45 protein-coding genes and 3 pseudogenes (1 of these 48 running past the window's edge) are annotated in these 57,671 nt (G+C 54.8%); 24 read left to right on the forward strand and 24 right to left on the reverse strand.

Annotated features, from left to right (window positions below):
• Nucleotides 1-37: 37 nt before the first annotated feature.
• Both Har1131_RS17220 and Har1131_RS17225 read right to left on the reverse strand, forming a co-directional pair.
• Nucleotides 38-717 (reverse strand): annotated as a pseudogene (locus Har1131_RS17220) (hypothetical protein).
• A 1,219-nt stretch (nucleotides 718-1,936) separates the two neighbouring features.
• Complete coding sequence (locus tag Har1131_RS17225) at nucleotides 1,937-2,878, reverse strand: DUF6610 family protein (RefSeq protein WP_151147631.1); 942 nt, start codon at nucleotides 2,876-2,878, stop codon at nucleotides 1,937-1,939.
• Between the two features lie 100 nt (nucleotides 2,879-2,978).
• On the opposite strand from Har1131_RS17225, the gene Har1131_RS17230 reads away from it, so the two are divergent.
• Nucleotides 2,979-3,863 carry an HNH endonuclease gene (locus tag Har1131_RS17230; RefSeq protein ID WP_151147835.1) on the forward strand — a complete coding sequence of 295 codons (885 nt, stop codon included), beginning with the start codon at nucleotides 2,979-2,981 and terminating at the stop codon, nucleotides 3,861-3,863.
• Here the strand turns inward: Har1131_RS17230 and Har1131_RS17235 are convergent.
• From Har1131_RS17235 to Har1131_RS17260, 6 genes are all read right to left on the reverse strand, one after another.
• A complete protein-coding gene (locus Har1131_RS17235; protein ID WP_191907496.1) occupies nucleotides 3,828-4,580 on the reverse strand; it encodes a hypothetical protein in 753 nt (250 codons plus the stop codon). The two genes, Har1131_RS17230 and Har1131_RS17235, sit on opposite strands and share 36 nt — an antisense overlap.
• Nucleotides 4,581-4,655: 75 nt before the next feature.
• On the reverse strand, nucleotides 4,656-5,615 hold the full coding sequence (locus Har1131_RS17240) for an ArdC-like ssDNA-binding domain-containing protein (protein ID WP_151147634.1): 960 nt from the start codon (nucleotides 5,613-5,615) through the stop codon (nucleotides 4,656-4,658).
• 97 nt (nucleotides 5,616-5,712) lie between these two features.
• The gene (locus tag Har1131_RS17245; RefSeq protein ID WP_151147637.1) at nucleotides 5,713-6,261 is read right to left on the reverse strand and encodes a hypothetical protein; all 549 of its coding nucleotides are present in this window, start codon (nucleotides 6,259-6,261) and stop codon (nucleotides 5,713-5,715) included.
• 130 nt (nucleotides 6,262-6,391) lie between these two features.
• Nucleotides 6,392-6,655, reverse strand: coding sequence for a hypothetical protein (locus Har1131_RS17250; protein ID WP_151147640.1), 264 nt, complete (start codon nucleotides 6,653-6,655; stop codon nucleotides 6,392-6,394).
• A gap of 120 nt (nucleotides 6,656-6,775) precedes the next feature.
• Entirely contained in the window at nucleotides 6,776-7,648 is an 873-nt protein-coding gene (locus Har1131_RS17255; RefSeq protein ID WP_151147642.1) for a hypothetical protein, read from the reverse strand.
• A 435-nt stretch (nucleotides 7,649-8,083) separates the two neighbouring features.
• A complete protein-coding gene (locus Har1131_RS17260; protein ID WP_151147645.1) occupies nucleotides 8,084-9,121 on the reverse strand; it encodes a hypothetical protein in 1,038 nt (345 codons plus the stop codon).
• A gap of 630 nt (nucleotides 9,122-9,751) precedes the next feature.
• Here Har1131_RS17260 and Har1131_RS22230 point away from each other — a divergent pair.
• The 3 genes and pseudogenes from Har1131_RS22230 (at nucleotide 9,752) to Har1131_RS17270 (ending at nucleotide 11,477) form a co-directional block, all read left to right on the forward strand.
• Nucleotides 9,752-10,222 (forward strand): hypothetical protein, encoded by a 471-nt coding sequence (locus Har1131_RS22230; RefSeq protein ID WP_225308166.1) that lies wholly within the window; start codon nucleotides 9,752-9,754, stop codon nucleotides 10,220-10,222.
• Between the two features lie 21 nt (nucleotides 10,223-10,243).
• The gene (locus tag Har1131_RS22235; RefSeq protein ID WP_225308167.1) at nucleotides 10,244-10,783 is read left to right on the forward strand and encodes a hypothetical protein; all 540 of its coding nucleotides are present in this window, start codon (nucleotides 10,244-10,246) and stop codon (nucleotides 10,781-10,783) included.
• Between the two features lie 208 nt (nucleotides 10,784-10,991).
• Nucleotides 10,992-11,477 (forward strand): annotated as a pseudogene (locus Har1131_RS17270) (DUF6339 family protein).
• Nucleotides 11,478-11,597: 120 nt separating this feature from the next.
• Here Har1131_RS17270 and Har1131_RS17275 read toward each other — a convergent pair.
• Together Har1131_RS17275 and Har1131_RS17280 are read right to left on the reverse strand one after the other, a co-directional pair.
• Nucleotides 11,598-12,335 carry a hypothetical protein gene (locus tag Har1131_RS17275; protein ID WP_151147648.1) on the reverse strand — a complete coding sequence of 246 codons (738 nt, stop codon included), beginning with the start codon at nucleotides 12,333-12,335 and terminating at the stop codon, nucleotides 11,598-11,600.
• Between the two features lie 80 nt (nucleotides 12,336-12,415).
• A complete protein-coding gene (locus tag Har1131_RS17280) occupies nucleotides 12,416-14,995 on the reverse strand; it encodes a hypothetical protein (RefSeq protein WP_151147651.1) in 2,580 nt (859 codons plus the stop codon).
• A gap of 143 nt (nucleotides 14,996-15,138) precedes the next feature.
• Between Har1131_RS17280 and Har1131_RS17285 the strand changes: the two genes are divergently transcribed.
• The 6 genes from Har1131_RS17285 (at nucleotide 15,139) to Har1131_RS22760 (ending at nucleotide 25,873) form a co-directional block, all read left to right on the forward strand.
• Entirely contained in the window at nucleotides 15,139-17,316 is a 2,178-nt protein-coding gene (locus Har1131_RS17285) for a DrmE family protein (RefSeq protein WP_151147654.1), read from the forward strand.
• Nucleotides 17,317-17,413: 97 nt separating this feature from the next.
• The gene (locus Har1131_RS17290) at nucleotides 17,414-20,611 is read left to right on the forward strand and encodes a DEAD/DEAH box helicase family protein (protein ID WP_191907497.1); all 3,198 of its coding nucleotides are present in this window, start codon (nucleotides 17,414-17,416) and stop codon (nucleotides 20,609-20,611) included.
• Between the two features lie 2 nt (nucleotides 20,612-20,613).
• Nucleotides 20,614-22,410, forward strand: a complete 1,797-nt coding sequence (locus Har1131_RS17295) for a hypothetical protein (protein WP_151147660.1) — start codon at nucleotides 20,614-20,616, stop codon at nucleotides 22,408-22,410.
• Nucleotides 22,397-23,242, forward strand: coding sequence for a phosphatidylserine/phosphatidylglycerophosphate/cardiolipin synthase family protein (locus tag Har1131_RS17300; RefSeq protein WP_151147663.1), 846 nt, complete (start codon nucleotides 22,397-22,399; stop codon nucleotides 23,240-23,242). Before Har1131_RS17295 ends, Har1131_RS17300 begins: the two co-directional genes overlap by 14 nt.
• A 209-nt stretch (nucleotides 23,243-23,451) precedes the next feature.
• The gene (locus Har1131_RS17305) at nucleotides 23,452-25,563 is read left to right on the forward strand and encodes a DUF5797 family protein (RefSeq protein WP_151147666.1); all 2,112 of its coding nucleotides are present in this window, start codon (nucleotides 23,452-23,454) and stop codon (nucleotides 25,561-25,563) included.
• The gene (locus Har1131_RS22760; RefSeq protein ID WP_151147669.1) at nucleotides 25,538-25,873 is read left to right on the forward strand and encodes a restriction endonuclease; all 336 of its coding nucleotides are present in this window, start codon (nucleotides 25,538-25,540) and stop codon (nucleotides 25,871-25,873) included. The genes Har1131_RS17305 and Har1131_RS22760 overlap by 26 nt, the downstream gene beginning before the upstream one ends.
• On the opposite strand, the gene Har1131_RS17315 is transcribed toward Har1131_RS22760, so the two are convergent.
• From Har1131_RS17315 to Har1131_RS17345, 7 genes and pseudogenes are all read right to left on the reverse strand, one after another.
• On the reverse strand, nucleotides 25,870-26,127 hold the full coding sequence (locus tag Har1131_RS17315; RefSeq protein WP_151147672.1) for a hypothetical protein: 258 nt from the start codon (nucleotides 26,125-26,127) through the stop codon (nucleotides 25,870-25,872). The two genes, Har1131_RS22760 and Har1131_RS17315, sit on opposite strands and share 4 nt — an antisense overlap.
• 462 nt (nucleotides 26,128-26,589) lie before the next feature.
• Nucleotides 26,590-27,018: pseudogene (locus tag Har1131_RS17320) on the reverse strand (transposase); the annotation flags it as partial.
• Nucleotides 27,019-27,351: 333 nt separating this feature from the next.
• A complete protein-coding gene (locus tag Har1131_RS17325; RefSeq protein ID WP_151147675.1) occupies nucleotides 27,352-27,708 on the reverse strand; it encodes a hypothetical protein in 357 nt (118 codons plus the stop codon).
• A gap of 210 nt (nucleotides 27,709-27,918) precedes the next feature.
• Entirely contained in the window at nucleotides 27,919-28,611 is a 693-nt protein-coding gene (locus Har1131_RS17330; RefSeq protein ID WP_151147678.1) for a DUF6339 family protein, read from the reverse strand.
• A gap of 1 nt (nucleotide 28,612) precedes the next feature.
• Entirely contained in the window at nucleotides 28,613-29,638 is a 1,026-nt protein-coding gene (locus Har1131_RS17335) for a hypothetical protein (protein ID WP_151147681.1), read from the reverse strand.
• A complete protein-coding gene (locus Har1131_RS17340) occupies nucleotides 29,635-31,545 on the reverse strand; it encodes a hypothetical protein (RefSeq protein WP_151147684.1) in 1,911 nt (636 codons plus the stop codon). The genes Har1131_RS17335 and Har1131_RS17340 overlap by 4 nt, the downstream gene beginning before the upstream one ends.
• 436 nt (nucleotides 31,546-31,981) lie before the next feature.
• Nucleotides 31,982-32,335: a hypothetical protein gene (locus tag Har1131_RS17345; protein ID WP_151147687.1), complete on the reverse strand. Its 354-nt coding sequence runs from the start codon at nucleotides 32,333-32,335 to the stop codon at nucleotides 31,982-31,984.
• Nucleotides 32,336-32,420: 85 nt separating this feature from the next.
• Between Har1131_RS17345 and Har1131_RS17350 the strand changes: the two genes are divergently transcribed.
• Nucleotides 32,421-33,533: a DNA cytosine methyltransferase gene (locus Har1131_RS17350; protein ID WP_151147690.1), complete on the forward strand. Its 1,113-nt coding sequence runs from the start codon at nucleotides 32,421-32,423 to the stop codon at nucleotides 33,531-33,533.
• Nucleotides 33,534-33,576: 43 nt separating this feature from the next.
• Here the strand turns inward: Har1131_RS17350 and Har1131_RS17355 are convergent, their stop codons facing one another.
• Nucleotides 33,577-34,359, reverse strand: a complete 783-nt coding sequence (locus Har1131_RS17355) for an HNH endonuclease (RefSeq protein ID WP_151147693.1) — start codon at nucleotides 34,357-34,359, stop codon at nucleotides 33,577-33,579.
• A 300-nt stretch (nucleotides 34,360-34,659) separates the two neighbouring features.
• Between Har1131_RS17355 and Har1131_RS17360 the strand changes: the two genes are divergently transcribed.
• Entirely contained in the window at nucleotides 34,660-35,304 is a 645-nt protein-coding gene (locus Har1131_RS17360; protein WP_151147696.1) for a hypothetical protein, read from the forward strand.
• Between the two features lie 141 nt (nucleotides 35,305-35,445).
• On the opposite strand, the gene Har1131_RS17365 is transcribed toward Har1131_RS17360, so the two are convergent.
• The gene (locus Har1131_RS17365; RefSeq protein WP_151147699.1) at nucleotides 35,446-35,934 is read right to left on the reverse strand and encodes a hypothetical protein; all 489 of its coding nucleotides are present in this window, start codon (nucleotides 35,932-35,934) and stop codon (nucleotides 35,446-35,448) included.
• Between the two features lie 485 nt (nucleotides 35,935-36,419).
• Between Har1131_RS17365 and Har1131_RS17370 the strand changes: the two genes are divergently transcribed.
• The gene (locus tag Har1131_RS17370) at nucleotides 36,420-37,511 is read left to right on the forward strand and encodes a DNA cytosine methyltransferase (protein ID WP_151147702.1); all 1,092 of its coding nucleotides are present in this window, start codon (nucleotides 36,420-36,422) and stop codon (nucleotides 37,509-37,511) included.
• Nucleotides 37,512-37,634: 123 nt separating this feature from the next.
• Here Har1131_RS17370 and Har1131_RS17375 read toward each other — a convergent pair whose 3' ends face one another.
• From Har1131_RS17375 to Har1131_RS17390, 4 genes are all read right to left on the reverse strand, one after another.
• A complete protein-coding gene (locus tag Har1131_RS17375) occupies nucleotides 37,635-38,351 on the reverse strand; it encodes a DUF6339 family protein (RefSeq protein WP_151147705.1) in 717 nt (238 codons plus the stop codon).
• Nucleotides 38,348-39,352, reverse strand: coding sequence for a hypothetical protein (locus Har1131_RS17380; RefSeq protein WP_151147708.1), 1,005 nt, complete (start codon nucleotides 39,350-39,352; stop codon nucleotides 38,348-38,350). The genes Har1131_RS17375 and Har1131_RS17380 overlap by 4 nt, the downstream gene beginning before the upstream one ends.
• On the reverse strand, nucleotides 39,352-41,352 hold the full coding sequence (locus Har1131_RS17385; protein WP_191907498.1) for a hypothetical protein: 2,001 nt from the start codon (nucleotides 41,350-41,352) through the stop codon (nucleotides 39,352-39,354). Before Har1131_RS17385 ends, Har1131_RS17380 begins: the two co-directional genes overlap by 1 nt.
• A 663-nt stretch (nucleotides 41,353-42,015) precedes the next feature.
• The gene (locus Har1131_RS17390; RefSeq protein WP_050038616.1) at nucleotides 42,016-42,198 is read right to left on the reverse strand and encodes a hypothetical protein; all 183 of its coding nucleotides are present in this window, start codon (nucleotides 42,196-42,198) and stop codon (nucleotides 42,016-42,018) included.
• 155 nt (nucleotides 42,199-42,353) lie between these two features.
• On the opposite strand from Har1131_RS17390, the gene Har1131_RS21880 reads away from it, so the two are divergent.
• Both Har1131_RS21880 and Har1131_RS17400 read left to right on the forward strand, forming a co-directional pair.
• A complete protein-coding gene (locus tag Har1131_RS21880) occupies nucleotides 42,354-42,623 on the forward strand; it encodes a hypothetical protein (protein ID WP_191907499.1) in 270 nt (89 codons plus the stop codon).
• Nucleotides 42,624-43,217: 594 nt separating this feature from the next.
• Nucleotides 43,218-44,564, forward strand: coding sequence for an orc1/cdc6 family replication initiation protein (locus tag Har1131_RS17400; protein WP_151147714.1), 1,347 nt, complete (start codon nucleotides 43,218-43,220; stop codon nucleotides 44,562-44,564).
• 286 nt (nucleotides 44,565-44,850) lie between these two features.
• Here Har1131_RS17400 and Har1131_RS21885 read toward each other — a convergent pair whose 3' ends face one another.
• Nucleotides 44,851-45,378, reverse strand: coding sequence for a hypothetical protein (locus Har1131_RS21885; RefSeq protein WP_191907506.1), 528 nt, complete (start codon nucleotides 45,376-45,378; stop codon nucleotides 44,851-44,853).
• A gap of 551 nt (nucleotides 45,379-45,929) precedes the next feature.
• Between Har1131_RS21885 and Har1131_RS17410 the strand changes: the two genes are divergently transcribed.
• The 9 genes in view from Har1131_RS17410 to Har1131_RS17450 are tightly spaced (at most 7 nt apart) and all read left to right on the forward strand, a layout consistent with a single transcriptional unit that may run on beyond the window.
• Entirely contained in the window at nucleotides 45,930-46,385 is a 456-nt protein-coding gene (locus Har1131_RS17410; protein WP_151147717.1) for a pilin, read from the forward strand.
• Between the two features lie 7 nt (nucleotides 46,386-46,392).
• Nucleotides 46,393-48,453, forward strand: a complete 2,061-nt coding sequence (locus Har1131_RS17415; protein WP_151147721.1) for a hypothetical protein — start codon at nucleotides 46,393-46,395, stop codon at nucleotides 48,451-48,453.
• A complete protein-coding gene (locus tag Har1131_RS17420; RefSeq protein ID WP_151147724.1) occupies nucleotides 48,450-49,286 on the forward strand; it encodes a hypothetical protein in 837 nt (278 codons plus the stop codon). Before Har1131_RS17415 ends, Har1131_RS17420 begins: the two co-directional genes overlap by 4 nt.
• A 2-nt stretch (nucleotides 49,287-49,288) precedes the next feature.
• Complete coding sequence (locus Har1131_RS17425; protein ID WP_151147727.1) at nucleotides 49,289-50,926, forward strand: hypothetical protein; 1,638 nt, start codon at nucleotides 49,289-49,291, stop codon at nucleotides 50,924-50,926.
• Nucleotides 50,926-54,180 carry a VirB4 family type IV secretion system protein gene (locus tag Har1131_RS17430; protein WP_151147730.1) on the forward strand — a complete coding sequence of 1,085 codons (3,255 nt, stop codon included), beginning with the start codon at nucleotides 50,926-50,928 and terminating at the stop codon, nucleotides 54,178-54,180. Before Har1131_RS17425 ends, Har1131_RS17430 begins: the two co-directional genes overlap by 1 nt.
• 5 nt (nucleotides 54,181-54,185) lie before the next feature.
• Nucleotides 54,186-54,563 carry a hypothetical protein gene (locus Har1131_RS17435; RefSeq protein WP_004966056.1) on the forward strand — a complete coding sequence of 126 codons (378 nt, stop codon included), beginning with the start codon at nucleotides 54,186-54,188 and terminating at the stop codon, nucleotides 54,561-54,563.
• A complete protein-coding gene (locus tag Har1131_RS17440) occupies nucleotides 54,560-55,033 on the forward strand; it encodes a hypothetical protein (RefSeq protein ID WP_050038609.1) in 474 nt (157 codons plus the stop codon). The genes Har1131_RS17435 and Har1131_RS17440 overlap by 4 nt, the downstream gene beginning before the upstream one ends.
• Nucleotides 55,030-55,785, forward strand: a complete 756-nt coding sequence (locus tag Har1131_RS17445) for a relaxase/mobilization nuclease domain-containing protein (RefSeq protein WP_050038608.1) — start codon at nucleotides 55,030-55,032, stop codon at nucleotides 55,783-55,785. Before Har1131_RS17440 ends, Har1131_RS17445 begins: the two co-directional genes overlap by 4 nt.
• On the forward strand, nucleotides 55,782-57,671 hold the 5' portion of the coding sequence (locus Har1131_RS17450) for a type IV secretory system conjugative DNA transfer family protein (protein ID WP_050038607.1). Its footprint extends 327 nt past the window's final position; only the first 1,890 of its 2,217 coding nucleotides appear in the window; its start codon is at nucleotides 55,782-55,784; the stop codon falls past the right edge of the window. The genes Har1131_RS17445 and Har1131_RS17450 overlap by 4 nt, the downstream gene beginning before the upstream one ends.

Consider the following 57,671-nt stretch of genomic DNA (forward strand, 5'->3'; position numbering starts at 1 on the left):
ATCCTTGCACCCGCCAGAGGAACAGAAAACCGCCGTCTCAGTCGAGGCCGGGGAGTCGTTCAGCAATGATGATGCCGCCCTCGGCCCCTCCAAGTACAGTGCTGTGTGCCCCCGGAAGTAGATGGTGTAGCGGTCTGGAACGTACTGGTGACCGGGTGAAAGCGTCGCGATAGCCTTCGACAAGATCCGCGCCGAGAACAGTGAGTCGCCGTTGTGGTTCGACAGGCGGCCAGATTGCAGTGGGTCCCAGCTGTCGAACTCGTGGTCCGCTGGTGGCGTCAGTGTTGTCCGGGCCGTTGCGATCAGGTAGTCAGCCCCCTCGACAACTTTGGCGGCGGTGTTCGTTACATCTGGAATGAATTCCACATTCTCTCCAAAGTCGGTCATCGGCTCGTTGTCCCAACGCAATGCTTCTGGATGGCCGGCGACCGGCACCGGCGGGCCTCGGAAGCTCTCGCTTCGGATGTGGGATTTTGCTTTGCTCTCGCAACCGAATGTCTCTCCACAGGTGCACTCGAACGATTCGTCGTTGCGATAGTAGCCGTCGGTATCCTGTGAGCGGACGAGTTCACCGTCATCGTCCATGTAGATGGTGTCGACATACCCCCACGAATACGACACCTCGATCTCGTGCTCTTGACTGGGCTTGCTGAAGTCGAAGCCGGCTTGCTGATCTGGCTGTCCGTCCTGCGTCTGAGTCGGATCAGTTTCTGTCATCCTCTCACCCGACAGAGGAACAGAAAATCGTCCGACACAGCGTGTTAACCAACAGAAGCGATGAGTGTTGGTTAAATACGAGGTGTCAGCCCGACGACCACCGTTTCAGGTCGCTCTGGGCGTTGGCCTGTCCACAGAACGACAATCAGTCGGACATTGGAACGCTCACTGCTTCGTCGTCGCGAGCGACGTAAGCGAATATCTCAAATGGCTATCTCCTACAGAACTTCTGGAATTGAAAAAATTTCAACTGCAATATTCAGAAACTAAGACAAAGGAGTAATTTCAGCCATCTGAATCTGAGAGGCTGAGAGGCCCTTTAGACAACTCTTAGCAATCATATTAGAGCCTCAGGTTATAATACAGCACACTAATACCCCGGCAAATAGCTGCTACCGCCCAAATGACTAGTGCTGAATATAAAATCGTAGCAGCTAATCTTTGAATGAGAAGTCCTGCAGTCATGTAGCCTCCAGACCCAGAGAGTAGCACGTCCGTATTAACCGTTGAGTTGACAACACCCGGCACTACTGCCCCAAACGCGAAATAGTAAACCAACAGCGCACCCCATAGTATATGTAATCCGTTCCACGCTACACTTGCATGGCGAATGTGAGGTCCACCGTTCCCAGGGTTTCTGGCCTTGATTCGGTCCAAAAACCAGCCTTCAGCCCACTTTGAGATCAGGGTCGTTGCCAAGAAAAACGCGATTGAGACACCGACTAACGCAGTTGTCGATTCAACTCCAGTGCGCGCTTCGAGTAATGGAGGTAGTATAGTCAGTGCACCTAATACGGACACTATGATGAATGTCAAATTATGAGAATAGTAAGTTGCACGGTAGACCGATAGAAGGAACGCAAACTTGTCATGCCGATCCAGATCGGGAATAAGTTGAGAAATCAAGTTATACTGAGATATAGTGCACTCATACGTAATATTTGTCTTATCTAGGTTGGAAATATCGGGAACACGACCACATAGATAATAAATGTCTACTGTACGTTCTCGCCTCTTCTGGCTGGCTCCGGAAACTTAGGTTTTGAGCTAAGGCCGCAAGTGGACACTGGAACACCTGTCCTGAGCGATTCGATTTCTCGTGATTCAGGAACCGGTAAGTGCAAGGCTCGCGCCCTGTATTCATCAGCAGTAGTTATGATATAACGCTGGCAGCACTGTTTCACTGAGTTCAGTAAAAGCCTCACTGGCAGTAGCTCTCCTAGCCGTAGACCTCGATGGGAGTGAGTCCTGCCCGGTATTCCACTCTGTCTCTCTCGTGTTGGCTCCGATACGCGAGCGTCTGTCCGTTCTCATACTCGACGACAATAGCATCCTCAAGGCCATTTACAGTTGCTCTCGAACCGTCAGCAGCCCAGACGGGGTCCATCGGTTCCGCTGTTAGCGGGGTCCGGTCTTTCTCCACGGTCGGCCACACACCCCGCGATTTCCAGTATGACCGGATGTGTCTCAAACTCTCTCGAACCGTCTCCCGGATCGAGAGGTGGTCCGCACTCCCGTAGCCGTGTGGTGAGAAGTACTCGCCGTGAAGCGCCGCAAGATGAATCCCGTTCCAGTCGACGCCAACGATATCGGCTGGTTCCTCACCGGTCACACGCGGCTGTGATAGTTCCTCGATCACCGGATACTGCTTCGTCGGACTTGCCCCCAGCAGATGCACGCGCCGCCCCCGCCAGTCCACGATGTCCGTGTACTCCTCGGCTGTCTGGTCAGAATATCCCATCGGGTATCCCAAGACAATATCTTCGTCGATCACATCGATTGCGTCGCGGCACTTCGGGACGATGATGACCTCTGTCCCTGGAAACTTCCGTTTCAGCTCCCGTGCGGCTTGGTTGTACCGTCGCGCTTCCTGCTGGTCGTATGCATCGCCGAGCATCCCGACCGACGGCTCGCATCGCTCGAAGCGCTCAATGTACCGGTCCAAGTCTGGATTCCGGAAGTCGTTGTCTAGAATCTCAATCGGGACGTCGACGTTCCGCAGCGAGGACTGGTAGGTGTAGTCCTCGCGAACGCCGACGGCGAATCCAAGCCGGTAAGCATCGATTACGAAGGGCTCGCGATGGAGGAACCCGATGTACTCAGCCTGCTGTGCATCGCCGACAGCCGCCGCTGACCAAGAGTGTCGCGCCTCAGAAGACATGGAAAACACCGAGCGCACCGACCGGCGCGCCCAGCTGGCAGGCGCGGCACAAAACGACCCCGCGCTTTAAATACGGAGACGGGAAGAAATGTCGAGGAGAATGAAGGAAGGTATCGAATCGCAGTACGACGACCCTGACAGCTACCGGGGCGAGTACCCACCAGACTGGGCGTACCGGATCGTCTTCCGGAAGCAGTTGGACAACAACACTTGCACCAACTGCGGGACGCGGTTCCCTGCGGAGGATTTGGAAGTCGTGCGACGAATCCCCGCCGAGAACGGCGGGACAAACAAGACCACGAACCTGCTGACAGTGTGTTCTACCTGCGAAGAAGACATCAAGCAGACGGGACGCCTGAACCTGCCAGCGTCAGCGAACCAAGAGCCAGCAAGCAGTCCAGAAGCAGACTCCCACAGAGTGCTTGCGTTGCAGAGCGAAGTCCCGATCACTGAGGAAGTCGAGGGCGAAACGGAGGGCAACGGGCAGTCTCGTGGTGTCTCCCGGCTGGAAGCCAGCCACGTCGAGACACAGTCGAGGAGTCCTCTTGCAGTCACCACGACGACCGAGGACAGCGACGAGCAGTCCGACCAGGACGACACCGACGAGCGTGTTGGATGGCGACGGCTATTCGTTGCGTCGGTAGGAGGCACAGCGATGTTTCTGACATACTTCTGTGCGTTTGGTATCTCCTATTTCCTGTCCTCGCTTGCGGGTGATGTAGCGTTCTATGGCCTCCCACTGGCCGGGCTCGTAGCGGGAGTCCGGTGGCGGCTGTCGACAGCCATTGCATCCGTCTGCGTTGTTTTGATGTACGCTGCCGTCTGGGAGTCTATCTCGACGGAACTGCTCATGTCTCCGTTGGCGTGGATTCCCGTGGTTGCGCCACTGGCTGGGATTGCCTACGGACTCATAACCGAGCGCACTGAGTTCTCGCTGCGGAACCTTCCTTCAGATCCGCGACTGGTGGTCCAGCGCTTCCGTTGACGAAATATACTCTGATAACTGGTCCACGACCGACGGATCGAACGAGTCGGAGACGTGCCGCACGTTCCACAGCCCAGACTGATACACCTCAGATTTCGGCGAGTGGTATCCAAGCCAATCGAGGTCCGATGGTCCTGCGGATCGACGATGATGCGACACCATCGCGATGGTATTTGACTCAATCTCGGCTCTGTCACACTCTGGGCCGGGCTTGCCCGGAACGTCAACCCAGAGAAACGGCAGATCCCGGATGTACTCCGACACGCGCTGTTCAAGTTCGTGTTCCTGCTCGCGAACAGTCGTTGTTTCCTCATCGGGATTCGGTTCGCCCCAGTGAGGATACTCGTCGCGCCAGCCGTGCTTCTCGATCAGCGCCCGTCCAACGTGCAAGCGAAAAATCGAACCGCGATGGTTGCCACCGCCGGCGTACTTCCCTCGAACATTCCCACGATGTTGTCTGAGTCGATTCCAGAGCGTGTTCGACGAGCCGGTACTGACGCCGACGGTGCCGATCCGCGAGAGTCGCCAGTCGACCGCTGTCGTTGCGCGAAGGTCGCTTGCTGGCGAGAAGAAAAAGTACACTCCTCGGTCGGGCCAGTCCAATCGCCCGGTCACGTCTCCGAGGTAGTACGGCCCTCCGATCTGGTCACGCAAGTCAGCTAAGACACTCAAGAACTGTCCGACAGGACTGCCACCTGACGCTGCTGTGGAACGCATATTCGACTCCCTCGCCCATCAGGGGAGTCACAAAATACGGCTCTCAAGCACGTCTGGAAAAGCACGACCGACTGCTCAGCTGTCACCTTCGACGGCGTCGATCAGATCCGCCGCAGTCGACGAGATACGGTCCAGCCGGTCCCGCAGCGTCTCTGGTGCGTCGCCGTCCCACGCCGCCAAGTAGAACGCCGAGTTGTCGGGGTCCAGCCCAAAGTGACGACTGACCACGTAGGCGACTGCCTCAGCCTCGACCTCACGTTTCGACCGCTCCGCCTCATCCTCGACATTGAAGTGAAGCTCCGCATGGGCGAACTCGTGAATCAGTGTACTCGCGAGGGCGGCCCGATTCTCCCGGTCAACCGCTTCGATCATCGGATTCGTGGTCATCACGCTCCGACGCTGGCAGACACCCCGTGCAGACCCATGCTCCCACTCTTCCGGAGTGACGATTCTTGCGTCGACGCCGATCTCGTCGGTGGCGTCCAAGAGGTTCTCGACAAGTCCATCCGGGTCGCCGTGAGCTTCTGTCTCCAGTTCGGGAAGCGGTTCGCCCTCGGTCTGAGAGATATCGAACACCGACGTTGGCCGGAACCCGACCAGTCCCCGACGCCACTGCTCGGGGTCCGTTTCATCGTACTCGCAATCCGTGTTCTCGTGATACGACGGCGAATTGCCGCATTCGGGGCACTTCTTCGTGATGATCGGAGCCCAGATCCAGATCGCATCCTCGCCTTGCTGGACGTAGCGGTCGAACTCATTCTGCCACGTATTGTAGCCGGCGACTCGCGTTGCTTCGGGACACTGGAGCTTGATGAGTAGCGTGTTCCGGGCCGAGTAATCGTGGAACTTGCTCTGCACATCGAGCCACTGCTGGAACTGCTCACTGGTCTGCGCTTCGTCGGTGAGGTCGGCAAGATCCTCGACCCACGCATCGAGTTGGTCGCGCATCTCCTCGTCCCGGGAGTCCGAATCGTCGAAGGTGCAAGTGGTCTGTTGGCTGGACTGCTCTGGAGTCTCTGACTGTATCGTTGACATCGGTCTATCTTCGGGACGCACTCTCGGGCACGCCCCCGCACCTCCACTGGGGGTCACAAAATCGACTGGCTGACTGAGCGAGAGCGAGGTGAGGTGGCTACCTGTACCGCTCCGGCGGGTAGAAGACGACGTGGATAGCAGAGCCAAGGTTGTACCACGACTTTGCGAGAATCGAGACCTCTAGTCCCCACTCGGCGGCAAACTCGAAGACGTCGAACCAGAGATTGTGGGGCGGCTCTGTGGAATCCAATCGCTCGATATTCCCCGGATAGACGTGCATCGAGTACAACGCCGGCTCGCCATCGTCAAGCCAGAGCGTCGAGTGGTCGTCTGCTGGCGGGCTGTGAGGCGGTCCGTTTGGGTCGGTGTCGGCGTCAAGCGGCGAGTGCGGGCACTCGTCGTCGCCCGTGATGAGACGGCGTATGCAGGCTGTCTCGGCAGTCTCATCGAGGTCGAAGGATTGGGCAAACGCATCGCGCTGGTACTCGCCCATGATCGCGCCGAGCGCCCGCCAGATGTCATCCCACCTTGGGTCCTCTGGCTCGTGATCGAGGTAGTCGTGGACAGCCTCGCGCAGCTGTCGGTACTCGTCCCATGCCGGGACAGGCTCGTTCGGGCCGGGTGTCGGCCAGTCAGTGCGGTCCATACGCTTGGGAAAATTCCGATAGGGTATCAACTCTCGGGACGCGCCCATACGCCGCGTCAGAGAAGAGGTCCTGACGCTAACCAACACCGAGTGGAATGTGGGGTACTGTGTTGGTTAGTCTGCGAGTTGGCTACTCCGCGCCTCTAGCCTCCCAGCCCTTGTGGAAGTACACCAGCGCCATGTCGGAATCAAAACACTGCCCGGACGGAACGTGCTGCAAGACGTTTTGTTCTGGGACGGATTCGACCACACCCTCATTGAGTAGACTGGTAACGACCTCACGCCCTCGTGGCTCGTCGATCTCGACGGTATCGGGACGCTGCCGGTCACGGTCCTGTGCGATCTGTTCGCGCTCGAAGCGCTCGTAGTCTGGAACTGTTTCGGTCGGGTCCATAGAGGAAATCCCTCACCCGACCGGGGAGACACAAAATCAGCGCTAACCAACAGTCCGAAAGTATGGCGGTCACTGTTGGTTAAGACACACCACCGTTTCTGCAAAACGCTCGAAGCTGAGTCAGTTCGGGAGCTTCGGCGCGATCACGAATTGTATCGCTCCATCAGCGTCCGGGAACTCGGATTTCAGCACGAGCGGCACCCCGTTTCCGATATGTAGAACCCGATTCGTGCCGTCTGGCAGGCCAGCGTTTGCCGATTTGACCAGCGACGAGTCAAGTTTCACTGCGACATCCGCAGGCTCGAAGGCGATGAGATCGGTGTCGTCCCACCGGTAGGTCATGCTGTCAGTGTCGCCGTCTGCGGCAAACCGCACTTCTCCGGCATCAGAGTCAACGGTGAGATCAAACCGGTCGGCAAGCATATCTGCTGCGTCAAGACCAAGCGATATGTCGTCTGGACTCAGGTGGACAGTTGCCGGGATGTCTATCTCTGGCATCTCGACAGGGTAGCGGAGCGATTCAACCGCATCAAGCTCGATGGTGCGCGTTATCCCGTCGATGTTGATTTCTAGTGTGCTGTTTGCCGCATCGAGTGCGAACTGTGCAAGGTCGCCTGCATCGCCGACCGAGAGTGCATCGCGAACTCGTCTGACGTCCACCCCCAACGTTCCCCTCCCTGCATCGAAGGAGGTGAACGAACTCCCAGAAACACGCAAGTCGACCATCGCGTGTCCCTGCAGGTCAGCCGCCCGGATGGCGATTCCCGACTCTGTAATTCCTATCCGCGTCTTGTCCGTGACCGTGCCAGCCGCCGCGAAGATCCGCTCAAACAACTGGACCTCGCCGCTGATCCGAAGATGCTGCGGGGCATCGAGCGACAGGAGGTCCGCAGTGTCGAGTTCTGCGTCACCGTCCGGCGGCGTCTCTGGCACGCTCGTTTCGGCGTCTGTGGTTGCTGCTTCGGTGCTACTGGTCGCTGTGGACTGTGACATTTCGATTTCCCTCCACTTGCCGGAGGGTACACAAAATGAGCCGTTGGCGGCGTCGATGGCACGTTTGGTGTGAATACGATTCTGTATCCATCAGAGGGGGTGAAACAACTGCTCTGGAAGCGTGCTTATCGACCGCGAAGGAACGGGGACACAAACGCATAGGCGCAGATGAGTAGTGTGATAATAAATAGAGGAAATCCTAATCCATCTTCGTCAGCGATGATGAGTCCGGCTGTGAGGATTGATACCGCCATAGCGACGAGTGCTGTGCGGATTGAACGGAGGTTACGGAGCGTGGCTTCATCTGTCATACGTATGCCGGATATGGATTCCATATCAGCCTTGCGAAGCTAATGTCTTATACCGAATCCTGCTTGTCCGATTTCTGTTGACTGCTGCCGTCATGAATATGTTCGCCGTATTCACAACGGCCGGTCAGGGGACCACCGACGCGAGGCGATGAGTATTGTAGTCGACCGTCCATCGCGAGTAGTTCTGTGTTATCCAGTACTCGCGAACGACTGCAACGTCTTCCAGCGACTCCTCGGGTTGTTCCCACGCAAACTCGTAGCCGGCGACTACATCTCCCTCGTCGAGATATCCAACCGGATGCTCCGGCCCGTCCCACTCAACCGAGATTGGGTCGCCACCGTTTGGGGGCTGGACTCCACGGCTGACTGTCCCCTGGATGACGGATGGGTCATTCGTCAACCCATGCAGTTGTGCTAAGTCACTGGCTTTGATCGTGAACTCATCCTCCTCGCCGACGAACGAGTGCTGGGTTTGCCCGCGTACTGTTGCGTACTCTACGCTCTCGATATCGACACCGAGAGCGTCGGATAGCAGGTGGGTAAACTCAGCGGCTCCCGTGCGGACTGTTTGGTTCTGTTCCTCGATCTGCAGGGTCGTCTCTGGCGTCCGAAGCTCCCTCGTGTATGGATTCTCCGGCCGCTCAACGAGCATACAGCTGCACAAGAGCGTCCCTTCTGGACCCGTCAGAATCCACGGCTGTTTCCCGCACGGGATGGCAGTATATTGCGACGCAGTGTATCGGCCACCGCCAGTGAGGACTCGGAATTCCTTTTCAAGAGCCTGTGCGTCAATGCCGTACCCGTAGCTGTCAGCGAGCCCGTCGACGAATGTGACTCGAGTGTCGACTGAACTGAAGTCGTCGTACGTGTTTGGGATTTGCAGGAGGTCACCAGTTGCGTACTGCTCAACGTAGTCTCCGACGTCCCCATCAACGACCCACCGGGTTTGCTGTTTGGTTGCTCGACCAGCCGACGTGTTGATCGACGACGCCGGCCGCTGTGTTGTCAGCCCCCAGTCCTCGTCCGGGGCTGCCCAACTGGTATCGTCGCGGTCAGGAGCGCGACACGTCGTCGCGCATCGGGCGATGCTTGCAGCATCGGGATCGAGGTCGTCGTCGGCGCTGTCTCCGTCTCCGAACGTACCGAGTGAAAGGTCAGTCATCCTCTCACCCGCCAGAGGAACACAAAATTTTGGACTGGCTCACGGTCAATACAGAGAGGAATTCGGCTGTTTCGCTGTGCTTGGTAAGAGCCGACCCAGAAGGAGTGTTTCAGAGTCAGAAACACTCTGTGGGGCTTGATTATCCACTGGCCAGTATGTGCAGGTAGCCGCCGGTCGGAGGCGGTCCCCGAAAAGTATCCGACACGCTTGCCCCATCACTCCCCAACTGACCCCCAGTGTTGGCGAGCGCTAAGTGCTCGACCCGCTGCCCTCCAACGTGCCCCGTTTCCCCTCCACCTGCGTTCCACTCTCCGTACTCCCCTATCGTGCTTTCACCAAACTCCTAGAGTTCGGTGCTGTCGTCATGAGTCACAGTCTGTTGCTGACACACGGGCATCAGTGTTGGTCAGGAACCCTTTGTACGGTGGCTTCTGAGTAAATAACTGATCCGCCTTCTCGCGGGTCTGTACAAAGCACTACCTTCCTGGGAGACTTGTTTCACTGACTGGCCTGGTCGGATTAAAATACCGTCACCGTCTGTTCTACAAATCAGCAGATATTACGAGGAGATATCGGTGAGACAGAACTCGAGATTCGAGCCGAATTGCAAGCTTCCGAGGTGGATGAATCGTGACGAGACGCTCACAACGCCATCGGAGTACAGCACTCCCATTCGCGTACAGAGAATCCGGGCTCGACTTCGACCTGGAGGGTTATTCCGTCGACGGCAAGAAACCAGTAGACCTAGATCTCAAGGCTGGGCAGAAAGATATCGACTTGGTGTCTGCTCTCGAGCCAGAGGACGGTGAGGAGCCATCAGACTGGGAAAAAGTCGTCCTGTACGGGAGCCTCAAAGTACCCGAAGAGACTATCGAAAACGTCTTTCCGGAGGAGGAGCGCCAGAACCCACCTGCAAAGCTCTACGTCACTCTTCGCTGCCACGAGACTATCTACAGAGATCGGAAGATACTCGCCGACCCCGTAGCCGAACCAGGGGAACACGAAGTGGCCATCGTCCTGTACAAAGAGGATATCAGAGGCACCGTCGAACTCCGACCGTACTTAGTTCGCACCGAAGACAGATCTGGTGAGGGTCGTTAAGCGACGAAGAAGAACTTCCGAGTGGCGAGTGGCGATATCTACAGAGCCATTATCGACAGACCCCCTGGTGAGCAACCACCAGCGATCGACGGCGAGGAGATCAGTTTCTCCCGAGCATCACATCTTCCTGGTGGCGACAAGCTCTACTATCTGGACTTCCGGAACGAATCCCGACCGAAGCTGTGGCTAAACTCGGATCACCCGCGTATCACCGATGTCCTCCAGAGCCGTGGGTCTGTAGGTGCCGAGGCACGGATGCGTGACGTCATCCTCGACCAGATCAGCTACGGAATCTGGACTCAGCTGATATTGCGTACTGGGAGTGCGATCGACGAAGAGGGCGAAACAGAGCACGAGTGGCAGGAGACGGTTTTGGAGACGTTCGCGCGAAATCTGTACGATGTCGACGACCTCGAAGAGGCGAAACACGAGTTGCGGTCCGATCTCGAAGGGACTGACTCGATATCACATTTGATGGAACTGATCGACCGCGAGCTCCAGGAGTATATCGACCCACGGACACAACTGATCAACCTGATGGAGGAGGGCCTCAGGATCTAAGATGACCACAGAAGAGCCATTATACCGATTGCACGAAGACGGCAGACGACTCGTCGGGGAGAAGTTCCTCAAAGACGAGGCTTCGATAGACGAGGCAGAGCTCGCAGAACACGTGGAGCCGATGTCAGGGAATCCTACGGCCGATCTACAGTCACTGGATGTCGCTGTAGACACCGTATTGCAGGAGTATTCAGAGTACGATACGGCGATGGACGGCGAACTGGCCAGAGGAGTCCATCAGTGTCTGGACATCACACCTCGTACTGCCGGAGACCCTGGGATGTGGCATTGGCTAGCAGTGAAACGCTATCCCGAGTTCGTCCGGTATCGGTGGAAGTATCTCTCCGAAGAGGCGATGCGGTAGAAATTCCTGGGCGCTGGATCGGACCTGTATTCGAACGCGATTCACCGACTGTGGTGGATCGCCAAGTTGACCGCCGACGGAGACGATTACAGTCTCACGGAGGACGTGTTCGGCAATCAGACGATCGTCAACAAGGTGTTCGACAGGTGGTTCGCTCGGTACCAGCCAGCTGTCGTCGCAGTCTGTGACGTTCTCGCAGACGAGCCCTCGAGTGTGATAGACGAAGCGACTCGAAGGTTCAACCACGCCCTGACGAACGTCCAGCTCGAGGGACTCTCCGAGGACGAGGCCCGTGAGATGATCGCTCGAATCGTAGCGGATATCGATTAGGCGAGTCCGAAGAACCAGATTCAGCTCCAGTCTATCCCAGGTAGTGGACGGCTCGCCCATCGGCCGCTCCGTCTCGAACGTTCGATTAAGCAGGTACCAACTCGATACGCTTGTGCAGGCTTATCGGTCTATCTGCCGCTCTAAAAGTTTCAGTCGGGACTTGGATCGTGCTAACCGCTCTTCGAATGTGTCTTCGCTCCCGTAGATTCGCCATCCTTCATCTCTCTGGGCTTGGAAGTCTACGGCATCTTCTAACAGTTCCAATCGTGTCCATCCGTTCCAGAAATCTGAATCGTAGAGGGCTGAGGACCGATAGAACGACTCCATGTGAAGTACACTGAGTCTCGTATAGAATGCGACGATGCTCAGGTAACCACGCACAGCGATCTCGAATGACTCGTCGTAGTCGTCCTCACTGTAGAATGGCTCGTACTCCCCTTCTATGTGGAGGGTTCGGAACTTCTCTTCGTTCCCTGCCCCGTCGATCCTCTCTAGAATTATCTCCTTGTTAGACGGCTTCATTTCGAGAGGGGGAAGATCGGAGGCGTCTATCGCTCGTTGCAGTGACGCTTCGCTCCCCACACCACCACCGTTCACAGCCTCGTTGTCTGGTAAAATAGAGGGGTCCTCTGGTCCCTCCGAGTCTGTCTCGACGATGTTTGAACCACCACCTCCAAGCCTCTCTTTCAAATCTTCACACTCGAGACATTCGTATTGATTCGGGAGTGGGTCGCTGATGGTCGTTTCACAGACCCGACACTCCCGAGTCTGATGCCGGCTATCTTCGTCGTCTTCACGCATGTCGGGCGGGAGATTACTGTGATGCTCGGTCCGGGGAGGCGAATCTTCACCTGGCATATCAAAGTCGGTATGCAAGGGTGCTTAATTTGGAAGCGTGAAAGGTTTGGTGCTGGTTGGACTAGCCAGTCGGACCTCGGCTATCTGTGAACGGATCGCGTTAGTGTGAATACCAACAGCGCAGCGAATATCGCGCCGAATACTCCTTCGATCATCGCGATAGTTTGTCCAACTTGAGACGAAAGCTGTGGTGTGGTGGAAAATATCAGTGTAGCGAACGAACCGATACTGACGAGCAGCGCATCCAGAGGACCATCTACTGACGCCGGTTGTACGAGTAAGTATATCAATGCGAATACGAATATCGTGACCAACAACGACCCGATAGCCCGAAGTGGGCGTTCACCGTATCCGGCTGTGAGGCGCAGTGTCGCGTTCTCGAGCCACCTTACCCATCCCAAGGACCTAGAGCCGGACTGCTCTGCTGCGTGCAGGATCTGTCTATAATGCATTTCGCGACGGAAGAATTCGGACGCGATTTTCTTCGCACCAACTTGATTAGCTCCGTTTTTCGCTTTCAGATACGTCGTCTGTAAATCTTCGACATCAGATCTGGTGGCTGGCGGCGTGAACGTCTTTTCGTCCCCCAAGCGAGGGTCGTCTGTCACCTGATTACGGTTATCCCTCGCCGAGTCTCCATGTTCCTTCCCGTCCTTTCGTGGCCCGTCACCCTCTCGTTCTGAATCAGTCTTTTCGACGGACAGCTCTTCATTGGCAGCGAGTTTCCGACCAGCTGTCATAGTTTTATACATGGAGTTGATAGGCCCCATGAAGAACCAGATCGCTCTAAATATGGCCGAGTCGATAGGTGGGGACTGTTCAACGGTAGGTATGGCGTCGTCTATGACCGGATCGTGAATCTTCCATTCTTCTTGTTTCAATTCGGCCTGATAGTCCGAGAATTCGAATCCCGAAAACTGGGTCCCCTGACAACGGAGATGTCCGTATAGTTCGCCGTCGTCACTCTCGAACGAGACGTCCCCGAGCTTCGTCCGAGTGAGATCGGTGTCGTACAGAGAGTCGCCAGTACGCTCAATCTTCCCAGAGGCGATGTCTGCTCCTGCAAGATCCAGTTCTATCGCTTTCGCTCCGGGTGTTTCGACATCTTCGATCAGCAGCTCTTCTTCTATCGTCGCTTCGGCTAATGAAATCCCAACCCGGGCTCTTCCTCTCTCGATAGAGAGACTCTCGGTGAAGCGGACTCCCGATGCATCTATCCGTGTTATTGTCCGCACATTCTCCAAAGAACAGCCACTCAAGAAATCAGCATCTTGAAGCCTGAGCGAGCCATTTTTTAGAAAAAGGTCTTCCATGAAACAGCCTCCTCTGACTTGAGCGTCGGACAGATAGATCTCGTCGACAATGAAATTCCGAAGTTTCAAGCTTCCATTAAATGTCGCTTCACTCAGATTGATTTCGGAACCAGGTTGCCCTTTCTCTACCATAAACTCACTCTCGAATCTCGTGTTGTCGGCCGACAAGGGCCCACCTATCGTAAGCTTCTCACATTTGACTCTCGCATTGAACCGAGACCCCAACAGTTGCAACCGACCACCGACGGTGACGTCGTTCAGTTCGACCTGTTGGTTCGTCATGATTTCCTTGAGCAGAAGATATCTATCGAGCTCGTCGCTCTCGAGATGAAGTTCACCTTCGATCGAAGTTTGAACGAATTCGATAGACTCGGCTTCGAGATCGAAGAGACGCACATCGTGTGTGTTGCTCGAATCTATCTTGAGTACAGAAACTTCGACGTACTCGATGTCGACATCTTCAAGATTAGACGACTCAACGATGATATCTCCAACTATGTCTGAGTCCTCTATCGCAAGCTTGTCATCCAAGTGAACGTCTTTCAACTGGAGGGGATTGTGGATATCGGAGTCTGCGATGGTCACTGGTCCGTAGATGTCTGCCCCGGAGAAATCCACGACCTCGTCGAATCCCCCTAGCTCGGCCAATTCTGCATCGTGTATACAAATCCCCTCACGGAAGGTAGTATCACTCATAGAGACGTCCCCGAAGACTTCAGCACCCTCGAACGATACTTTGTCGCCGAATTCGGCTTCCTTGAGGCTCAGGTTACCCCCTACATCAACTTCGTTACAGTTTATCCCGTTGTGGAACGTCGCTCCGTCCAAAATCAGATCCCCATCGACTGTGACGTCTACCAAGGAAACTGGACGATCGAATTCTGCTTTGCTAAGGTCTAAGCTCCCAGAAATATCGATGTCGTCACAGATGAGCTCTGAATCGAATACCGAATTTTCGACCACGACATCACCCTCTACGTTCGACCCCGAGAGATCTAATGTTCGAACGACTTCCGAGGATTTGAGCGATATTTCTCTGGCATCGACTTCACGAAGGTCAAGGGGAAACGAACAGTTCGCCGCAAGTTGGGTGTCTTCAAACTGTATCGTACCAAATTTTGCACCCGCAAAACAGGGCCGTTTCTCTTTACTGACGACGGGGCGGCCATCCGGGGCATCTTGGATCTCGTCGACGAACTCCTCTAGAATTTCTTCGTCGGTCTTGGCGCTCTGAGGGCGGTGAAACACGCACTTTTCATCTTCGTCGTCGACCGTACGCCCGCACGCTAACTCCGCGCCGTCGGTCTCCGTCTCGTGGCCACAATCCGAGGCATCGGCGGGCGACATACTCCACAGGAATAGAGTCCAATATATAAATTCCACCCAAATATTATGATATGTAGCGTAATCGTACCAGATTAGTATCGGTACGTACTCTACCTGCAAAATCGGCGGAAGATATATCTAACCTGATTTTAATTTTTTTACAGATGGGCGACTCTATCCCGAGGCTCGCAGAAAGGTGTGAAGGCCGCGAATTCCTCGCGGGATTCTTCGAGGGCTGGATAGAACACAACGACCAAGTGGTCGATATGGGCCAGACCGACAAAGCGCTCATCGAGAAGACACTGGCTCTCCTAGAGAACGAACAAGACCTGCTTATCATCAACCCTTTCAGCTATTCACTCGTCCCAGCACTAATAGCAGCGTCTTACACGTTCGTTGCTGATACCAGGACCGGTTCAGGGGATGCTCAATCGACGGGGAACCCGCTGCTTCTCTTCCCGAAACAAGGCTATATCGGCGATATCGAGTCCTTCAGTTACAGCGATATTGTTTCTGGTGAAAGTATCGTCGACAAGCGTAATATCAGTGACTTAGCTGACTTCGAGGGTGGAAACACGGTCTATCGAGTGACCGACGAGTCGGTGTTGGGATCGTCTGAAAAAGATATGGAGATCGGTCTAATGTTCGTCGATCTCCGGAAAGATCTCTGGCAGAACAACGTCGCAGAGTTCGAAGCATTCACGCGTCGTAATCGAGTCACGACCGTCGTGTACTACTCCGACGAACGGAACTTCGCTACGGCGAACGTCGCGGAAACGGTCAACGAAGAACTCGAAGTCTCTCGGTCGACGATAGCGGAGACCGAGACCGAGTCACTCGGCGAGAATCCATCACGGGCTCGTACGGAAGAGTTCATCGTCAACCAGGGGGTCGATATCTCTATTACGAGTGTCGATCCCGGTGATCTAGAAGAGTTGTTCGACGATTTGTACGAGGCGCGACAGGGCCTGCAAAATGCAGCTCCTGACCTGTACGCGGTTCCCGAAATCAACAACCTACTGGTGGAGCTTGCGGTCGAACCATCTGTTTACGACGAACAAGTCAAAGAGAATTTTTACTATAGCTCTACATCGCGCCTGATCGAAGGGCTGCAGGAGGCTCGTAACAGAGCCGAAGAGACCGTCACTGGGAGGCTCGACGAGTATTGGAGGCTCGCCGACGACCTCCGTGCCGAGTTAGAGAAACAGAATCCGAAAAAGAGAGTGCTAAAGAACAGAGTAGAAGAGGCGACCGAAACCGCTGAAACAACCGTCTTCGTCGCCAGAAATCAGATGCACCGAGACGCTATCGAGCGAGGTTTATTTTTGGACGATGTCGATATCGGCGACAACGTCGAACTGGTGACGAAGGCGGAGGTCAACCCACGTCCGGACACCAAGCACGTATTCGTCAACCTCCCTGGGTTCAACCACCCTCTCTACGAGTTTCCACCCTCTACCGATGTGGAGTTTCTGGTCTATCCGTTTCTCAAAAACGTCGTGGAAAACGAGTTGACGAGTGATGGGGCGGACACAGATGGCGACGATTCTGGTGCCACGAGTGAAGTCGTTCGTGTCGAAGATAGTGAAGAGATCGGTCGGCCGGATACCGTCGAGTTCTCACGTTCGGAGATCGAGGTGGACGTCGCTCGATCGTTGGCGACGACCGACGGCGATAGCCACTCTGAGGGGCGAGGGTCAGAGGGGTCAGCGATAGAAAATATCGAGATCGAATTTAGCGACGGAAGTACCCAAGAGACTACCCCTCGGTCGATGATGACTATTCTCGACCCGGACGCAGACACGGTTCGTCGTCGTCGTGCACGAGACTTGCGTCCGGGTGACAAAGTGGTCATTCTCGGTGAAGCGGCTACCGACTTGTACGAGATTATAACCGAGCACCAGCACCAGAAAGAGTCGATACAACAACGCGAGATGCTGATAGAACGCTGGCGAGAGATTCTCAACGAAGCGCTCGACTCGGATTATACTACCGACGAAATACTGCACGAGTTGCAGGAGAGAGGATCCGACTTACAGACAACCGCAACCATCGAATCCTGGGCAGAGGGGGACACGCTCGGACCGCGTAGCCACGAAGACGTTCACTTGATTCTGGAGATCGCACGCCCTGGATCTGAAGGTGCATCCAAAGACATTCACGAAGCGATGAGATATATTCGCACTCTCCATCGACGCATCGGAAGACGAGTTCACAGAATTGTCGAGGCAGAGATAGATCCGAAGAAAGAAGCACGATTCGAGAGCGGTATCGGCAGTCAACTTAACAACATAGGAGATAAAATCGACATAAAACATGTGTCCGACACAAAATCAGTTTGACAAAACTAACCGGGAGTTGATGGACCGGACTCTGAAGAAGGTGCGTGGGAGATATACAGATTATTGCGCCTTCGACGAGCCACAGAACAGTTATTTCTTGTCGAGTCTCGCCCCCAAGGCGTCTGGCGAAGAAGGTCCCTTCACCGAGTCACGTCCAAATCTCATCGGGCTAAAAGTCAAGCCAGACCAGCAAGAACGCTACCTGGATCTCACTGTCTCGTTCGAAATCTATCTGCCGTCGTTCCCGCTTCGTTCCGAATACGAGGAGCTCGAAACCGGGAGTAACGGAGATTCTGGTCGGAGTTTTCGAACCGATTCGTCTTTCTACCGTAGAGTGGAGTTCGAATACGAAACCGAGATAGACACGAAGGCAGTCGGAACGGAAAATGACCCCTGGTACGAGGACGCCAGTTCCGATATCACCGAAGACATAGGCGAGCAACTCGAGAATCTCGTGGAAGAATTTTCCGAGGAGGACATTCTCGTTTTGGACCGGCCGGAGGATACAGATGTGGACCTCTCGGACCCGGACCAGTTCCAGGAATATCGAGATAGGTTGTCGGAAGACGACATCGATCCGCCCCACTGGGAGCTCGAATTCGAAATAGACGAGCGGAACGACGAGATGTCTCTCCGGCTGTACAACGAATCTGACGAGGATACCGACGGAGAGGCAGATATGTACGTTTTCAATCCTACAATAGGCCTCGAAGGTGTCTTCAACCACTACTCGCTGAGTCTTATTCCGGAAGAGTTCCGATACGATCGGAAGATCTGGGGGAAAGGTGAAAACTGTTCAACAGACGACAGTGGTCTCGACCCAGCCGGCAGGAACGAAACTGTACGGGAAGGATGGATAGAGACCACGGCTGTCCCAGAATATCAGTCGAAGCGATTCAAACAACGGGAAGAGCATATGGAGTATACTCGGTTAGAGAAGCTCTCCGATGGCGATCTCTTCTTAGATGCTCTCGTGGGTCTCGAGGACGAGATGAACACGTATCACTCGAAGTGGGTCGGAGAGAGACAACGAAAGATCGCCAGTGACCTCTCCAACGAAGAACTAAAGCAGTTCGAAGAATCGGCAGCAAAGTTCAAAGACGAAATCGACCGATTCCGCGACGGTATCGAGATACTTCAGTCTGAAGAGGACGCTCGGAAGGCGTTCCTGCTGATGAATCGTGCATTCCGTAACCAGGACACGGAGATGGATGCCTGGTATCCGTTCCAGATAATCTTCATCGTCTCCAATATCGGATCCATCGTTTCAAGGGAGTACCCGCGATTCGAGAGTGATGCTGACGACGAGGCCGAAGTGCTTTGGTTCCCTACTGGTGGTGGCAAAACGGAAGCGTACCTCGGACTCATCGTCTTCAGCCTTCTATTCGACCGGATTCGCGGGAAGGAGCGAGGAGTGACTGCTTGGATCCGCTTCCCGCTCAGACTGCTCGGTAAACAGCAGAAAGATCGCTTCCTCTCTATCTTACACGAGGCGAACAAAATTCGCGAACAGGAGTTAGATGTCGGTGAACCGTTCAGTGTCGGTTACTTCGTCGGAAGTCACGATACCCCGAACAGTATCGCAGACAGCGGCCGGAACAACTACTGGTCGACGTTTCAAAAAGACCAGAACGCCCTCAGAGACCAATGCCGGGTCGTCACCGAATGTCCGGAGTGTGGGGGCACCGTCGACGTCGAATTCGATGCTGATGTGAACAAGGTGTACCACTTCTGCACCGACGAGGAGTGCGATGTCGACCGGTTACCTCTCTACGTGACCGATCACGACATCTACCGAGAGATTCCATCCGTCCTCTTGGGAACTCTCGACAAGATCTCCATCGCAGGAGCGAATCCGCGGTTCACCAACTTGCTCGGAAACTTCACTTCGAAGTGTGAGGACCATGGTCTGGGCTACGCTGGAAAATGCCCCGAGAGTAGTACACTGAATTGTTCCGACGATTCAAAGCTCGAAGACGTCGAACCAGACCTCTACGACCCGATACCGTCTCTCCACCTCGTAGACGAGGTTCACTTGCTAAACGAGGAGTTGGGTGTCTTCGCAGGCCAATACGAGACTCTCTACCAGGAGCTGTGCCGGCAACTATCGGACGACAACTCCGAGCCCAAGGTGATCACGTCTACAGCGACGATCGCAGATTACGAACAGCATATGGATAACCTGTTCCTCAAAGATGCAAATCGGTTCCCAGAGGAGGGTCCGACGCTGAAGGAATCTTTCTACGGCTACGTCGACGAGGACGACCCCGAACGCCGATATATCGGTATCACTCCGGTCAACAAGACCCACATATACGCCGTCTTGGACCTGGTCAAAAAGTACCACCAGACGATTCGAGATGTCCGTGAGACCGGTCTCGAGAGTGTCGATATCGATGAAGACGTTCTCTACGATATCCTGGATTATTACGAACTCAGTGTGGTCTACTTCCTGAGAAAGACCGAGAAAGATCGGTTCCTTCGGAGTATGGAGAACCAGATAAACAAAGAAATGGAAAACGACGGGTACGAAAGCAACCTCTCTACCCAACAACTGACTGCCGACGTGGAATCGACGGACGTCCTTGACGAACTTCAGGATCCAGATGGCGACTTCGAAGACCGGGTCGACACTGTGGGCGCTACGAGTTTCATCGGCCACGGTATCGACGTCGATCGGTTCAATATGATGTTCTTCTTCGGGTTCCCGTCAGAGACGTTCCAATACATCCAATCCAGTGCCCGCGTCGGCCGAAAAGTCCCGGGGACTGTCGTCGACGTGTTCCGACCGTACGACGAGCGAGACAAACACCGCTACAAGTACTTCGAGAAGTCCCACGAGTACCTTCGTCGATCGGTCGATGCGGTCTCTATCGACCGCTGGTCGAAGTTCAGTTTGGAGAAAACCTTCCCAGGGGTGTACGAGGCGCTCTTGATGCAGTATTTCCGGCCGATCATGCATCGTGAATACGGAATAAACGTCCAAAGCTCGAGTCAACTCGAAGACGTGATATCGGCCCCCGACCAGTATCCCGAATTCAATCGGGAAGAGTACGAACGGCTGTTAGAACGATCCTATGGGCTCCACAAACGTAACGACGAGTACTTCGACAAACGCATCGCAGAAAAGACAGAGTCCTACTGGGATTACTGGCTCAAAAAACTTCGACAGAGATCCTATACGACGATCAAAGAAGAGCCTATGATCAGTCTACGAGACATCGGCGAACAGGTCGAGATATCGCCTGATACGAGCGAGATACAGTTCTACAACGACATGGTGGGAGGTAACTAACCATGGAACGAAAGAAGTCTCAGCTACTGTTCAACTTCCTCCCAGACGATACGTTCAATCACTCGCGGAACGGGACGATCGGCCGTATCGGGTGGATATACGAAGACCGCAAGTCGAAGGTGAGCGACCTTCCGAAGGGCTACCTGCTCCGGCGAATCCGACCGTACGTTGAGCAGTGGCCCAACGACGTCCCTCTGCGGCCGGACAACGTGGATCTCGTCTCACCCGACGGGGCCTCCTTCGATATCTTCCCGAGAGTCTTCGAATGTCGGAGTTGTGGCGCCTGTACAGAGTTCAGTGAGGACGATATCAAATCGGGTTCCTCACCGAGATGTGGACACTGTGGCAAAGAGTTCGACGACACGGAACAGCTCCAGTTCGTCACCGTGTGTACTTGTGGCGCGTTAGATTCAGTCCCAGTCCCCTACTGCTCTTGTGGACATTCGTATCCGCGCTTCCGACGCCCGACTTCACAGATGTCGGACTCGTATTGGGAGTGTCCAGAGTGTGGGGATTATATCGGTGATGCCTACACGGCACTCGACAACTGTCGATTCTGTGGCGATCGTCAGCGAATCAAAGTCCACTCCTCCTCTACGACTTTCTACCCTCAGAAGGCTAGTTTCGTCAACGTAGAAGACCAAGACCTCAACTCGATAGCCCGAAGCGACGAGTTCCAAAAGCAGAAGATCGTAGATTATCTGTTAGATCAAGACCAGGCTACGCAGTCCGACGAAACCGAACTCGATGTCGACCAAGACGTCCTCGACGCACTCGGCGTTACCGAAGAAGAATATCTGGACAAGAAAGAGGAGGTAAACGAAGAGCGCCAACAGGAACGGGAAGAGGCTATGGAGTGGGTCGAAGACACGTTCGACGACCGCCGTAGACGAGCGGTGAGCGAAGAGGTATTCGAATTCGAGTCGCTCGTCAAGAACGCAGATATCGACGCGACGTCACTCGAACAGCTCCAAGAAGAGGCCAAGAGTCGGAAAGATCTCGATCCTGCTGTCGTCGACCAGTACAAAGACGCGAGAAACACTTTGAACATCGACTCTGTGCGGATGATCTCGGACTTCCCCATCACTACGGTCGTGTATGGGTACTCGCGACTCAACCCGGGTCCAAACGAGGACTCTCGGCTCAACACGTTCCACGGCAAGAACGGAAACGACCGGATGTTCGCACAGACTGCCGAAGAAGAGGCGGTGATGTTCACTCTCGACTCCGAAAGCGTGTTCAAATGGCTGCAGGAGAATGGGATCGTCAACGAGTGGCCAGACGAGGATCTCGATAAGTGGTTCTTACGAAATCTGCGCGAGTATCCGTACTACGAAGAAGTAGATCCAGACGACGACTCCGAGATCGCGCGGCACACGCTGACGCTCCTCCACACGATGTCTCATACGGTGATGTCTGCCATAGACGCTCTCTCTGGATACTCGAAAGACAGCCTCGTCGAGTATCTCCTGCCACACACGCTCAGCTTCGTTATCTACAAACGGTCCGATACAGACTTCAGTCTCGGCGCGATGCACACGCTGGTCGAAGATCGGTTCCTTCGATTCGTCGATTACATCAACAGCGACGCAGAAGTGTGCATCTACGACCCAGTCTGTGAAGAAGAGGAGAACGCCGCCTGTGAAGACTGTCTGTTTATATCTAACATCTCCTGCGATAACGGCAACCACAATCTGAGTCGGTCGACGCTGTACGGTGGGAAATTCGACGACGGCGATATCGAAAAAGGCTATCTGGACATCCAAGTGGCCGAGGACGGCACGAATGTCGGATCTTAGCACGGTAGTCGACCATCTCGTCGACGTTAGCACGTCGACAGACGATGTAGATGCGGTTGTGGCAGCCATGGAGTACTTAGAGGCATCTGGGAACGCCGAAGTCACACCTGAGGAACTCGCAGAGATGTTCCAACAGGCTCTTTCCCACTCTGACAGTCGGTCCCTCCTCTACAGTATGGAACAGGCGAATATAGTGACCGACGAAGGGCTGGACAGAGAACGTCTCGATATCGCATCTGGAGCCGCGAAAACGGCTGTCGCCACCGGTCGCCGTCCGGAGAACGACGTCGTCGTCAACGTTCCTCAAGGAGACAATCCGGATATCGGGAAGTCTCTGGGGAGTTTAGTCGTCCGCCTGGTAGAGCTTATCGCGAGTGCTCAGGAGGAGATCCTCATCTTGAATCCATTCTTCACCGAGCAAGCGTTTGGAAACGTTGTCCGTCCCGTCGTCAACGCCTTGGATAGAGGTGTAACGGTGACACTCGTCACTCGGTACCTCACGTACGGCTCTGACGAGGATAGTCGTGAGTTCGTTAGAGAAGTGTCTTCGGAACGTCAAGCACTCGGCGGAGAATTAGAACTATACGAGTACATCAACCCCGAAGAAGAGAGTACTGCGACCATACATACCAAGATGACTATCGTCGATCGGGAACGGGCGTATCTCGGAACGGCTAATCTCACCCATAGAGGCCTGCACGACAATCTCGAAGTCGGGGTGATATTCCGCGACGATACGGTCAGTCAGTTCGTCAATTTTGCCGACGAACTGCGTGAATCGAGATACCTCCACAGAGTCGAGTTACGCGACGACGAGTTCGTTCGTGTTTGAGCACCCATCACTTTGTTAATCGATACGGCCCATCTCTCGGTAAAATTCAATTTGCTGATAATCACAACCTTATATATAAACTAGTATTCACGTTACATAAGTTATTAATAGAGATATTGGGGAATATCCACACGCGAGCTCAGTTACTCAGACACTATGTTCCTGGAACTCTACACAGGATAGTCCGATACGACCTATCAAAATACAATATGAGCAAACCGAGCCAATTCTTTATAGCGTCCGAAGATGCCGGGGTATTTACCCCGGGCGACTATCTTCTCGGGTTGGTACGAGAGTCAGACGACGGGGACCCGATCGTCTTGACGGGTGGGGCCAAATTAGACGTCGACCAGGGAGACCCAGGTGACGTTCATTACCTCCGAGTCGACGACTTCTCGACGACCCGATACGGAGCGAACAAAGGAACTGCCAGTGTCGTCGATATAGAGTCGTACTTTCGAGCTGCCGAAGACTTGACGAGGGCGATCTGGTACAAAGCTGCTGACAGCTGGATCCCCGCAAATCGAGGACCTGTAGAGCACGAGCTTCTCAACGGTCTCTCCACCGAAATCACTGCACAGGAGCCGCTCGATATTTGTTTCCCAGGATTCGATCCTCGGGCTGTGATCCCTGTCGCGGTCGAATTGTTGTTACACCCTGCTATAGATGGTAACGTCGGACTCTACTCGCCAGGAACACAGACACACTGGGGCGAAAAAGGAGATATTCGAGAAGAGTACGAACGGTACGGCCTTTCACGAACCTCCGATGGCAGTGATTCGGTGAAACCTCTCCCAGAAGTCTTTCCTACCGGGTACGTCTCAGACGGAGTCATCAAAACCCACGATGAGACGCCTTCGAACACCTGCTTGGTCTTGAGTAAGAATCTCGACGACTTCCACGATCTAAACGGTCTAAATGCGATAATTCTTAACCACATCTCTCGAAAGCGGGCAGACGACGATGCCGATATCGAGAAGCTCACGGCAAACCATCCTAATACTCCCGTGGTTCGTCTCTCTAGTCCGCTGACCAAAATCGAACAGAACGGTGCTCCTGCGTACCAGCCACCAGAAGGTCTATATTCCACCTTGATACGACCGACACCAGAGACTCTATCGGCCGTTACAGGCTCGCGAGATTCGATCGAGATGACGCATTCGACTTCGTTGTCGGGATACTTCCCCGACGATGACGAGGAACTGGATCCACCGTTCCCACCGACGAGCACCGACCTTCTCGGATACACAGATCCAGCAGATATCGTCGTTTCGTCCGTGGAGGCCCGGAGTATCACGGACGAACTGAAACTTCTGTTCGACCAGTTTCACACGTTCAGAGACGTAGAATACTACGGTGCCGCGAACAAGGTATTCAACGCACAGATGTTCTTCGAACGGCTCGCTCTCCCGTTACGTATCTACGACGAAAAGATAGAAGAACGCTCCCTCGAAGGCGAAATATACCTCCCAAAGACGTCGGCCGAGTATCTCGAAGAGTTACGCGACCATCGGATAGATGGCGGTGGTGGCTCGTTACTCGAGTCGACGAAGGCCGTCGAAGCACTTCGAGATTTCTTGTGGGACAGCTGTCCGATGTTCGATGAGATCGTCGCTACAATCGACGAGTCTGTTCAGGAGGGCGACAGTGTCGCCGTATTCAACGGCTCGAAGAAAACCGGCGAACTGCTCAGTGAGGCCCTCTACGACGAGAGTGGTGTCGACGCGGAACTATTGGACGAGCACTTGCGTGTCGTCAACCAGGACACCGTACGAGACATCCCACCAGTCGAGACACTGGTTTTCTGCGGCCTCCAGCGACCGGGACACGCGTCACTCTATTGCCACCCACGTGTGGACGAGACGGTGATCTTCACCTATTCAGACTGGATGCACGGGACCATCAAGGACCATGTGGATGCTGCGATGGAGCGATACAGAGAATTCACAGGACTACCGGACCATCGAATCCCGACGCCAGAGGTGCACGGACTGAGTGACGCCGAACCCGACGATAACGGGCCAGATCCATCGTATCCAGACGAACAAGACGGTCCTGAGGACGACCATGATCAACCGAAAGACGAAGATACCGTCAACCTTCCAGATGGGCTTTCGTCCGAAGACTTGTATCGGCTAGAGGACTTGGTGAGATTATCTCCGACGAAAAACAGTGAACTCCGAGACGAATGGGGACTAACATCTGGGAAGGAAGTCTACCAGTACCTCGCGTCGAATCTCTCTGAGTATTACCGCCGCAACGAAGAGCAATTGATCGTCCCGACCGGTCACGGTCGTGACCTCGTGGAAGAACAGTCTTAGAACGGGCAGAATCGAAGTTCGGAAGGAGAACAATTGGGTCGGTGAAGACGCAGTTCACCGCTTTGCAACTACTGCACACCATATCAGTGCGGACAGGATGGTATTCACCTCGTCGTCGTTTTTTACCAATTCTGCTCGTGCAGCAGCAGACGAATTAGGAATCGAGACATGGAACGGTGAGAGGACAGGAAATTTGTTTTCGGAAAAACGAGCACCTTCCAGAATGAACTCGTGCTCATCCTTCGCATGTTTTAATTTATCGAAAACCGGCACTCTCGATTGGACGCGCGAAAGGTGCTCTCCCCTCTAAGCAACCTCTGGATACTCCGTCCGCCGTTCAACACCACCGTAGAAGATCTCGTGAAGATCTGTTATCTTTTCCGCCGCGGCCCTGACGATGTCCTCGGCTGATTTATCCGTGTCTACCCCCCAACCGATACGAAACCGCTTGAACTGGCCTTTGCCGCCTTCGTTCTCAATTAACCTGCTGATCTCTTCAGGATCTGTATGGTAGGTTGGTTCCTTTTCAGAGTGCAGGCTATTCGCAGATGCATGGACCTCCATGTCGTTTTCTTCGACAAGATTTGCGATCTGCTCCGAATATTGGTTGAAGAACGTTCTTGCAGTATCATCCTTGCTGAGATAGGTGTTCAGCTGGATGTAGAGCTCGTTGTGTAATGCAGGGACGACAACTGCAAGATACCAACCATCCCAAGAGGTGTTGTAATCGATATCTGCATCGCCGAAGTACTCCTTCGGTTGGTACGCGAAAATATAGTACGAAGAGGCGAGCGATTGGTAACTGTTCTTTTTGATCTTATTGAGATTTTTTGCGTCCGGCTGTAGAAGTCCCTGTGCTTGTTCTTTTTAGTGTAGAGACACACCTCGTCCACATATTTGTCGACCTCGAAGGCGAGATCGACGGCGTCATTCTGGTGGGTGACGAACCAAGCTTCGTCTCGTTCGAACGGTGCGAATCCAGTGAATCGCTCGTAGCCCCTTGTGTTTGAATAGGTCGGACATGAGTTGGTCGCGCTCGCGGCCTTTCTTCCCGGCAGAGACGTACACTTCGTCGATTTCGATCGGGCTGACGAGATCGAGGGAAGGCGCATCGAGCGCTCTGGCGAAGCGCTCGATGCGCCGGTGTATCGCTTTGTGTGTTACCTCGATTTCGCACTGTAGTTGACGAAGACTCGTGTTAAACTGGAGAAACGCATAAATTGAGAACAGCCACCGCCGGAGCGCAATCTTCGAATGAGCGAAGATTGTGCCAGTCTTATCGTTGAACGTACGGTCGCAATTCTTACAGAGATATCGTTGAAACTCTCTGTAGCTGCCGTTTCTGACCGTCCGGTCAGAACGGCAGCGAGGACAGGTAACACCGTCACGCCAGCGAACCTGTTCCAGCAGGTCCGCTGCGACCGATTCCGACCCAAACACATCTAGCGGAATCATTCGTGTCAGGCACCGCTGACGCGGTGCCCTTGTCCTCTTCGACTCCACAGCTACGGCTCAACAGTATCAACAATCTCCTACGCAAGAGCGGGAGACGTTTATTGTTTACCACCCTTATATCGGATCATGGGCGGGAACACCTAGACACGGGACGAGTACTTGATCAACCTTGATCTGTACTTTGATCACCCAGAGGATGTAGAAGATGAAGAAGACCCGATAGACGGTTATATTCACTTAGTGATAAGCTGTACCTCGGCATATTTCAAGGCGAAGGATCAACGGAAAACGAATTTTCGCTCAGTCTGCGAATTTTTGAGTCGGGCGATCAGATCAAGAGAGACGTTTAACGAGCGATCGGACTTCGTCGAAGGCAGCTTCCGCTTCGTCAACAGTCGTATGATACTCACTTCCGATCAACTCCGTAAAACCAGGTCGGTGATAGTCAGGGCCTGCGGTTTCAGCAGCTTCGACGTACCACTGAGAACCTCTGTGCTGGAGAGACACGACTTGAATAGGTACGTCCGTGCCAACGAGATTAACCTCGGAACAATCCCAATCATACTCACTGTCGTCTAACTCACGGACCCACTGGTATCCGTCAGTATCAAAGTGCTCCCGCTGCCAGCTACGTCCGTTTATCACGATTGTTTCTTCAGGGAGATCCTCTTCGGCGTATTCCGCGCTCATAAGACTACCGTCACATCCAATGTTCTTATGGATTGTTGTCGGCTATTCTATCTTATCTTCACACATTCAGAATCTATCTGAAAATCCAGCACCTCGCATCTCCCACTATTCCTGCAACTCGAAACCGCACTTTATGCAGTACCGGTCACCAGCAGGGTAGCGACAGTTCACCAGCTAACGGGGACATTCACGGACCCTTCGTTTGAGCAATCACCTGACGTCTTGGATGACCCGTCTCGTGAGGTTTCGCGCATCCTCTTCGGATAGCGCTTCAAGCTGGACATTAGTCAGGGCGTGATTGAACCGTCGTGTGGCTTCGTCAATGACACCCGATCTCTCGTCAGCAAGTTCGTCACAGATAGCGACGACAGCTGGCTGATACCGTGCGAACCACCGATCAAAAACCTTGTTGACGATCGTCTGGTTCGCGAACACCTGCTCTGTTAGGGTGTAGTCATCTCCATCGGACGTGAGTTCGGCGATCCACCATAGCCGGTGGATCGCGTTAGAGTAGAGATCAGAGCCGGCGCCGAGAAACTTCTCACGCATCGCGGCTTCGGAGCGGTACTCCCAGCGATGGCGAACGAAGTCTGGATACCGATCAACCGCTATCCAGTGCCACAGACCAGGATCACCAGCGGTCCGCCGCGTGATATCCAAGCACTGGTGGACGTCCTCAGCAAGGGCACCGTCCATCGCAGTATCGGTTTCAGAATACTCGTTCAAGATTCTCTCGACACTTGAGTCAAGAGTCTGGAGATTGCCCATCGCTCCACTTGGCATCGGTTCAACGTACTCGTCTAACGCCTCGTCGGGGATTTTCGCCTCTCCCTTCAGGAACTCTTCGCCAACGAGTCGCTGCCCGTCTTCGACTAGTCGATATAGTTGATTTTCTTCTGTCATATCAGATTCGGAGTCCTTCTTCCATGAGGTTGATGAGTTGTGTTCTCGGGTCAATGTACTCCTGTAATTCTCGATCGATTCGTTCCATCAAGTGAGGTAACGTCTCAGGGTCGTCAACGTCCGCTCGCAGTTTGTGGGCAGCTTCAGAGATGTCGTCTACCTCGTAGAGGTTTCGAGCGAACGTCTCAACGACAGTCTGTTGCCACTCGTGTTCAACGTCACCGTCTTCGTCAATTGCACAGGCTGCCCGAACGATCAGCTGAGACCAGACACCGTAACTGATCTCGTCAAGAATCACGTCTCGCATCCGCGCTTCGGCCCCGACCGAACCTTGGCTCTGGAGGATATCGGTGATACGAGGGTGATCCGAGTTTATCCACAGTTTCGGGCGTTTCTCGTTACGGAAATCAAGGTAGTAGAGCTTGTCACCCTCTGGAAGGTGAGCCGCGCGTGAGAAGCTGACCTCTTCACCGTCAATCGCTGGCGGTTTCTCTCCAGGTGGAAGATCTACGATGACGGAGTAGATTGTCCCGCTAGCCAATCTGAAGTTCTTCTGTCCAGCGTACTGTCCATCAGTAGATCTATCTCGTGTTCGTACGAGGTACGGGCGCAGTTCGATCGTCCCTCTGACCATCTTCTTCGGTATATTCACCGTCGCGTTGTACGAACCAGGGCCGGTGGGTTCGTCAGATACGATCGCCTTCTCACGGTAGATCGTCTCGTGGCAACGCACCGCGACGTAGAGTTTCGCTGGTGGCGCATCACGCTCTGACTCGGGAAACACGTCTTCGACAGTCTCCTCCGGGATGTCTAAACGTCCGAACAAGGTGACCTTCCCCCAATCTTCACTCTCCTCTGGCGACGGGAGCGTCTGTGTCAAGTCGATTTCGGTCTGACCTGCCTTGAGATCTAATCTCTTCGGTTTCGAACCATCTACGGAGTACTCTTCCAGTGCGAAGTCAAGGCCACCGTCTCGGTATTTAAACGGGAGGGTCGTACTCCTGTGACGTTGCGTGTGTTTAGTCAAGATTCGTCACCTTCCGTGGTCTGGATCTCCGCCCTGATCTCGATCTGTGTCTCACCGACTTTTCCGCTCAGCATATCTTCGTTGTCGGTCGCATGAGAGTGGCCTTCGAACGAGGCGTTTTCCGTACTCGCCTCTGCCACTAACCGAACTGTCCCGTTCTCGTGAATCTTGGTCACGTTTTCGGCGTCCACAGAGATCGATTCGACGGGGATCTCGTCGTATCTCGAACCGTCTTCGCCGATACCCGTGAGCGATATCTCGGCAGTCCACCCCTGGAAATTTTCCACGATCGGTTCGATTCGACCCGAAAATGTCCAACGCTCACCGTCGAACCGAGAAGAACTCTCTATGTCGAATACTTCTGACGGGGCAGAGTTACCCGTCGCCCTGGGTGCCCCGTTTCCGTGGATCGGGAACCGGTTCAGTACGTTGTCAGAGAGGATATCTGTGCCTCCGTTACTCTTGGCAGCGAGGTGACGGAGGCCGTCACGCATCGTCTCAAACATGTCCTCAAGAGCCGTCCTGAACCCACGCTGGTACTGTTCTCGTAGATTCTCGGTAGACTCCCACTCATCGTGTTCGGGAGGTTCGGCGAAACGTAAGAACCGATCAACCTCTTGGTCGGGGTCGGATGGTGGGAAGTCGGTACGTGCCTCCCCGCTGGCGAGTATAGCGTGGAAGTTCCGGTCACCGAAGGCTACTCGGCTCTGATCGTAGTACTTCACGACCATCCCTGCACCTCTGAACAGGGCCACTCTGTTGAGGTAGGTGTCGTCGTCTGCTGGAGAGGCCAAGCGAGCAGCCAGTCGGACTTCGCCATCTGGAGTCTCGGTACCGTCTGCCCGTGGAGGGATGTTCAGCGGGATGTCGAGTCCCGCGACGTCACCAGGACTGTCGAGCAACTCGTTCTCCGTGAATCGAGACTTGAAACACTCGAGAAACGGTCGGATGGACGGGACGTCCTCCGTCTTCGCTTCGTACGTCTCCTCCGGAGTCTCAACAGTGACCTCAAGATCGTCACGGAAGATAGCCGGCCAAAAGTACTTGACCGAAGCCTCAACGAACTCTTCCGCCAAGTCTTCGATGTCAGGTCGTTCGTCTCGAGTAGGGTCCTGGAAATCGACGACCATGGCACTAGTACCACTGGTGGCTGGGCGTCCGACGTGCAGTCGTTCGGCGAGCTGTTCCGCTTTCTCGCCCCGTATCGACATGGGACGGACACCGTCTTCCGTTTGCACGGGCTCACACAACCATCCAGCACCTTGATACGTAGTGTCGTCGTCCGGCAGTTCGTGGGTCGGGAATTTCGACCGCGCGATCACCCGCGGCCCCTGAGTACTCCCGGACGACTCCATCGGATAGGAGTTGAATACAACCGTGGAAGCTCCAGAGAACGTCCAGAGGACCGACTTGCCGAGCCCGTAGGATCCACCGGCAGTGTCGTCCTGTTTGCTGCTGTACAGCTCGTCTCGGACGAGAGCGGCGTAGTTAGAATCCTCTTCCCAAGTGCCTGTGAGCCCCGTCGTGTTCCTGTCCTCTACGATTAGAAGATGTAATTCAGAATCGGGGTCGTCTATCTCGCCTACGAGGTCGTCGTACCTTCTCCCGTGTTTGGCACGAGAGACAGCATTCAGGCGACCCCTGAGTCCAGATCCCCAGTCTAAAGTGTCGAGGAATCTCTCTTTGTCCTCACCAGATAAGGTGACGAACCGAAAGGTGACTCGCACGGGATCTTCGTTGTCTAGTCCTTGATCGTTCGCGTTCTGTAGCACCTCTCGGACGAAGGCCTCAGAGTCGTGATCAACGGAGTGTTTCGTCGGATCGTCTCCATATCGCGGAGCACCAGGACCACCGCTGAAGAAGAACCACTCTGCTTCGCCCGTTGTGTCGTTTGGCTTTCGAGTCATTATTTTAGAATAGATATATCGTCGTTGTATTGGGTGACCTCGATAAACGTGTCGGTCTCATCCATCCTCATCTGCCTACGTACGAGCCAGTCATCACGTTTCGTCTTCTGACAGTAGTAATCACTCAAATATCGGTAGTTGATCCCAGATGCTTCTGATTAGTCCTACTTCCGCGGTTTAGTTTGAACGGGTAGCACGATTTTCTCGAAGGACGGCGCAGTCTATCGGTTTTGATCGACGAGTTGGACAGACCCCCACCGATGCAACACGCTTCGCCGTCACACCGACGTGGGAATATCCAACCGCTGAAACGGCACAGACGCTGCGGAGAGACGCCCTCTGTATCACGCGAAAGCGATCCCAAAAACGGCGTCGGCTAAACCGCGGAAGTAGGATTAGGCAGACAAGTGGACAACTTCCAGAACACGTGTTCGTCTCACTGTTGGTTCTGAACTTTGTCCATCTTACACTGGACACACAAGTCGTCAGCGAAACACGCGACGTTGTCGTACGGGCAATCGTGTTCTTCTACTTCGACCGACAACCGGCGTTTCGCGTGTTTCCACTCGGTCTCCCAATTGTCGATATCCATATCTACAGAGTCGAACACAACATCTCCGTCTCTGTCGATTATCTTGATCACCGTCGTAGAGTAGCGGTTGTCTCTGACCACTCCGATAGCTTCGTTGTAAGACGAACATCGGACGTCTTCTCTTCCCTCGTCGTCGTCCAAGAGACGAACTGTGAGTGAGCCGTCGTAACTCTCGGTGGGCTCGGAATCGTTCGACATACACATCTGATTATAATTCTATCACAAAAACCCACGGTCGGTCCGGTGCACTAGCACTTATGATGTGCTACTAGGAAATGATGGTATGAAGATTACCGCGGTGGACCTCTTCTGCGGCGCTGGTGGCCTCAGCTATGGCCTGGAGCGTGCAGGTATCTCGGTGAACGTCGGAGTTGACAAAGATCCACATTGCAATCACGCGTATGAGCAGAACATCGATGCCGAGTACAGGCAGACGGACGTACGTCCCCTCTCACAGGATCCGGAGCGTGTCGCGAGGATGTTCCCTTGGGACTCTGACCTCGACGTCCTCGGTGCTTGTGCACCGTGTCAGCCATACTCGACGATGGGTCACTCGAAAGACAAGACACATGAGGACCACCAGAAGTGGGGACTACTCAAAGATGTCAAGAAAATCGTTGAGTACGTTGAACCCGACGTCGTTGTCACCGAAAACGTCCTCCAAGTTCGAAAGGATGACGTCTACGACGAATTCGTACAGACTCTCGAAGACCTCGGGTACCACGTGAACGACGACGAAGACAAGAAAGTCTACTGTCCAGAGTACGGGATCCCACAGAATCGGAAACGCTGGGTGATGATGGCCTCGAAAGAGGGACCGATATCTCTCCCAGATCGGCTTTACGAAGACGAATCCGAGTACCCTACTGTCCGAGAGACGATCGGGCACCTCCCGCCACTCCAGGCTGGAGAGGTTCATCCAGAGCACGGCCTCCATCGAGCGCGAACTCTCTCCGACAAGAATCTCGAACGTATCCGGAACATGGATCCTGGTGGTGACTGGCGACTCTGGGAAGAGGAAGGGCTAGACCACTTGCTCGCAGACTGCCACAAGAAGTCCAGTGGTCGATCGTACAAGGCTCCGTACAGTCGAATGGAACCAGACGAAGTCGCGCCGACGATCACGACCCAGTTCTACAACTACGGGAGCGGTCGGTTCGGCCACTACGACACCGATCAAGACAGAGCACTCTCGCTTCTAGAGGGGGCACTACTACAGACGTTCCCAGAAGACTACGACTTCTACGACGAGTGGGACAATGTCGGTGTGAAGAACTTGGGACGGCTGATCGGGAACGCGGTCCCGCCTCTACTCGGAGAATACATCGGCAGAGGGATACTCTCCCACGTGGGTGCTGAAGTACCCGCAGTGAGCACCGGGGTCGCCGACGACTGACGTAACCAGACCCGTTGACACACACGCTCTCAGTAATAACCACCTAACCGTTGGGCCTTTCTTCGGGTGGCCACCAGGGAATGCGTTTGTTGTGCTTTTCCAGGAACTCGGCGGAGGACGGCTCTTGAGGCAGGCTGATTTTCTCACCCGCCCGGTCCAGAAGCGTTCTCTTCATGAACTCGTCGTCAGGCTCAAAATCGGGATTCACCACCAACTCCCCGTCACCAGTCAGTGTAAAGAGATTGAGGTCAAACGCACGATGGTGATTGTAGCAGAGCAAGAGCCCGTTCGCGGGGTTACCTCGGTACACTTCGTCGTCGCTCCAGTCAAGGATGTGACCTGCTTGGAGGAGCCCAACCTCCGAGATATTACAGAGCACACATTCGTCGCGGTATCGCTCTCGGATCGTTGCTCGGAAGTCGGACTGTCCGATCCGCGACGTCGTAGTTGAGATTGTCTCTCCAGTTTCAATCTCTCCCTGGCTGCCATCGTTAACGTCCCCCCCAGTCCGGTCTGGTTCGTCGTGACCTCCCTCAAGACGTTCGCGAGCACGCTTGGCTTCCCAAGCGAGTTCGTTCTCATTCCCATAGAACTCTTTCCAGATCTCGTAGCAGGCCTCATTGTAGTTGGTAAGCCCTTTCGTTCCTGATGGGTCCAAAGCCCGATAGTTGCCCAGGCGCATTGCGACTGCCCCTGGACTACGGCCGATCAGCGCGGCAATTTTTTGAACAGTTTCGTCTGAGGAGTCTTCGAGGTAATCATCCTGGTTCAAGTAAAGGTCAAGTGTGACGAGATATTCATCACGGTCCCACTGTTTTCCTGGCATAGATTCACTCCGGTGACCCAACTGCTGAATGAGAGAACTCACGCCTCCATTGTCAATCTAACTAACGTATTTTTCATTACGGATCATTATATTCTTAGCCAGGACACGATGGAGCAAGCAATTCCATACTATTCTCATGGCGACAATCACGTTCAAGCCGTGCCCGAACAACTCTCGCTGCAAACAGCTCAGTCAGTACCCCCTCGCAACAAGGGAACAGATCGCTAAGTAGGGATCTGGACTCAAAATTTGCTAATCACTGTATAAACGGAGTCGATACAGTCTGGAGGTTCAATACCGATGCGGGAGTACGTCACGATGATGAGTCATTCCAGAGAGGAACAGTTTCGCTCTGCACTACTGGAGTGGGCAGAAGGAAACTTGCGTGACTTCGCATGGCGTGACAGGGGCCGTTCTCTCTACGAGGTGTTTGTCGCCGAGTTCTTCCTAACACAGACGCCCGCACGAAACGTAGCTGAAGTATATCCCGAGTTTCTAGAACGATTCCCGGACTTCCGCGCGATTGACTCAGCGACTAAAGACGAGATCGTAGCTGTGATCGAACCTCTCGGGTTCTACAACATGAGGTCGGAAGCTCTGAAGAGTATCGCCGCCGAAATGAGCGAACTCCCAGAAGCCGTCGAAGAACTCACTGAACTCCCGCGCGTAGGACACTACGTCGCCAATGCGACGCTCTGTTTCTCTCGGGGTCACCGATTGCCGATCCTCGACAGAAACGTCGAGAGAGTATACAGCCGGGTCTTCGGAGCAGACTGGCCAGAGACACCATCAGAGCAGATAGCTTTCGCCGAACGGCTTCTTCCGACGGACGACCCACGTACTTACAACTTGGCTCTCCTTGACTTCGCAGCAGCGATCTGTCAGCCAAGTCCGCTCTGTGAACAGTGCTTTGCGAACGACTATTGTGAGTACTACGAGTCTTAGTAACTCGTCGGGGATCTTACCGAATACAGTGAAACAGTGGAATCTATCGGGAGATTGGTGTGTGGGCCAGTGCAAGATACAAGGCGCGTATCGGTCACAACGTGTTTCTCTGGAAGCTCTAATTCGGTGCTGTCTACTCTTTCAGTCCTTTGGATAATATTCGGTTTCGATTTCTTTTTCCCAATTGTCATTCACATAAATTAGCAAAAATACACCCTGATCATAATTATAGCGTTTATTGTGGTCACCGTCGTTAGTGAGAATACGTAACCGCTTTTTGTCACTTTTGAAATTGTCTTTGTTGGTTTCTTTTTTTGCTTCAATCACGAGGAGATTCTTACTATGATTACCCCGTTTGTGTACAATCACATCAGGGTATATTTGATCTTCCTCGTTATCTTCCTGAGGTTTGGGGAGGGTTTTCGTATCTCCGTGGTTCTCTCGATTATACTCACAATCAACTACCACCTCCTCATCACCTACCTCGTTATCAAACTCCTGTTGGAGATACGCGGCAAATTTGTGAACAATGCTGCGCTCATGGACATTATTTTGTAATAGGAACGATTCATCGCTTCGGACCTTTGCAAATGCTCTATCCACAAGATCATTTGCAGTAGTTCGATCCATGGTGTATAGAACTATGTTTGAACCTGTCATGTATTTGCTGGACAAACCCTCTATATTTTGCACGACAATCGGTGACAATATCACTAACTCGATGGTTGTTTCACTGAGTTCGGTAAGAGCCCTCGTTGGATGACCGGTGCCCAACCGAGATGCTGAATTAGTACTCAATGACGCATCCCCAGAGTCAATCGTAGTCGTCAGACCGGATGAACTGGCGAACAGTTACTCTGTGATACAGCGAGCGTTGTGTGCTATCGAGATTGCGTCGTTGGCCGAGGAGACTCTCAACCAATTGAAGAGCACGAAGGGTGTCGATCTGGCAGAGTACGAGTTCGTCCAGATCGGACGGCCCACGAGACCGAGTCAAAACCGGTGTCTCGGGGAGTTTCGGGATTCAAAGACATCCACAGAAACCGGGCGAGGCAGCAGCAGTGTCCGTTAGCAAAATGTTTAGTCGGGAGAGGTCCTAGCATATAAACGACCGAATGCACATCTCTGCTATCGATCTGTTCTGCGGCGCCGGCGGGCTCACTAACGGACTGGAGCGTGCCGGTATCTCTGTGGAAGCGGGCATCGATATCGATCCTGACTGTGAGTATCCGTACGGTCAAAACAACGACGCCGAGTTCCTTCTCGAAGACATCGGCGAACTCGCCCGAGACGAACCAGAGCGGGTAGCGGAATACTTCGACACCGAAGCCGACGCGACTCTACTAGCAGGCTGTGCACCGTGCCAACCGTTCTCCCCACTGACCCACGGTTCTGACAGCTCTGAGCACTCGAAGTATGGTATGCTGGAAGCGTTTCTGGAACTGGTCAAAGAGATTGATCCAGACTTCGTAGTTATGGAGAACGTCTTCGAAGTCCGTCACGCCGACGTCTACAACGAATTTATCGAAGAACTTGACGAGCTCGGTTACAATCTGAATCCAGAAAATGACAGACGAGTCTACTGTCCAGAGTACGATATACCACAGACCAGACGCCGGTGGGTAGTACTCGCGTCGAAGGGGGGATGTATGGACCTCGGCGCACCACTCAATCCCAACCCCAAGAGTTACCCGACCGTCAAAGATCGAATAGGTCATCTTGAGCCATTGAAGGCAGGTGAGACGTCTGAAAGTGACCCACTCCACTCAGCTCGAGAGCTCTCCGAGACGAACCTGAAACGGATCCGGAACTCTGAGCCAGGAGGGAGTTGGCAAGACTGGCCTGAAGAGCTGATACTTGAGTGCCACAAGAAGGTGAGTGGACAGAGTTACGAATCGGTATATGGTCGGATGGTCGCAGACGAACCAGCACCGACGATAACGACACAGTTCTACAATCTCGGGAGTGGACGGTTCGGCCACTACGACACCGATCAAGACCGGGCGCTCTCGCTCCGAGAGGGTGCGATGCTACAGACCTTCCCCGAGGACTACTCCTTCGCCGAAGACCCTGAAGAAGTCGGAATCACGAAGATCGGACGTCTGATCGGGAACGCCGTACCACCGAAACTGGGAGAGGTCATCGGTGATCGAGTGGGAGAGTTCCTTACGGGGATAGACAAGCAAGCGATGATAAGTGAGTATTAGCTCGTGAGTATCGAGACCACGGGAACTACCGTAAGGAATACAACTGGGGCAAAACTGACACGACGGAAGAGGTGAAACCACGTCCAGATGAGCTGGTCAAGGAATCAAGTTGTTCAGACAGTCTTAATTCGTACTTTCGACGTAGTTTCGGATTTTCCCGAGCTGGTCACGGATCTGGTCTTTCGAGCGTGCTTCAAGTTGGGTCGTCGAGAGTGAATTGTTGAACCGCTTGGCGATACTCGTGATATTCTTCCCGCTCTCGTCCCAGAGTTCTTCGGCGAACGCGATCGCTGCTGGTCGGTATCGTCGGAACGAACTGTCGAGTACGTAGTTCACCAAGCGCTGTTTGTTGAACAGCCGGTGGGTCGCGAGATAGTGATCTGCCTCCTCGTCGTAGGTGAGGTGGGCACCCCACCAGAGACGAGCCAGGTGATTGGAGTAGAGGTCCTTCTGTGTTCCGAGAAACTTCTCTTGGAGATCGTCATCTTGGCTCCATCGGGACGTGATGAAGTCAGGGTACCGGAGGAGGGTCAAGTAGTGCCACATCCCAGGAACCGCTGCAACTCTCGGTGGCACGTCGATACACTGGTGGACTATCGGGGCGAGGTTCGAGTCCATCGCAGTCCGTTGTCTCCGTCTACCGAGGTCGAAGACGGTCATCGAAGCTTCAATCGCCTCGTCCAGTCGATCGTAGTCGATGGTCGCCTCGTCTACTTCGAGAGTGCGGAGGTGGTTCTCGAGTTCGTCCGCAGGCGGTTCGGAATCCTCCTCTGCTGGGAAGCTATCGTGGGACTTCACGAGGTCTTGGCCCGAGTCGGCCAGTACGTGGATCGTCGTCATGGTGAGTGCTCCTGGATGAAGTAGTCAAGATCGTCGGCGTACCCTTGATAGAGTTGTACGGCTTCACAGAGGTCGGTTATCAGTTCACGGAGCTTCGATGGATCCGATATTCTATCCCCGAGTTCCGAGACGACAGTCTCGTAGTCGGCGTTCTCGTCGAAGAGATGTGTACCGAGTTCAGATTCGGATATCTCTTCGACTACGCCTTCCTGCCAGTCGAACTCCGGCTCACCTGCTTCGGCGATCGTCGTCCCGGTGAGTACCACGAGCTGGATCCAGAGTGAGACGCCGAAGTCGGCCTTCAGGAGGCGTTTCATATTCGGTCGGAACCCGTACGTGTTACCGCTCTGGAGGACGTCAACGACGTTTTCGTTCTGGTCGTTGATCATCATCTTCGGGTTCGGGGTCTTACTGAACGAGTGGACCAGATCTTCCGAGGGCATACCGTCTTGTGAGAAGTCACGGTACACGAATGGAAACCCATCGGAATCTTTCGTGGGATGATCCACGACTACGGTCCAGCTCTCACCACCTGCCACACGCATCCCGTCATTCGGTGCGTAAGGGAGTCCTTTCCGACACGGTTCCGTCCTGACTAACCGCGGTGTCATGACCACGTCTCCACGTAGGAGCGATCTATCTAACGTGAGCTCTACGTCGTAACTCCCCTCTGAGACAGGTGGATCTGCGACGTTCTTTTCGAAACGGAGCTGCGTCTCTTCGGCATCAACGATCACGATCAGTTCGGCCGGGAAAGGTGGTCCCTCGTCGTCGGGGAAGACACGCTCGACAGAATTACCGATCGTCACGTCCCCCTCTAGCGTGACTTCTGACCAGTCTCCGTAATCGTACAGAGGGATCGTCCTATCGTCATAATCCGGACTCCCGGCGTCACCACCATCGAATGAGAAGCCGTTGATCCCGAACTGGAGGCATCCGTCTGCGTAGTGGTAGGGCATCGACTCGTCGCGTGACTTCGAACTACGAGTGTTCGCGGGCATCAGGAATCGTCCTCCGTCTCGATCTCGGCCGAGACGTCCAACCGCGCTTCGGTGATCGCTCCGATTTCGAACGCTTCTCTGACGTCTCCGATACCGTCTACGACCTTCTCGGAGCTACCTTCGAACTCAATCTCGTGGATGGACTCATCAACGTCTAGTGTGACAGAGTCGCCATTTTGAACGATACCTACGCCTGGCGAGAGCGGCTTCACAGATTGGACCGGTATGGAGTCCGAAGACGACTCATCGACGTCCAAACGATCGATGGTGATCGTGACACTCCACGGACCGTGATCTTCGTCGATCGGCCCGCCTTTACCGTAGAACATCCAATTTCCGTCGTCGAACCACGTCCCTGGTTCCTCTTCCCAGTCCATCACGGGGCCGCCGCCTTTGCTCTCGTCGTCGTTCGTCCGTCCACCCATTATTGGAGCGACATCATCCATGTCTGGCACCCCATCGCCCGATTCGACGTCTTCCTGAACCACTTCTGCCAGCGCCCGCTCGAGTCGTTCTCCTTCCAGCGCTGCGATCTCTTTCACTATGGTACCGCGATAGTGCTTCTTAAGGTAGTCGTTCTTGCTACCCTGCCAGTCGTCGTGCTGGGTCGGTTCGGAGCGCTTAAGGAACTTCTCGACCGCCCGCTGCTCTGGCGTAGGCGTGTCTCCGTTCGGTGACTGTGCTTCTCCACATACGAGGACTGCTACGAAATCGTCGCCTCTATCAGCGACGCTGCTCTTGTCCACGTAGTCTACGATCATCTGTGCACCCCTGAGTCTCGCGACCCGGTTCCGGCTCAGATCGCGATCGTCGCTCTCGTCGAATTCTTCCGTATCAGTCGGGTTCAGCTGCCGGATGAGAAGATCGACGGTCGTCTCGTACTCTGGGTCGGGAGCGTCCAACACTCCTTCGTTCTCTTCTGGGACAGTGATATCGACGGTCGCCTTGGCAACAGATCCTGGGCCTTCCAACTCGTCAGTTTCAACCTCAAACAACTGGGAGTAACACTCGACGAACGGGCGTACACCTGGAGCGTCGTCCCAGTTCGCGACTTCCTCGTCCCCGTCCGGCGTACGGACTCGAACGTCCAGATCACCTCGAGAGATGGCCGGCCAGAAGTGTTTCACAGCGGCGTGACGGAACTGTTCAGACAGGTCTTCGGGTTCGGGATGCATGTCTTCGCCCGGGATCCGAAACCCGACGACTCCTATACTTGTACCGGTCTCGTTGCTCGGTCGATCTACCTGTAAGGTATCCGCCAGCTCCGAGACTGCGTTGCCCCCGTCCCAGAAAGAAGGGGGCCGGCCCAGACGGTCAATCTCTGAGTCGTCGGCGTATCCGAACCAGCCGTGGTTAGTGTAGGTCCGATTTGCATCTTCATGGTCGTGTGCCGGGAGGATGCTCCGACCGATCAACCGCGGCGGTTCTTCGTCCACGCTGATCATTTCGCGTGGACCGGAATTGAATATCACCGTCGAGATACTCGAGAACGCCCACAACACGGTCTTACCGACCCCGTGACTCCCGCCGGAACTGGAGTCTAATTTCTCCGAACCCCCGAAGTCTTTCACGAGTGCGCCGTACGGTTGGGAGCTGTCGTCTTCTTCTCCGACCAAACCGGTCGTGTTCTCGTCGTGGACGGTGAGTACGAGCAGCTCATCACCTTCGAAACTATCGACGAAACGTCGGAGGCCTGGATCTCTGGCTTGCTCGTTTTCGATAGCACGTTCAACGTGCCACTCTAGGTTCGCTGGTGGGTCCGCCTGTCCTGTCCATTGGAGTGCTTCGAGGTATTTATCAAGATCATCTCCAGTAAGACGGTTGAATTCGAACGTTACTTTGACTGGATCGTCGTTCGGCAAGCCTTGGTCGTTCGCGTTCTGGAGAACCTCCCGAACGAACGTCTCTAGCTCGCTGTCTAACGCTTTCTCCGTCGGCATCGAGTGATAGTCGGTTAACCCCGATGCTTGATCTGGAAACTTCCATGTTACATCAGTCATATTTAGATATAGTTAGCGAAGTATCGATGGCAGGCATTCGGAACATATACTCCACAGATGGACAACACGTTATTAAACGTTGGTTATCGGAATATATCTGAGATACAGGAGATGCCTCAACAGAAAACGGTCGGTTCCGGCCTAAGATGGTTCTTTCCCAGGCATATTTGCTACACACGCAATCGATGATGGATGATCTAGGAATCCTGTATCGGCCATCAGCGAAGGCGGGACGTCAGTGGCCTGCATCCATAGTATGAATGAACTCCAGAACCAGTCCACGGCTCTGGACCACAACGAAATCAGAAAATAGCCGATACAGGCACTGAATAGCGCGAAACCGTTAGCTCATAATCGTGCAAACTGTGGATGGGCCCTGCCGGGTTTGAGCTAAATGGTGTCGGAAACAGAATCGTTCCCAAGATAGTGGAACAAAACGTGCTAAGGTGATTTTGGTCGTGATTATCCCTGTAATCAAGATCTTACACTTAGAGTGTCTCAGTCTCAAAAGTAGAGTTACCTATCCAACCCTCCGGGGAATAAAGTTGCAGGCTCTCAATTACAGTATATAGTTGACTGACTATGCCCATGAAACACACAGGTCAACCCCCATTCCCAGACTGGATCCAAAGTGCCTACCAGACACTGGAGAGGGCGTACGCCTCAGGCACTGACGAACTCCCCAAGAGTGAAGCACATGAGTTCCTTCTGGCTGAGTCTGAGCATATCGAGGAGCACACTGATGCAGTATACGTGATCGATCGGCTTCTTGACCGTGGCTGGCTCTACGAGGTCGATAGCCAACTCCGTAAAACCGAGTAACACAATCCTATCGGCCATGTCCATAATATTCTTCACTTCAGAGAAGATGATACAACCTCCCTGGAGCCGAGGACGCTATTTAAGCCGTAATGATCGTTCGTTGATTCGGCAATTGCTTACGGATGGAGTAGCGACGAGGAACCACGACAGCTATCCCGAACTGAACTCACCAAGGCCGATTGCTCGTGGTCCAGCAGCTCAATGACATGGGGATCGTCGTTGCCGGAGTTGTTGACTCGCGACGAAATCTCGTCGGCGTCTACGTCTTTAACCAGCACGAGAGTGGTTTGGAGTGGGTTGTTGGTTATTTTGAGGCTCACGAGGTCGAACCCCCACACCCCGTGTGCGATATGAAATCGGGAGGAGAGTGGGAGGGGGTGGTCGAAGAGATAGACAACGAAACACCAGAAATCCGCGATTTCATGGAAAAGGAATCTCAAAGACAGTAATATTAAGCTGACTACATCTTATGGAAATCTTTACATAGCTACCCTGTCAACTAGATCCGTACTGGTACTAGAGTCGGTCGAAATGGAATAGTATATCTCGTGACATAACAACTCTCAATGGTTCCTTTGCTTTTTCGTGGGTTGACGGTCTTTGCCGGTCCTGTGTCTTCTCGTGGGTTCTCCGGGCGAATACCAAGTTCCTCAGATGATTCATCCCCGTTCCCCCTCTCGCTAAATTCATATCGCACACGGGGTGTGGGGGTAGCTTAGTGACGAGATCCCATCTCACTCAGGATAGCCGAGAGATATTCTTGGTACTATCCGGCCCGAGACTACGTCTGATATTTCATCTTGCACACGGGGGGTGCCTCCGCCGAGTTCTTTTGACTCGCCTTGACATCAACAGCTGTTTGATGAATTATTCGGGATTTCATATCGCACACGGGGGGTGACTACGATCAATTGATTTCGCCCGCGGTTACCCAATCTCATCTACTACCCTCGCCTAAATGCACTCTACCTCTTGAATTCGGATGATTTAATCTCGCACACGGTATCAATATTTATTTATAGTTTCGCCCTAACTGCGCAAACATGCCTGACGGCGACGATCAAGAATCCCTCTCACAATCTATTAAAGGCCGTCTTCAGGAGGGCGTTCAGAACTCTGTCTTTCGAGATAAGGGACTTCTCGACCCGGATGCCGTCATCGATGAGGACCGGATTGTCGGTCGCGATGACCAACTGGACGACATTATCACCTACCTACGACCGGCACTACAGGGGAATCGACCACCCAATATGCTCCTCTATGGGCCGTCGGGAACCGGCAAGTCACTCATCATCAATGCGGTCTGTCAGCAGGTTCTCGAACTCGCGACCTCGCAAGGAGATCGGTTCGGTGTCATCAAAATCAACTGCCAGACGATCAAATCCCACGATCGGGCTGTCTATCGACTTGTGAAGAACGCGGCTGAAGAAGCTGGCGTCGACGTCGGCGTCCCAGAGAGTGGGATTTCGACTGACCAGAAGCTTGATCGATTCTACGAGATTTTGAGCAACAACTTCGACTCAGTTATCATCATTCTCGACGAGGTCGACCTCCTAGTGGGTCGGCAACGTGATCCGAACGATGAGCCGGCGTATTCGAAACTGCTCTACCAACTGTCGCGAGCCTCCCAGCTTGGTCGCATCGAGGGGCACGTATCCGTTGCTGCGCTTACGAATGACCCCCGGTTCATGGAGGATCTCGACGGCCGGGCAGAGAGTTCGTTCAATCCGCAGGACGTCGTCTTTCCCGACTACGATGCGAACCAACTGCAGGCGATTCTCGAACGCCGTCGCGACGCGTACCAAGACAACGTCCTTGAGGACGGAATTATTCCGATCAGTGCCGCATTTGCTGCTCAGGATCATGGTGACGCACGGAAAGCAATCGATCTGTTCCGAAAGGCGGGTGAAATCGCCGACCGAGCTGAAGAAGATACGGTCCGTGAAGCGCATGTTCGCGATGCTCAGAAAGAGGCCGAACGGGACCGAACGCTAACGCAGATGCAGGGATTATCAACGCAGAAGAAACTCTCACTTTACGCCACCGCGATTGTTCCTGTTTACTCGCAGCGAAATTTGAATGCCGTCCCCAGTACGGTTGCCTACCGAGTGTACCAGTATCTCACCGACATTCTAGATGCTGCTGAAAAATCGCGCGACTCCTATTTGCGATATATGAATGAGGCTGAAACCTATAATTTCGTCACGTCTGAGAAACGTGGGCGCGGCTACGGCAGTGGTGTCCACAAGGAGTACACATTTGTCGACGATCCGGAAGTGGTCGCCGAGACACTCCAGACTGACTTCCGACTTGAGGGTGCTGAACACGAGGAAGATCTTGTCAAATCTGTTGTCAACGCGCAGATAGACGATTTCTTCGATGGGAACTAACACGAAGAGACGCCGACGGCGGCATCAAATTCGTTTCGCACACAGGGGGTGGCCTCGGTGAGCGTATTATTAGAATGACTAAGTATGTATGACAACAGTACGCAAGATTTCATTTCGCACACGGGGGGTCTCCCCTAGACTCATCAGTCAATTCATCTCTCACACGGGGTCCACGCGGAAAGCGACCAAAATCATATCGCACACGGGGAGCCCTACCTCAACTCCGTCGGCGGATTCACTTCGCACACGGGGGGTGTGATCCGACGAAATAACAACAGTTGTCGTCTTATTCGTCCGGGTTGACCGGCCCTTTATATTTGGAGATTACCTTATCCTCTTCCCGCCACTGCCAGTAATAGTAGCGGTTGTCGTTGATCTCTTTGATCGTGACTGTGGCTTTCGGCGGGACGTTGTCCGGAAGCTCATCCTGCCGCTCGTCAACCTCGTCGGGACGGCTGTTGTCCGTGACCCACGCTGCGGTGTACTTGGTAGTCTCGAAGGTGGGTTCCTCCGTGGACGCCTCCGCCGTGGTCGTCTCGCTGGATTCCACGATGGCTCGTGTCTCATTGGCCAACCGGGCGTGGTCGGCTTCTTCACCCACACGCTTCTCGTAGCCGGCGAGCCCCTCACCAGTGCGTCGGTCAACGAGCTCTGGAATTGGCTCCTTGTCCGACTGGTCTGCTTCGGGGAGATGCGCCAGACCGAGGCTTTCAGCCACTTCCGCGTCCGATTTGATTTCGTACTCACTATGGTCCAGTTCCTCGGTTTTACTCCTCTTGTGGTATCGTTTACCGGCGCTCAGAGTTGACGACATGGGGGTGTGTGCGGCGACATTGACGACATGGGAGTGGTCCACGACATGGACGACCTAAAGTTCTGATTTCAATCTGGCTCGTTTACTGCCCTGCTTTTGCCTTTCTATGAAACTAACCTAATGACTGTTCTATTGATCCGATTCTATGGCTTCACTGCAGTCATCTTTGGCTGGCCCAATTATGCTAAATATATCACCACCAGACACCGTCAATATTAGCTCTTTAATTACCGTAATATCTGACATAGTATCTGGGATTTCTGAGGCTGAACGAATAGTTAACAAGACTACTAGTTGATGTACTAATACGTATTCCACTTAGCATTAGGATTCATGCGGTTCGAAAATTAAGGCATTGCCGAGTAAGACTACTTATCACAATCTAGAACCCTTCATCTTGTTCACAAGTTTTTTGATAGTCCCACTGTCAATACGTGCTGGCGAATTCAGAATAGGATTCACCAACTGTGTAAGAAATGTAACACAACAGCGGTAGCGGATCACCTGTGGGGAATCGGTGGGCAAGCAAGACCGCAAAACCAGAGACATCTATGTCAACGCAAACCAACGAATCGAACGCATCGAACACACAACCAACACTCTACACGCACGCGAAGCGGCGGTTTGCTGACGCGTGGCTCACGCCCGGCGTGCGACAGGCGACCCAACTGCTGTTGATCCTCACGCTGTTTGCTGGCTCGGCGATGGGCCAGACCGACGTCGGGAACATTTACTGTGACACTGCTGTCGAGGACGGCGTCAACGTCGTCTTTGGCGCACTGGCTGGTCTTGGCCTGCCAGCGACGATGGTGTTCGTCGGTCGCAGTGGCCTGTCGTATATGCGCGCCTCTGGCAACCCGAACCAGCAAAACGAGGCCCGCCGGGACCTCATCCTCTCGCTGGTTGGCCTCGGCGTCGTCGTGCTGGCAATCGTGGCTCCAGAACTCATCACGAAGTTCGGGGACAACGTCGGCTTTGGCTTCTCGGACTGCGTGACGCCATTCTGAAGATACGATGCCATCACTCCGCTCACTGCTGATGATCGCGGCCCTTTGCTCGCTGCTCTCGACAGCCGCAGCTGCGGGGCCGGCGTCCGCTGGTGGCAACCCAGCCCAAATTGAGCGGGGGACGGCACACTCCCTTCCCGACGCGAGTCACGGTGGCGTGGGGGTACTCCAACAAAACGCCACCGCGCCGAATGGCTCCAGCAACGAGGGAACACAGACGAATCGCACCGAAAACAACGAATCCAGCGTCCAAGACCCAGCAGGCAACGAGACAGCAGCCAACGGAACCGAAGGTAACGAGTCCATCGACCGAGGGCCAGCAGGGAACCAAACAGAAGCAAACAGGTCCGTCGAACTCGGAGCAAGGCAGAACCTCAGCGCGAAAGTCTCGTGCTACGAGAAGGCCTCGGACCCGCCGGCCAATGCGTCAGTGGGAGAAAACGCGACAGCAGGCGTTGTGCCTCCGAACAGGTCCTACAACCACAACCACACCTTCTTCCGGGCGCTGTGGTCTGGCGACCCTGACCATCCGAACCTCACACGGGCTGACCGGGCCGAGGCTGAGAACGGCACGCTGGCCGTCCTGCCCTCTTGCACGGGAGATATGGCGTCTCGCGAGCCCTCGAACACAACACTGTGGAACCGGCCCGAACACGACTCGTTCCGGACTGGCATCGAGAACGCCTCGCACCCAGTGAACGTCACGGACACTCGCTCTGGCATCTGGATTCGTGACGCCTACGTCGCGTTCTTCAGCATCGAGCCATCGACGGTCGTCCATCAAGAGGGAGGCACGGAGCGTCTGGTCCGTCCGAACGGAACCGTGCGTGCCATCCACGACTACCGGGTGTACATCTCGGAGTTCTTCGAGGACGACTTCCGCGTCCTGAATACGTCGACGAACACGACGCTGTACGCCAACGGCACTGCGATGGACAACAGCACTGCCGCCCAGCCCACGCTCAACTACACGGAGATCAACGGGACCACGGAACTCCAGTTGGTCACCACGATCTCGACGAATATCTCGGAGATTGATGATGACGAGATTGACGAGTACGAACTGACGGTCACGGACTCGCGGATAGTCCGAGTAGAGAATCTCTCCGAGCGGGAGATGGTTGTCGAGCCCGGCGTCGTCCCCAACGGCAGAGGGGCCACGACCGACGACTATCGGATCGGGACTGTAATCCCCGGCAGCTGGCAGAGCGTCCAGTTCGATGGCGGATACGAAGTCCAGAGCAAGTGGCGGTTCTATACTCGCTCACCGCCCGGGTGGGAAAACTGGTCGGAGAACACGACCACGCCAGTACGACCGCTCGAAACCCACGCTGTCCGGACGACGGAAGGTCCAGCAGTCACGGTCAACCGCGTCCAAAATGAGAGTTCCGACGGCTGGCGGTTCGTGCCGTCGCTCGAAGCGGCGTATCCGGCAAATGCGACTGTGAACACGACGGCAAACGCGACCAATAGGACGACGCTCCCGCCGGAGATTCGGATCAACCGTTCGGAGACGTTCACGACGGCAGATCGGTTCACGATACGGAGTGCGGAACAACTCCGGACGGAGAACTTCGAAATCAACGGACTCGTCCGTGGGAACAGCATCGAACAGCCAGCGGACTCGACGAACCCGACGCTAATCCGCGAGGTCAATATCACCTCTGAGGTCGTCAACTCGACCGACAACTCGACGGACCTGCTGGTCCGGGTCGAACCGACGGCTGGCTTCCCGATTGCGGCAGGGAACGTTACTGTCGCAACGGGGCAGTCCCGGGTCAAACAGTCACTGTCTGGTGATGATGAGATTACGGTCACCGTCGACCAGGGCGAAGTCTCCTCAGCGATAGTCACGTATCGCCCGGCTCAGATCTGGTGGGAGCAAGGGCGTGCTGTCCCAGTGCGAGACACCCAAGAGCGGGTCGCCTACGAAGTGAACCTCCCAGACCTTGCGGAGTTCATCGACCTCGCTGTGGTGACGCTCCTGACGGTGTTGCCGGCTGTGCTGGCGCTGTATGGCTACGACGTCTGGACGAGAGGCAAATTTGTTGGTTGGTATAATCCATGACACACAAGAATATACCACGAAATAGCAGTATCGACCGCAGAACAGCGCTTGGACTCCTTAGCGGGGGTCTTGCCGCGCTTGCAGGATGCAGTGGCGGGCTGTCTGATAGCAGTGACGGAGGTGACGGAAGCGCCGGCCCGCCAGAAGAGCAGTCCGACTACATCGAAGAGACATCGATTGAGATTGTCGAGAACGGCCGCCAGTTGGCTCTGGAAGTGGCTGTAACCGATGAGATCGAGCCGTCATCGGTTAGCATCATCACAGAGTCCGGTCGAGAGTTCGTCAGCGACTATTTCAGCCCCGGTGAAACCCGGACACGCCTTTCGCTAACAGAGGGCGAGGACTCGAATGAACCACTGCCTCGGGGCCAGCACACGCTCTATCTCCGTGGTGACAACGTCGAAACTAAACTCCCACTCGAACTGGGCACCACGTTTGAGTTTGAAGAGGTTATCCCTGGGGCTGAACATCCAGACTTCGTCGATGGTAGCTTGGCGGTGGTTGTGCGGAACGTGGGGAAACGCACAGATGCAGCATCTCAGACACTACTGAATGGTGAGGAGAAAAGCAATCGCTTCGTTCCAGTGAAGCCCAGCGAAACCGCTGTGGTTAAATTTGATTTCCTTCTTGAAGACCATGGAGGTAATTGTAGGAGAGTTGATGAGAGAGGTGAAATAGTTGAGATCGATCAAGCACTGACTGTCAATTTTCTCTGGAGCGACTCAGTTACAGTCAGCCTGCCCATCAGATATGACGACACAAGCGGCTGCAAACGATCTCTGGCCGGTGAGCCAGAAGAAATCACTGCAACCCCAGCGGAGACAGAGACATAGCAATGCAGACGGAAATTGCTGGGGAAATCGTGAAGGAGATTGCCGAGAGGGTGGTTGCAGAACTCTCGTCGGCAATTACATCTGGTATCAGTGGCTTCCTTGATCAACTCAAATCGGACATCGTCGATTATCTCGACGGGTTTCTAGAGAAACTTATCGATCCAATGGTTGGGACACCTGCCCCTGAAGGACCGAATTCAGCAGCCCCTGTCGACATTGCATTTGAGTCGGCGAGCAATGCTCCGTGGAACTCGCTAATCTCAGGCATCTACTTCGATGGAATCGTTGGGTTAGCACTCGGCATCCAGCTTTCTGTTCTGGCGATGATTGGGCTCAGGTACGGGTCAATGAACCCTGTTATCCGGAAGAAACTCCTACGTCGCCTCGGAGTTGCCTTCCTTTCGCTGTTCTTCTGGCTCCCAGTGGCCTCACTAGGGACGCAATTCTTCGACGCTATCGGTGAGGCGACTTACCGCTCCGGTCAGTCGAAAGAAGAGATCGCCGCACTAATTGGCTCAGTCCAGGAAATTGCGGAACTCAGCCTTGGGATATTCGTCGTTCTGATGATCGTTGGACTGTACGTCTACCTCAAGGCGGCGTTCATCTTCATCACTCGGTGGCTGCTGGTCTTCCTGCTGACCCTCTCGATGCCGCTGGTTGCGACGTTCTGGGCAGTCGAAGTCTGGCCGCTGAACCGCTTCTCGGGACTGGCGAAACAGGTCGCCGGCGCGTATCCCGGAGTCCTCGCTGCGGGCATCCCGCCTGCAATCCTGATCCGCATGAGCTTTGAAGCGACAAACTGGGGACTGGCTTCTGACCTGTCGCTGTTTATCAGCCTCGTGACGCTGTACTTGGCGGCAAAATCTCAGAAGGTCCTCATCCAGCGCAGTAGCCGCGTTGCGATTCAAGTCAGCGAGCAGGCGCTCGCCGGCGGCAAAAAGCCACTCAAGATCGGTGCGGCGGCTGGTGGTGCAGCGGCGACAGCCGGCGCTGGCGCGGTCGGCGGTCCCGGCGCAGCAATGGCGACGGGTGGCACGATTCGAGCTGCCTCAGGCGCTGCAAAAGGACGTGTCGGCAGTGCTGCTACGGGTGCCCAAATGGTCCACCGCCAGATGGCAGCCAACCCCGCCGGCATGAAGAGGGGTTCTAGCGGCGGCCCCACCGGTTCCGGTGGCGGCAACAGTGGCTCCGGCGGCGGTGGTGCAGGCGGTTCCGCTCCACCTTCTGGCGGCGGCAGTGGCAGTAGCGGGTCTGGTGGCTCTGGTGGCTCACCGCCCTCTGGCGGCGGGAGCGGGTCCAGTGGAAGTCCCCTCAACAGCCGATTCACCAACGGTGGTTCGTCCAGCTCGTCTGGCGATTCTGAGAGTGACGACACCCCGATTAGTGAACGCCAGACGAAGATGGAGCCCCAAACCAAGATGGAGCGCCAGACGCAGATCAACTCTGGCGATACCAGAGTCTACGAGTCTGACTCAGACCCGCCGTTCTCGGATGGGAAACCCGACGAAAACGGGACCGATACCGACTCCGATGAGTCGGAGTCGTATGACTCGCTGCAGGACGTGTTTGCAACTGATGACGATGTATTAGGGCCGGATGTGTACCGCGACGGCCTGCCTCACAAGGAGGATGACGACTAATGGCTGACTCAGAAGAAGAGTACAACACGAACATCATCCACGAATCCCTTGGAGATTCGACCAACTTCTGGGGCGACTACACGCTGGGGGAACTCATCCTGTTCCTCATCCCGCCGTTTGGCTTCCTCGTCGCGATGGGGATGCCATTCGTGCCGGCGGCGCTGTTCTTCCCCACGTTGGCTCTCACAGCGGTCGTGGAAGTGTTCCTCTACATCCTGCACAAAGTCCGTCCGGACCACTACCGGCTCACTGAGTGGCTGCGAGTCAAACTGTTCTGGCTCGTCAAAAAGAAGCAGTACACTCACGGCCAAGGGAATCAGGATACCCGGCAGGTTACGCGATTAGAGCGGGTTATGCCCCACGGCATTGAGCGCGTCGACGGAGCGTACGTCGGCGCGGTCGAGGTCGAGCCCGCCAATATGTCGCTGCAGGACGACGAGAAATGGGAGAAAGCCGTCAAGTCACTCACACGCCTGTCTGAATCCCTGACTGGCCGGGCGAAACTCCACGTCACGACGGCCGAAGTCGACAACGAGTCCCACATCCAAGCGCATATCGACCGACTCGACGACCCCGACGCAGAGAGTCATTCGATCTTCCGGGGCGTCCTCATGGAGTTCGTCAACCGCTACACCGACGACAGCGGCAACGTTGAAACTGAGACTGAACTCCAGCGCAAGTACTACGTCGTCGTCTGGGTCACTGACGACGACATTCACGACCTCCAGATGAACAGCGATTCCATCGCGGATTACCTGACCGGGATACCGGTCATTGGGCGGCTGTTCACTCGGTTCGACAGTGACACGCTCACTGACGCCGAGCGAGAGGAGTTCAAAGGCAAGAAGCTCCACGACCGGCTCGAAACCGTCGACAGAGCAGTCAACAATATGTTTCGGTGCCGTAGCCGGTCGGTCAGCCCGCATGAGCTGGCGCACTTGACCGAGGACTACTGGGCCTGTGAAACCCGGTCGGAACGCGAGTACGAAGAGGCGGCCTCCGTCTCCCCGGTGACGTACTCGGCACGGGAACTCATCAAGCACGGCAAGGGTGCCACAGCCCACGACGCTGCGGAGGGCATGGACACCGACGACGTCGGTGGGACCGACTACGAGGTCGACGAGACTGACTTCGTCTCCCAGTTGCATAGACCGGGAGAGAACCATCGGTCACTGGTCGCGCCGACGGATATCGAATGGGAAGCCGACCACGCCCTCATCGACCAAGAGACGTACACACGGTGCTTCTGGATCGAGACGTATCCCGAGCATCCGACCAGTGGAATGCTAGAGCAACTACTGCTGGATACGGACCTCGCTGTGGATGTCTCAATCCACATCGACCCATACGACGCTGATACAGCAGTGTCGGTGATGAAGGAGTGGATCTCCTCGCTGAAGATGCTGCAAAACGACAAGGGGGAGCTGGAAGCGGAGGATATCGAACAGGAGGTCAACCAGGCAAAGTACATCCGGCAGATGGTCCGGCGGAACCACACGTCGCTGTTCCGTGTCGGGGCGTTCATCCGCCTCACTGCGGAGACCGAAGAAGACCTCCGGAAGCAAACGAACCGGCTCGAAACGCTGCTGCGAGACTCGCCATCGAACTGCGGTGTCAAGCGAACGACCCGCCGGCAGGAAGCAGGACTGGTGACCGTCTCGCCGATCGGGGCCAACGAACTCGGACAAAACCGACTCTCCTCAATGACCGGGGAAGCACTCGGGTCGCTGTTCCCATTTAGCTCGAACTACCTGCGGATGGAGGACGGCATCGAGTACGGACTGCACGGCCACAACGATTCCTCGCTGTTGATCGACCCGTGGGAACTGGAAACCGGTCACTCGGAGCTGGTCACTGGAATGCCCGGCGGTGGGAAGACCCACGGTACGCAGGCTCGGGCGATGCGGATGCTGAAAAAACGGTCGGACGTCAAGCAGATCTACATCGACCCGGTCGGGGATATGCACGGCAGCGCGAAGATGCTGGATGCAAAGACGATCACGATCAGCGGCGAGACGCCGCTGAACCCGTGTGAGATGCATCCGACGCCGCCGCATGTCCTCGAACAGTCCCCGGATATGCAGCCCGTCTCCGCCAAGAAAGACGAAGTGTACGGGGTCATCGAGAACTTCCTGCAATCCCGGGATGTCGATCTGGAGATGCACAGCGGGCTGATCACGTTCCTGATCGACAAGATATTCACTGAATCGGATATCGACCCAGCGGACCCGTCGACGCACACGCCGGAGAACTCGCCGGACCTGAGTGACTTTCTCGAAGTGGTCGACCGCCTCCAGGAAGAGCCAGAAATGTTCCCCGGAGCGACAACGGAGTCCTCCCAGCAGAAAATCCAGCAGTACGCAAACGAACTCTCGATTGCACTGCATCCGTTCCGACCGGGGAGTACGTTCGGCAACCTCTCGAAAGAGTCGGACTTGCGGCTGATCGACGATAGCAGCAAGGCCGTCTATCTGGACCTCCAGCAGGTCGAAGGCTCGGGCAGTGGTCTCGGCAAGCAGTCGTTCATCATGCAACTGCTGTTGTCGACACTGTACCAGCAGGCCAAGAATATGCAGCAGAAGGTCGAGATCATCATCGACGAAGCTCACTACCTGTTCAACGACGACGCGAACTTGGAGTCGCTGAACCAGATTGCTCGCCACCAGCGCCACGCCGGACTGCGACTGGTGATGCTGTCCCAGACGCTCTCTGAGTTCGAGGACAAGGGCGCAGCCGAGGAAATCGCGGGAATGTGCCCGATCAAGGTGCATCACCGCGAGCCGGAACTGGGCGATGAAACCGCAACAAGCGCTGGACTGACCGATGAACAGCAGTCCTACATCCAGCACGCCGAAGCCGGCAAGGAGTCATTGGGCGACGGACAGGGCTACTCGCAAGCGCTGGTTCGCGTCGACGAACATGGCGATTACCCGCTGACGATCAAGACGTCGTGGGAAGAGAAGCAGATCATTGACCTCGACGCTGACGCGGAAGATGCGCTCGACGTTGTTGCTCACGAGGCCGACTCCCGCGCTGCTGACTTCGAAGAGTTCGTCCATTCCAAAGCAGTCGAGCAAGAGCTAACGAATCACGGATTGTCCCCTGAGAAGGCTGAACACGTCCTCAACGGACTCAGCGAAGAGGAATTAGTCGACGCGGTGTCTGTGGCACTTGACCAGACACAGCCAGATGCAGTTATCGCTGATGGTGGTATCGAAGCAGAGACCGACACGGAGTTTGACACTACGGAGTGATTCACATGAATGACATAATCTCGCTACGGATGAGTGCAGAAGAGAGAGATCAGATAGTACGGCAGGCTCGGAAGGTAGATGAAGACCTATCGGAGTATATCCTGAAAGCTACGGAGCAACGCATTGCCCGTGAGCTGCACGATCAGCGTGCGGAGGAACTGGGTCTGGAACCAGAGCTGGAACAGATCGCTGAGAGTGTGACAGAGCAAGTGAACAAGGCAGCAGATATTGAGACAACTGAAGAGTTGGCTTATGAAGTAGCTCTCTGGGACTTGATTTCGACAGACTACTCCTCAGAGGAGCGTGCTATTGCGATGGATGAAGCGACAGACAAGCTACAGGAAGAGGTAGACAACGTCCGTAACAAGGAGGGTCAAGAATGAGTGAGAGAACTGTCATTCAGATCTATACGACTGACGAAAATCGGGAGTGGCTTGAACAACTAGCCGATGAAGAGGATACGTCAATCTCGGAGTATGGTCATGAGATGATTGAGGATCACATTGACCGTGAAACTGGGGAGCATCAGTACGGCCGGTATGGAACTGATACTGAGATAGAAGTCATTTTGGACTCTCTTAAGGAGGAACTGGGGGAGACTCTGGACCAATTTGAGTCTGAAACACTCGAGGAAGTACGGCACATCCAGAGAGTGCGGACAGCGTATCTTATCTCAATCTGGAAGCTGATTAAAGACGACTACTCTACTGCCGAGCAACGGCTTGCGATGAAGTTTGCTGAACGGTTCACTGGACAGGAGCTCAACACTGAGTCCGAAGCGATTCTTGCAGGGGAAGGCAGTAGCAGCGAAGACGGACAGGGGTCCGCCGGCGCAGCGGGTGATGGCGCATGATTGTAGAAACGGACTATCAGCAGAGCGGAGCAGGGAACCTCGTCGATTATATTCGCCGTGACCGAGACCAGGATGCCGGAGCGACAGTTGATCTACGGAACCCGGCCGGCCGAGAACTCTCCGACCCAGAAGTAGACCGATTTGTCGACAAGAGTCAAGAGTTCGGATTCCAGCGGCATCTGATCGTTTCGCCAGATCCGACTGGACAGTATTCTCCCCAAGAGGTTCAGACCAACACTCGGGACGTAATGAACCAAGAGTTTGCCCGCCAGCCGACAACCGACTATGTGTATGCTGTCCACCGGGATACAGACTTTCCTCATGCACATGTCGCAGCTACTGGGAAGCAGGCAGAGCTGGAAATGGATTTAGAAGACATCCAGAAACTCAGTGAACGGGCGGAAACCGCGTTTGAAGAACCCGCCCGAACGCGCGACCCAGCGGCTGCCGCCAGTGATTCTCCGGAGGACATTGGCCGAGTCGTGGATGAAGAAGCTCGGGAGCAGTATCATGAGGCAGAGCTATCGCTGAACCCCGAAGCGGAAAAAGCGCTCAAACGGGCGACTGAGAAGAGCCAACAGAAAGACGTCGGACAGCCTACGGCTGAGAAAGCGAGCGATGAGCGGCAAACTGAACAACTCTCAGAGCGTGCTTCGGAGAGGGCCGAAGAACAGGCAACAACTGAGAGCGAATCCGAAGCTGCCCCCGAACGTGAGCAGGAACCCGAACGCGAGCGTGGGTGGTGGCAGTGAGTTCTAGTTCTTCTGCACCACCAGGACAACGCTCCGGAGAGGTTCCGAATAGTCTCAAGTACGACAACGTCGTCGGGTTCGTCTGGGCCGGGTTCATGCTGTTGTTCCCGCCGATGATCGTCGATAGTGACAAGGTCCTTCCGAAGCGGTTCTGGGCGTGGCGCTACATCTACCTCGGGTTCGGACTCATCAGCGCAGTGTTCTTCTACGACGTGCTTGTCCAGACACCCAGCGCAGCGCTGTTGTTCCCGTTCGCACACGTTCTGGCTGCCATCTCGGTCGGAACACTATTCGCTGACTTCACCGTGCCCGGGCTATCGCTGCCGATGATCTCGTACTCGACCACCGTAATCCTGTATGCCATCTCAATCGGTATCGTGTTCTCCGGGGAACTGCTCCGCCGGACCTCGCCGGAAATGCTCGCGATGAACCAGTGGGACCACGACGACGGAGAGTCCGTCGTCCCACTCGAAGAAGTCTCTCACGAACACGAAGAGGCCGAAATGCCGTTCACACTCGATCAGGATGTCTCTACAGCCGTCGTGGGCGAGACTGGAAGCGGGAAAACCTCGATGATGAAACTACTAGCCTACCAGTTCCCGTACTACAGTAACACGGCAGTCATCGCTCACGATACCGGCGAGGACTTCCAAGCATTCTACGAGGAGTTGGGCTTTGAGGTTCAGCGCATCCGCCACGAAGATAGCGACGTAGCCTGGAATCTGTTCAAGGACGCCGATTCAGAGTCGGACTTCCGTGAGGTCGCCGGCGCGATCTTCGGCGAAGCCGACGGCCACGACCCATTCCATCGGCCCGCCAAACAGACCTTCGCGGAGATGCTGATGTATCTCCATCTCAACGCGAAAAAGAACAGTCGCCGCCATGCTCTCTGTCACGCTGATATCGTCTCGCTGCTCAACGAGGGCCACATCGCGCTGAAGAAAGCGCTTGACGAGTTCGACCGGCTGGACTCGGGCCACATTGACCCTGACAAGGGGAAAGGTGCACAGAACGTCTACCAAACGATCAAGGAGAACGTCGATCCCGTCTTCACTGGCGACTTCGGAGACTACGGGGAGTTCTCGCTGCAAGAGTACATCGAGAACCCGGAAGGCCGAGTCCTCATCATTGACTCGAACCCAACGGAACTGGAAACGCTCGGGCCGATGTACCAACTGCTCGTAGACTGGTCCATCCGCTACGCAATGAACGCCTCGAATCCGACGGTTCACATCCTCGACGAGATTGACGCGCTGCCGGCGCTTACTCAGGTAACGAACCTCACAGCCCGAGGTCGGAAACACAAGGCCCGGGCATTAGTCGGCGTACAGACAATCGGCCAGCTCAAAGACACGTACAGTACAATCTCTGGCATTGTCGGCAACTGCCCGCAAGGAGTCTACTTCGGTCCGGGTGACACTGAGTCGACGGACTTCATCCTTGACGAACTCGGCGAGAGTCGACAGTACGACCGCTCAGAGATGGTGTCGATGAGTCACCAGGGGCGCGGCGAAAACCCGCGAACGCAGGCTCGGGACACATACAAAGAGAAAGACAAAACGCCGGTCACCTCTGGTCTGCTCCGAGACTTCCAGCCCGGTGAGTGCGTTGCTGTCTCTCGGACGACGTGGGTCCACGGCCAGTCCTACGAACTAGACGACGTTCGCGATAGCCTCCCGGCACAGGGTGCGGAGTCGCCGGGCAGTTCGGAGCCGGAACCCACTGAGGATGACACCGACATCGAGAGCGACAGTTGGTTCTCGTTCACCCGGGCTCGGGTCGACGATGTGCTTCGTGGGTCACTTGGTGAGGACGACAACGCTGAGTCCAGAGAGAGTGGCCCGGATCGTGACTCCGAAGTCGAGCCAACCGTCGACGCGACAGAC

Source organism: Haloarcula sp. CBA1131 (assembly GCF_008728975.1).
GTDB lineage: Archaea > Halobacteriota > Halobacteria > Halobacteriales > Haloarculaceae > Haloarcula > Haloarcula hispanica.

Bases quoted from the DNA above. Each gene is read 5' to 3' on its own strand.
- Har1131_RS17245 (WP_151147637.1), bottom strand. From the start codon at position 6,261: ATGGACCGCACTGACTGGCCGACACCCGGCCCGAACGAGCCTGTCCCG.
- Har1131_RS17315 (WP_151147672.1), bottom strand. From the start codon at position 26,127: ATGGAGGTCCATGCATCTGCGAATAGCCTGCACTCTGAAAAGGAACCA.
- Har1131_RS17375 (WP_151147705.1), bottom strand. From the start codon at position 38,351: ATGACGACGATCCACGTACTGGCCGACTCGGGCCAAGACCTCGTGAAG.
- Har1131_RS17280 (WP_151147651.1), bottom strand. From the start codon at position 14,995: ATGTCGCCCGCCGATGCCTCGGATTGTGGCCACGAGACGGAGACCGAC.
- Har1131_RS17345 (WP_151147687.1), bottom strand. From the start codon at position 32,335: ATGTCGAACGATTCCGAGCCCACCGAGAGTTACGACGGCTCACTCACA.
- Har1131_RS17425 (WP_151147727.1), top strand. From the start codon at position 49,289: ATGCAGACGGAAATTGCTGGGGAAATCGTGAAGGAGATTGCCGAGAGG.
- Har1131_RS17415 (WP_151147721.1), top strand. From the start codon at position 46,393: ATGCCATCACTCCGCTCACTGCTGATGATCGCGGCCCTTTGCTCGCTG.
- Har1131_RS17305 (WP_151147666.1), top strand. From the start codon at position 23,452: ATGAGCAAACCGAGCCAATTCTTTATAGCGTCCGAAGATGCCGGGGTA.
- Har1131_RS17295 (WP_151147660.1), top strand. From the start codon at position 20,614: ATGGAACGAAAGAAGTCTCAGCTACTGTTCAACTTCCTCCCAGACGAT.
- Har1131_RS17350 (WP_151147690.1), top strand. From the start codon at position 32,421: ATGAAGATTACCGCGGTGGACCTCTTCTGCGGCGCTGGTGGCCTCAGC.
- Har1131_RS17360 (WP_151147696.1), top strand. From the start codon at position 34,660: ATGCGGGAGTACGTCACGATGATGAGTCATTCCAGAGAGGAACAGTTT.
- Har1131_RS17365 (WP_151147699.1), bottom strand. From the start codon at position 35,934: ATGGATCGAACTACTGCAAATGATCTTGTGGATAGAGCATTTGCAAAG.
- Har1131_RS17255 (WP_151147642.1), bottom strand. From the start codon at position 7,648: ATGTCACAGTCCACAGCGACCAGTAGCACCGAAGCAGCAACCACAGAC.
- Har1131_RS17380 (WP_151147708.1), bottom strand. From the start codon at position 39,352: ATGCCCGCGAACACTCGTAGTTCGAAGTCACGCGACGAGTCGATGCCC.
- Har1131_RS17330 (WP_151147678.1), bottom strand. From the start codon at position 28,611: ATGACAGAAGAAAATCAACTATATCGACTAGTCGAAGACGGGCAGCGA.
- Har1131_RS17230 (WP_151147835.1), top strand. From the start codon at position 2,979: ATGAAGGAAGGTATCGAATCGCAGTACGACGACCCTGACAGCTACCGG.
- Har1131_RS17285 (WP_151147654.1), top strand. From the start codon at position 15,139: ATGGGCGACTCTATCCCGAGGCTCGCAGAAAGGTGTGAAGGCCGCGAA.
- Har1131_RS17250 (WP_151147640.1), bottom strand. From the start codon at position 6,655: ATGGACCCGACCGAAACAGTTCCAGACTACGAGCGCTTCGAGCGCGAA.
- Har1131_RS17355 (WP_151147693.1), bottom strand. From the start codon at position 34,359: ATGCCAGGAAAACAGTGGGACCGTGATGAATATCTCGTCACACTTGAC.
- Har1131_RS17225 (WP_151147631.1), bottom strand. From the start codon at position 2,878: ATGTCTTCTGAGGCGCGACACTCTTGGTCAGCGGCGGCTGTCGGCGAT.
- Har1131_RS17325 (WP_151147675.1), bottom strand. From the start codon at position 27,708: ATGAGCGCGGAATACGCCGAAGAGGATCTCCCTGAAGAAACAATCGTG.
- Har1131_RS17300 (WP_151147663.1), top strand. From the start codon at position 22,397: ATGTCGGATCTTAGCACGGTAGTCGACCATCTCGTCGACGTTAGCACG.
- Har1131_RS17435 (WP_004966056.1), top strand. From the start codon at position 54,186: ATGAATGACATAATCTCGCTACGGATGAGTGCAGAAGAGAGAGATCAG.
- Har1131_RS17420 (WP_151147724.1), top strand. From the start codon at position 48,450: ATGACACACAAGAATATACCACGAAATAGCAGTATCGACCGCAGAACA.
- Har1131_RS17275 (WP_151147648.1), bottom strand. From the start codon at position 12,335: ATGCCAGGTGAAGATTCGCCTCCCCGGACCGAGCATCACAGTAATCTC.
- Har1131_RS21885 (WP_191907506.1), bottom strand. From the start codon at position 45,378: ATGTCGTCAACTCTGAGCGCCGGTAAACGATACCACAAGAGGAGTAAA.
- Har1131_RS17400 (WP_151147714.1), top strand. From the start codon at position 43,218: ATGCCTGACGGCGACGATCAAGAATCCCTCTCACAATCTATTAAAGGC.
- Har1131_RS17410 (WP_151147717.1), top strand. From the start codon at position 45,930: ATGTCAACGCAAACCAACGAATCGAACGCATCGAACACACAACCAACA.
- Har1131_RS17340 (WP_151147684.1), bottom strand. From the start codon at position 31,545: ATGACTCGAAAGCCAAACGACACAACGGGCGAAGCAGAGTGGTTCTTC.
- Har1131_RS17440 (WP_050038609.1), top strand. From the start codon at position 54,560: ATGAGTGAGAGAACTGTCATTCAGATCTATACGACTGACGAAAATCGG.
- Har1131_RS17240 (WP_151147634.1), bottom strand. From the start codon at position 5,615: ATGTCAACGATACAGTCAGAGACTCCAGAGCAGTCCAGCCAACAGACC.
- Har1131_RS17235 (WP_191907496.1), bottom strand. From the start codon at position 4,580: ATGCGTTCCACAGCAGCGTCAGGTGGCAGTCCTGTCGGACAGTTCTTG.
- Har1131_RS17370 (WP_151147702.1), top strand. From the start codon at position 36,420: ATGCACATCTCTGCTATCGATCTGTTCTGCGGCGCCGGCGGGCTCACT.
- Har1131_RS17260 (WP_151147645.1), bottom strand. From the start codon at position 9,121: ATGACTGACCTTTCACTCGGTACGTTCGGAGACGGAGACAGCGCCGAC.
- Har1131_RS17430 (WP_151147730.1), top strand. From the start codon at position 50,926: ATGGCTGACTCAGAAGAAGAGTACAACACGAACATCATCCACGAATCC.
- Har1131_RS17445 (WP_050038608.1), top strand. From the start codon at position 55,030: ATGATTGTAGAAACGGACTATCAGCAGAGCGGAGCAGGGAACCTCGTC.
- Har1131_RS17390 (WP_050038616.1), bottom strand. From the start codon at position 42,198: ATGGACATGGCCGATAGGATTGTGTTACTCGGTTTTACGGAGTTGGCT.
- Har1131_RS17385 (WP_191907498.1), bottom strand. From the start codon at position 41,352: ATGACTGATGTAACATGGAAGTTTCCAGATCAAGCATCGGGGTTAACC.